45 protein-coding genes and 1 tRNA gene (1 of these 46 running past the window's edge) are annotated in these 57,671 nt (G+C 45.5%); 21 read left to right on the plus strand and 25 right to left on the minus strand.

Translation table 11 applies throughout. The annotated features are described in order from the left end of the window. Nucleotides 1-30 precede the first annotated feature (30 nt). From QUA04_RS10875 to QUA04_RS10900, 6 genes are all read right to left on the minus strand, one after another. Nucleotides 31-1,278, minus strand: coding sequence for a decarboxylase (locus QUA04_RS10875; RefSeq protein WP_333256591.1), 1,248 nt, complete (start codon nucleotides 1,276-1,278; stop codon nucleotides 31-33). Nucleotides 1,279-1,404: 126 nt separating this feature from the next. Then, nucleotides 1,405-3,171 (minus strand): asparagine synthetase B family protein, encoded by a 1,767-nt coding sequence (locus tag QUA04_RS10880; protein ID WP_333256594.1) that lies wholly within the window; start codon nucleotides 3,169-3,171, stop codon nucleotides 1,405-1,407. Nucleotides 3,172-3,316: 145 nt separating this feature from the next. Beyond that, nucleotides 3,317-3,940 (minus strand): DUF3859 domain-containing protein, encoded by a 624-nt coding sequence (locus tag QUA04_RS10885; RefSeq protein ID WP_333256597.1) that lies wholly within the window; start codon nucleotides 3,938-3,940, stop codon nucleotides 3,317-3,319. Nucleotides 3,941-4,243: 303 nt separating this feature from the next. Beyond that, nucleotides 4,244-4,960 (minus strand): HAD-IA family hydrolase, encoded by a 717-nt coding sequence (locus tag QUA04_RS10890; protein WP_333256600.1) that lies wholly within the window; start codon nucleotides 4,958-4,960, stop codon nucleotides 4,244-4,246. A 91-nt stretch (nucleotides 4,961-5,051) separates the two neighbouring features. Further along, nucleotides 5,052-6,968: a S9 family peptidase gene (locus tag QUA04_RS10895; RefSeq protein ID WP_333256604.1), complete on the minus strand. Its 1,917-nt coding sequence runs from the start codon at nucleotides 6,966-6,968 to the stop codon at nucleotides 5,052-5,054. Between the two features lie 204 nt (nucleotides 6,969-7,172). Further along, nucleotides 7,173-8,366 carry an NAD(P)/FAD-dependent oxidoreductase gene (locus QUA04_RS10900; protein ID WP_333256606.1) on the minus strand — a complete coding sequence of 398 codons (1,194 nt, stop codon included), beginning with the start codon at nucleotides 8,364-8,366 and terminating at the stop codon, nucleotides 7,173-7,175. 378 nt (nucleotides 8,367-8,744) lie between these two features. Between QUA04_RS10900 and QUA04_RS10905 the strand changes: the two genes are divergently transcribed. Together QUA04_RS10905 and QUA04_RS10910 are read left to right on the plus strand one after the other, a co-directional pair. Further along, nucleotides 8,745-11,816, plus strand: a complete 3,072-nt coding sequence (locus QUA04_RS10905) for a PAS domain S-box protein (protein WP_333256609.1) — start codon at nucleotides 8,745-8,747, stop codon at nucleotides 11,814-11,816. 42 nt (nucleotides 11,817-11,858) lie between these two features. Beyond that, complete coding sequence (locus tag QUA04_RS10910; protein WP_333256612.1) at nucleotides 11,859-12,281, plus strand: DCC1-like thiol-disulfide oxidoreductase family protein; 423 nt, start codon at nucleotides 11,859-11,861, stop codon at nucleotides 12,279-12,281. A 61-nt stretch (nucleotides 12,282-12,342) separates the two neighbouring features. On the opposite strand, the gene QUA04_RS10915 is transcribed toward QUA04_RS10910, so the two are convergent. The 3 genes from QUA04_RS10915 to QUA04_RS10925 form a co-directional block, all read right to left on the minus strand. Next, a complete protein-coding gene (locus QUA04_RS10915) occupies nucleotides 12,343-12,774 on the minus strand; it encodes a hypothetical protein (RefSeq protein WP_333256615.1) in 432 nt (143 codons plus the stop codon). Nucleotides 12,775-13,051: 277 nt separating this feature from the next. Further along, nucleotides 13,052-18,508, minus strand: coding sequence for an AAA family ATPase (locus QUA04_RS10920; protein ID WP_333256618.1), 5,457 nt, complete (start codon nucleotides 18,506-18,508; stop codon nucleotides 13,052-13,054). 302 nt (nucleotides 18,509-18,810) lie between these two features. Beyond that, nucleotides 18,811-21,192, minus strand: a complete 2,382-nt coding sequence (locus QUA04_RS10925; protein WP_333256621.1) for a GAF domain-containing protein — start codon at nucleotides 21,190-21,192, stop codon at nucleotides 18,811-18,813. Nucleotides 21,193-21,731: 539 nt separating this feature from the next. Between QUA04_RS10925 and QUA04_RS10930 the strand changes: the two genes are divergently transcribed. After that, nucleotides 21,732-22,514, plus strand: coding sequence for a calcium-binding protein (locus QUA04_RS10930; RefSeq protein ID WP_333256624.1), 783 nt, complete (start codon nucleotides 21,732-21,734; stop codon nucleotides 22,512-22,514). Between the two features lie 129 nt (nucleotides 22,515-22,643). Here QUA04_RS10930 and QUA04_RS10935 read toward each other — a convergent pair whose 3' ends face one another. Next, nucleotides 22,644-22,778 carry a hypothetical protein gene (locus tag QUA04_RS10935; RefSeq protein WP_333256627.1) on the minus strand — a complete coding sequence of 45 codons (135 nt, stop codon included), beginning with the start codon at nucleotides 22,776-22,778 and terminating at the stop codon, nucleotides 22,644-22,646. 293 nt (nucleotides 22,779-23,071) lie between these two features. On the opposite strand from QUA04_RS10935, the gene ffh reads away from it, so the two are divergent. Together ffh and QUA04_RS10945 are read left to right on the plus strand one after the other, a co-directional pair. Then, nucleotides 23,072-24,520, plus strand: a complete 1,449-nt coding sequence (gene ffh, locus QUA04_RS10940; RefSeq protein WP_333256630.1) for a signal recognition particle protein — start codon at nucleotides 23,072-23,074, stop codon at nucleotides 24,518-24,520. Nucleotides 24,521-24,689: 169 nt separating this feature from the next. After that, nucleotides 24,690-25,298 (plus strand): Uma2 family endonuclease, encoded by a 609-nt coding sequence (locus QUA04_RS10945; RefSeq protein ID WP_333256633.1) that lies wholly within the window; start codon nucleotides 24,690-24,692, stop codon nucleotides 25,296-25,298. Nucleotides 25,299-25,621: 323 nt separating this feature from the next. Here QUA04_RS10945 and QUA04_RS10950 read toward each other — a convergent pair whose 3' ends face one another. The 11 genes from QUA04_RS10950 to QUA04_RS11000 form a co-directional block, all read right to left on the minus strand. Continuing rightward, nucleotides 25,622-27,526: an EAL domain-containing protein gene (locus tag QUA04_RS10950; protein WP_333256636.1), complete on the minus strand. Its 1,905-nt coding sequence runs from the start codon at nucleotides 27,524-27,526 to the stop codon at nucleotides 25,622-25,624. Between the two features lies 1 nt (nucleotide 27,527). After that, entirely contained in the window at nucleotides 27,528-30,326 is a 2,799-nt protein-coding gene (locus QUA04_RS10955; protein WP_333256638.1) for an ATP-binding protein, read from the minus strand. Nucleotides 30,327-31,357: 1,031 nt separating this feature from the next. After that, a complete protein-coding gene (locus QUA04_RS10960; RefSeq protein WP_333256702.1) occupies nucleotides 31,358-31,663 on the minus strand; it encodes a Uma2 family endonuclease in 306 nt (101 codons plus the stop codon). Beyond that, on the minus strand, nucleotides 31,660-31,860 hold the full coding sequence (locus tag QUA04_RS10965; protein ID WP_333256641.1) for a hypothetical protein: 201 nt from the start codon (nucleotides 31,858-31,860) through the stop codon (nucleotides 31,660-31,662). Before QUA04_RS10965 ends, QUA04_RS10960 begins: the two co-directional genes overlap by 4 nt. A gap of 164 nt (nucleotides 31,861-32,024) precedes the next feature. Continuing rightward, nucleotides 32,025-33,221, minus strand: a complete 1,197-nt coding sequence (lptC, locus tag QUA04_RS10970; RefSeq protein ID WP_333256643.1) for an LPS export ABC transporter periplasmic protein LptC — start codon at nucleotides 33,219-33,221, stop codon at nucleotides 32,025-32,027. 162 nt (nucleotides 33,222-33,383) lie between these two features. After that, nucleotides 33,384-33,989: a LabA-like NYN domain-containing protein gene (locus QUA04_RS10975; protein WP_006631885.1), complete on the minus strand. Its 606-nt coding sequence runs from the start codon at nucleotides 33,987-33,989 to the stop codon at nucleotides 33,384-33,386. Nucleotides 33,990-34,094: 105 nt separating this feature from the next. Beyond that, nucleotides 34,095-35,687: a methionine--tRNA ligase gene (metG, locus tag QUA04_RS10980; protein ID WP_333256646.1), complete on the minus strand. Its 1,593-nt coding sequence runs from the start codon at nucleotides 35,685-35,687 to the stop codon at nucleotides 34,095-34,097. Between the two features lie 164 nt (nucleotides 35,688-35,851). After that, nucleotides 35,852-36,154 carry a hypothetical protein gene (locus QUA04_RS10985; RefSeq protein ID WP_333256649.1) on the minus strand — a complete coding sequence of 101 codons (303 nt, stop codon included), beginning with the start codon at nucleotides 36,152-36,154 and terminating at the stop codon, nucleotides 35,852-35,854. 371 nt (nucleotides 36,155-36,525) lie between these two features. Then, the gene (gene hrcA / locus QUA04_RS10990) at nucleotides 36,526-37,668 is read right to left on the minus strand and encodes a heat-inducible transcriptional repressor HrcA (protein WP_445242314.1); all 1,143 of its coding nucleotides are present in this window, start codon (nucleotides 37,666-37,668) and stop codon (nucleotides 36,526-36,528) included. A 299-nt stretch (nucleotides 37,669-37,967) separates the two neighbouring features. Next, nucleotides 37,968-38,837, minus strand: a complete 870-nt coding sequence (locus QUA04_RS10995; protein ID WP_333256656.1) for an alpha/beta hydrolase — start codon at nucleotides 38,835-38,837, stop codon at nucleotides 37,968-37,970. A gap of 868 nt (nucleotides 38,838-39,705) precedes the next feature. Next, on the minus strand, nucleotides 39,706-40,431 hold the full coding sequence (locus QUA04_RS11000) for a hypothetical protein (RefSeq protein ID WP_006631881.1): 726 nt from the start codon (nucleotides 40,429-40,431) through the stop codon (nucleotides 39,706-39,708). Nucleotides 40,432-40,938: 507 nt separating this feature from the next. Here QUA04_RS11000 and QUA04_RS11005 point away from each other — a divergent pair. The 9 genes from QUA04_RS11005 to QUA04_RS11045 all read left to right on the plus strand — a co-directional run bounded on the left by QUA04_RS11005 (nucleotide 40,939) and on the right by QUA04_RS11045 (nucleotide 47,277). Then, complete coding sequence (locus tag QUA04_RS11005; protein WP_172187348.1) at nucleotides 40,939-41,490, plus strand: GNAT family N-acetyltransferase; 552 nt, start codon at nucleotides 40,939-40,941, stop codon at nucleotides 41,488-41,490. A gap of 161 nt (nucleotides 41,491-41,651) precedes the next feature. After that, nucleotides 41,652-41,801, plus strand: coding sequence for a hypothetical protein (locus tag QUA04_RS11010; protein WP_333256658.1), 150 nt, complete (start codon nucleotides 41,652-41,654; stop codon nucleotides 41,799-41,801). Nucleotides 41,802-41,985: 184 nt separating this feature from the next. Beyond that, nucleotides 41,986-42,059: transfer RNA gene (locus QUA04_RS11015), tRNA-Pro, on the plus strand. 152 nt (nucleotides 42,060-42,211) lie between these two features. Continuing rightward, complete coding sequence (locus QUA04_RS11020) at nucleotides 42,212-43,093, plus strand: Tic22 family protein (RefSeq protein WP_333256661.1); 882 nt, start codon at nucleotides 42,212-42,214, stop codon at nucleotides 43,091-43,093. A gap of 157 nt (nucleotides 43,094-43,250) precedes the next feature. Next, nucleotides 43,251-44,231 carry a HemK/PrmC family methyltransferase gene (locus QUA04_RS11025; RefSeq protein ID WP_333256663.1) on the plus strand — a complete coding sequence of 327 codons (981 nt, stop codon included), beginning with the start codon at nucleotides 43,251-43,253 and terminating at the stop codon, nucleotides 44,229-44,231. 46 nt (nucleotides 44,232-44,277) lie between these two features. Then, nucleotides 44,278-44,994 carry a YcxB family protein gene (locus QUA04_RS11030; protein WP_333256666.1) on the plus strand — a complete coding sequence of 239 codons (717 nt, stop codon included), beginning with the start codon at nucleotides 44,278-44,280 and terminating at the stop codon, nucleotides 44,992-44,994. A 10-nt stretch (nucleotides 44,995-45,004) separates the two neighbouring features. Further along, the gene (locus QUA04_RS11035) at nucleotides 45,005-45,712 is read left to right on the plus strand and encodes a hypothetical protein (protein ID WP_333256669.1); all 708 of its coding nucleotides are present in this window, start codon (nucleotides 45,005-45,007) and stop codon (nucleotides 45,710-45,712) included. A 13-nt stretch (nucleotides 45,713-45,725) separates the two neighbouring features. After that, nucleotides 45,726-46,316 carry an L-threonylcarbamoyladenylate synthase gene (locus QUA04_RS11040; RefSeq protein WP_333256671.1) on the plus strand — a complete coding sequence of 197 codons (591 nt, stop codon included), beginning with the start codon at nucleotides 45,726-45,728 and terminating at the stop codon, nucleotides 46,314-46,316. 25 nt (nucleotides 46,317-46,341) lie between these two features. Next, nucleotides 46,342-47,277 (plus strand): HAMP domain-containing sensor histidine kinase, encoded by a 936-nt coding sequence (locus QUA04_RS11045; protein WP_333256673.1) that lies wholly within the window; start codon nucleotides 46,342-46,344, stop codon nucleotides 47,275-47,277. A gap of 192 nt (nucleotides 47,278-47,469) precedes the next feature. Here QUA04_RS11045 and QUA04_RS11050 read toward each other — a convergent pair whose 3' ends face one another. Together QUA04_RS11050 and hemB are read right to left on the minus strand one after the other, a co-directional pair. Further along, a complete protein-coding gene (locus QUA04_RS11050) occupies nucleotides 47,470-47,958 on the minus strand; it encodes a GNAT family N-acetyltransferase (RefSeq protein ID WP_333256675.1) in 489 nt (162 codons plus the stop codon). A 516-nt stretch (nucleotides 47,959-48,474) separates the two neighbouring features. After that, nucleotides 48,475-49,458 (minus strand): porphobilinogen synthase, encoded by a 984-nt coding sequence (gene hemB, locus QUA04_RS11055; RefSeq protein WP_333188423.1) that lies wholly within the window; start codon nucleotides 49,456-49,458, stop codon nucleotides 48,475-48,477. A 440-nt stretch (nucleotides 49,459-49,898) separates the two neighbouring features. Between hemB and QUA04_RS11060 the strand changes: the two genes are divergently transcribed. Then, a complete protein-coding gene (locus QUA04_RS11060) occupies nucleotides 49,899-50,882 on the plus strand; it encodes a DUF1517 domain-containing protein (RefSeq protein WP_333256679.1) in 984 nt (327 codons plus the stop codon). A gap of 330 nt (nucleotides 50,883-51,212) precedes the next feature. Next, nucleotides 51,213-51,767, plus strand: coding sequence for a cyclic nucleotide-binding domain-containing protein (locus QUA04_RS11065; protein WP_333256682.1), 555 nt, complete (start codon nucleotides 51,213-51,215; stop codon nucleotides 51,765-51,767). A 225-nt stretch (nucleotides 51,768-51,992) separates the two neighbouring features. Here QUA04_RS11065 and QUA04_RS11070 read toward each other — a convergent pair whose 3' ends face one another. Continuing rightward, nucleotides 51,993-52,439, minus strand: coding sequence for a hypothetical protein (locus QUA04_RS11070; RefSeq protein ID WP_333256685.1), 447 nt, complete (start codon nucleotides 52,437-52,439; stop codon nucleotides 51,993-51,995). Here QUA04_RS11070 and QUA04_RS11075 point away from each other — a divergent pair. Next, on the plus strand, nucleotides 52,425-52,709 hold the full coding sequence (locus QUA04_RS11075; protein ID WP_333256687.1) for a hypothetical protein: 285 nt from the start codon (nucleotides 52,425-52,427) through the stop codon (nucleotides 52,707-52,709). The two genes, QUA04_RS11070 and QUA04_RS11075, sit on opposite strands and share 15 nt — an antisense overlap. Nucleotides 52,710-52,884: 175 nt before the next feature. Here the strand turns inward: QUA04_RS11075 and QUA04_RS11080 are convergent, their stop codons facing one another. Continuing rightward, nucleotides 52,885-53,655 carry a hypothetical protein gene (locus QUA04_RS11080; protein WP_333256689.1) on the minus strand — a complete coding sequence of 257 codons (771 nt, stop codon included), beginning with the start codon at nucleotides 53,653-53,655 and terminating at the stop codon, nucleotides 52,885-52,887. Between the two features lie 953 nt (nucleotides 53,656-54,608). Here QUA04_RS11080 and QUA04_RS11085 point away from each other — a divergent pair. From QUA04_RS11085 to uvrA, 4 genes are all read left to right on the plus strand, one after another. Beyond that, nucleotides 54,609-55,307, plus strand: a complete 699-nt coding sequence (locus tag QUA04_RS11085; RefSeq protein WP_333256691.1) for a class I SAM-dependent methyltransferase — start codon at nucleotides 54,609-54,611, stop codon at nucleotides 55,305-55,307. A gap of 199 nt (nucleotides 55,308-55,506) precedes the next feature. Beyond that, a complete protein-coding gene (locus tag QUA04_RS11090; protein WP_333256693.1) occupies nucleotides 55,507-56,133 on the plus strand; it encodes a 7-carboxy-7-deazaguanine synthase QueE in 627 nt (208 codons plus the stop codon). A 123-nt stretch (nucleotides 56,134-56,256) separates the two neighbouring features. Then, nucleotides 56,257-56,700, plus strand: coding sequence for a retroviral-like aspartic protease family protein (locus tag QUA04_RS11095; protein WP_333256705.1), 444 nt, complete (start codon nucleotides 56,257-56,259; stop codon nucleotides 56,698-56,700). A gap of 73 nt (nucleotides 56,701-56,773) precedes the next feature. After that, nucleotides 56,774-57,671, plus strand: the beginning of a protein-coding gene (gene uvrA / locus QUA04_RS11100) for an excinuclease ABC subunit UvrA (RefSeq protein WP_333256696.1). The gene runs 2,063 nt beyond the window's last position; 898 of the gene's 2,961 nt are visible here — the first part of the coding sequence; it begins with the start codon at nucleotides 56,774-56,776; the stop codon falls past the right edge of the window.

Consider the following 57,671-nt stretch of genomic DNA (forward strand, 5'->3'; position numbering starts at 1 on the left):
ACTTCTTTGAACACAACTTGATATTTTTTATTATATCATATTAGTTGTTTGTGTAATTAATTTTGTTTGACTACTTAACAAGATAGAATAGTCTTCTCGCTGTCGAATTAATCGCTCGCCCTTAGCATCAATCAACACCTCAGCAGGGCGGGGGCGGTGCAGAAAATGTGACGACATCGCATAGCCGTAAGCCCCGCTATCCAAAATCGCGATCGCATCTCCAATTTTGAGTTTCGGTAGCCAACAGTTGCGCCCCAAATAATCCCGCGAATAAGTTGTGTTGCCGCAAATATCCGTTTCATGTCGCGATACATCGTCGGTTTCCCAAGTTGCTATCGCCCGATAGCCCTCGTGCACCGCAGGTACCGATAAATTTGATACAGTCGTATCCACGCCGACAATTTGCCGCTCGCCTAACCACTTCACCGACACAACTTTCGCAAGCAAAATGCCACAACCTGCGATCGCCGATCGTCCCGGTTCAATCACCAACTCGATCGGGCGAGATAGCGCACTCAATCGTTCAGTAATCGCCGCACCAAACTCCCGCCAGTCAAACACCGCACCGCCTCGATAGGGATAGCCAAAACCACCGCCAAAATCGAGGGTTCGCCAATCTGGCAACTGTTGGGCGATCGCAATTAGCCGATCGATCGCCTGCGTAAAAGCACTCGTGGCGTTAGTTCCAGTCCCCCGATAAAAATGCAATCCAGTAATCCTCAACCCCTGCTGCTGCGCGATTTCGTTGGCTTTCTCGAATTCGGCGGGACGCACTCCAATCCGACTGTCTCCCGTCAATTCCGGTGAGTTGAGGCGCAGTCCAATTTCGGCACGGATCGATCGCGATTGACTCCCGGAATATTCGCAAAAATCTTGGAGTTGTGACAGACTATCGAAGTTAAATCGATCAATCTTCCACTCGATCAATTGCTGAATATCCGCCCTGTTGAGGTTACTGCCGGTGTAGACGATGCGATCGCTCGTAAAACCCGCTTTCAGTCCCAAAAAAACATCCCCCGGTGTATTCGCGTGTAGCCCCCAACCAGCCTGCTGAATCAATTGCAACAGAGCAATATTGCCGTTGGTGACGCTAGCAAAATGAAACTGAACGTGCGGATAGTTGATCGATCGCGTAATATGGTCAAGGGTTTGACGGAGAATATCGGCCTGATACACATATAAGGGCGAACCATAAGTTGACAAAAGTCGCTGGGCCATTGCTTCGGAGAACGGCGGCGAATGTATTTTGGTTTCATTCTGTAGCAACGATTTGGTCATATAGAAGAAGTTCGGCAACGGATTTTGTAACGGATGTAACGGATGTAACGGATGTAACGGATGTCCGTCGGAAGAAGGAAGAAGGAAGAAGAAATAAGGAAGATTGTAAAATCGAGTGAATAGTAGTCAACAGTCAATAGTCAACCTCCTTCGATATTTCCAAATGCGTTGTCCGATCGCCGGTGGCAACCAAAACACATGATCAAGCGATCGCTTAACCGGAATTTCGCCTAAAACCTCGGTTCGCCATGCCTGCCACATCAGCAGCAACCAGAGATTGTTGCCAATATAGCGATCGCGCATTGCAACTCCGAGTTGTCCCGATAACATCGAGTCGGCCAAATGGGGCTGCCAGCAATTTTGCGATCGCAACAGATTTGGATTCAGCCGATCGCCGATCGCAGCCCAAAACTCCCGGTAATACCAAACCTTCAACGGCACACCCATCCCGCGCTTTTCCCGCCAGATAATTTCCGGCGGCAACCAGCGTTCGGCAGCTTTTTTGAGGATGTATTTTTCGCACGCACCTTGCAGCAGCAGCTCTCCTGGCAGTTGAAACGTCCATGCTGTGAGGTCGGGGTCGCAGAAGGGCGATCGCACCCACAAACCGCAAGCAAACGCCAATGCTGTTGCCCTCGGCTGAATATTTTGGGCACCTTTGAGCATCAGCGAAGCGCGCCGCAGCCTCGCTAGCAGGGAAGGACAGGTTTTGGGGTCGATCGCGTCTTGCAGGTAAACGCTCAAATCGTGAGACTGGATGCGATCGAGCATTTCTGGCGAAAAAATCTGTTTTTCATAACCATAAAATCGCTGAAATGTCCGCAAATACTGCTGTTCAAAAGTTTCTTTTCCGGCAGGATGTTCTGCACTGTAAACTCCGTTGGCAATCAAAGGCTTGTTTGTCCATCCAGCAAATAGCTGATCGCCATTCTCGCCATTGAATACAACTCGCACGTCTTGCGCCGCCGCCTGTTTGAGCAAAAACAGCGCGGCTGTTGTGCCATCTCCATAGGGTAAATCGAGGGCTTTGGCGGTTGGCCCGATCGCGCGCAGCACTGCATCGCCCGTCGCCGCCACTCGGATCAGCGGAATCTGGAAAAAGTCCGCCACCTGTTGGGCGTAGGGCAGTTCGGAATAGGCTTCGACACCAAAATCGAGGGCATAGGCGCGCACCTGCAAGCCTGCTTTCACTAGCAGCGCCGTCACCAGGGAAGAATCGATGCCACCGGAGAGTAAAACGCCCACGGGTTCGTCGATCGGCAAATCAGCTACTTGTCGATCGATCGCCTGTTGCAACAGCCCTTGCAATTGTGCGATCGCCTCATCCTCACGGCGCAGTAATTGGGGCGCTTCTTGCCAAGCCGATTGCAGCGATTCCCTAGAGGATAGCTTCGCCGCCCGTACTTTCGGCAGATCGTTAACATCGGCGATTTCCCAAATCATCTCGCTTCCGGCTGCTACTGATGCAATTTGCTCGATCGGCGTTAACGGCGCGGGCACGTAGGAAAAGCAAGCATAGCTGTGGAGGGCGATCGGGCTAATTTGAGGGGAAGCAATCAGCGGTAGCAGCAATTGCATTTGCGTCGAAAACCAAATCGTTTCTCCCAACTGCATCCAGTAAAGCGACACTCGCCCAAACGGATCGCGCCCCAGCCTTAGCTGTTTCGCTTCTACCGCCGCCCAAGCATCTCCCGGTAAATCGGTTAGCCCAAATCGCCCGCAAGCATTCAGCGTCACTGTGTCAGCCGTGAGTACAGATGCAGAGGCGATCGCCCATTCTGATAATTTGCCCTGCCGAATGCAGTAGTCTGGGGCTAAACGGCTGAGCGTTTTTGTGCGATCGTCCAGTCCCCAGTAGCCGATAAAATGTGAAGGTTGGTCGATCGCACCCATTAGATGTCTCCAATAATTATTGTGGAACAGGCATCTTGCCTGTTCAAAACAGGCTTTTTTGGATAAGTCTATTTAGATATCTCCAATAATCATTGTGGAACAGGCATCTTGCCTGTTCAAAAAAGGCTTTTTTGGATAAGTCTATTTATTTCACAGTGAAAGGTTCACTGCTGATGACGCGCCCATCCAGGGACATCCGAACTTCCCATTTGCCTGGGGCTGCAGCAGATCCGAGATCGTAAAAGCAGTGCGTATTCCAAACCGCAGTATCGATCGTGCGAGTTTGATACCTGCCCTGATGAACAACGTCACCGCTGGGGTTAATCCAATCGCATTGCAGAGACAACTGATTGCCGATCGGAGCATTTTTCAACGTCACCTGGTAGTAGATGCGGGGGTTGATTAGACGGTTGACTTGAGTAAAGCTGTCACCACCTTTTTTCGATAGCGCAATCCTATCTTCTCCTCCCACAACTTGAGCAGTTTTTTGTTGCTGATTTTGCCCGAACAGCACGCCTATACCGATCGCAGAGATAACAACGGCTGTCGAGGCGATCGCGATCCAACGGTTGCGTCGCTGCTGTTGTTCTAGGGCTTCGCGGCGGCGCATTTGGGCGATCGCATCTTCTAAAAGCTCATCAGGAAGATTCAACTCTCGTAAAATTTCTCTTACCTGATCGGGCTCCAATTCTAACTCGCGCTGCTGCGATAACTTGTCGATTTCAGCGACTACCTGTGCTAACTGAGCTTGAGTGAGCCGAGTTTCCATAAAGTTCACTATTAGTATCTGTAATGTTCTTTCCCACTAGAAAGTTAAATATAGCGATCGTCTCTCTCTTCTCGAACTCAGCGCCCTCTGCGCTCTCTGCGGTTAAATTACTCATATTATTCAATAAATATCTCTCTAAGTCAATTCATAAAAATCATAACCTTAACCTCATAAAATTCATATTTACAGTCCTGGACGCATGAGGACTCATGCGAAACCGGGTTTTTTTACGAAAAAACACGTTGCAACCCGCAGATTAGATAAAAAGCCCGGTTTCTTTGTCGGAGTGCGTCCAGAACTGACTTATATTAAATCCAGACTCGGAAACTCTTCTACTTGGTGGGAATCAGTTAAATTAAACTTTCCTAAATCTATTTTGTCCTGTTGGCGATTCAACCAAATTGCGTTTAATCCCGCATTTTTAGCACCACAATAATCTGCTTTGAAGCTGTCGCCGATATGCAACACATTCTCGGCAGTGCAGTTGTGCTTTTGCAAAGCAGCAGTAAAAATTTGAGAGTCTGGTTTTGCTGCACCAACCTCGGTAGAAATTGTCACTGATGTGAAATATTCGGCTAAATTTAGTGCTTTTAATACTGGATAAATTCGGGAATCGAAATTCGATACTACTGCTAATTCAATTCCTTGTTGCTGCCACTTATTTAAGGCTGGCAATACGTCGGGATAGACGAACCAAGGTTCGGCGGTGGCAAAATGAGCGTAGAGTTCCACAAAGAATTTGGGAAAGTCAGAAAATTGGTGGAAAATGCCTGCTATTTGGAATGCTTTTGCACAAACTGCTTGCCACCACTCAAATTCTAATTGGGGAATTTTTGCCGCTTCTATCCCTGGAAATGCCATCGGACTTGCTGAGGCGAAGCTTTGGGAAAATGCTGCATTTAACTCTTCACTCTTAACTGTTACTCCAAACCTCTGGGCTGTTTTTCCGTATACCTCGCCGACGCTGCCGCGAACATCAAATAGTGTACCGGCAGCGTCTAAAAAAATTACTTTAGTCATTTGTTATTTGTTATTTGTTTGTAGTAATAACTTTAGTCTTAATTGCCTAGGATTTTAGGTTTTAGGACTTCAGTCCTCACTACAAACTTTTTCAGTTGTGAGTTGTTTGCGGATTCACCACACCAGAATGATTGGCAATGTTGCCCGCAGGTTCAAATCTGCCTCCTAAATATTTGGCTAGGAATTCTTCGGCGATCGCATAAAAGTGCAGGCGATTTTCTGGCCGCGCAAATCCGTGTCCTTCGTCTGTATAAAGCACGTATTCTACAGGTTTGCCGGCTTGCTTCATGGCATTGACAATTTGCTCGCTTTCTGATTCTTTGACTCGCGGGTCGTTGGCACCTTGGGCGATTAGCAAAGGTTTCTGAATGCGATCGACAAAAAATAAGGGCGAGATCGATTTCAGAAACTCTGGTTCTGTTTCCAAATTGCCGACACGATGATACATATTTGCTTTGATCGGTTCCCAGTAAGGCGGAATAGTTTGCAGCAGTGTAATCAAATTGCTTGGTCCGACAATATCGACGGCGCAGGCAAAAACATCGGGACTAAAAGTCAATCCCACTAAGGCAGCATAACCGCCGTAGGAACCGCCCATAATCGCAATTTTATCGGGTTGGGAAATTCCTGTTTCTACCAGCCAATTAACTCCATCTAGCAAGTCGTCGTGCATCTTAGCGGCCCATTCGCGATTGCCGGCATTGAGAAAGGCTTTGCCGTAGCCGGTGGAACCGCGAAAATTGATTTGCAAAACGGCGTAACCTCGGTTTGCCAACCATTGGGCTTGTGAATCGTAACCCCAGGTATCGCGTCCCCAGGGGCCACCGTGAACAAGCAAGACTGTCGGTACGGGCGTTGAGACACCAACCGGTTTTGTCAGGTAGCCGTGAATGGTTAAACCATCTCTTGCGGTGTAAGAAATGGGTTCCATTGATGATAGCGGTAGCCCTTCGAGTTTGGGTTTGTTGCTGAACAGAAAGGTGAAGGTTTTGGAGGCGCGATCGTACACATAGTAGTAAACTGGGCCGTCGTCTGTCATGTAAGCGACTAGCCAAGTGGTATCGGCGAGGTTGCGGCTGGTGATGGAGAATTCGCCGGGGCGGAATTTGCCGATCGCCTCAAAATCCTCTGCTATGCTTTGGTCTAAAATCTGCCACTCTTGCTTGTCCTTGTAGAAGGAAACCGCCTGAATCTCTCGCTTGGTGGGGTGTCCGACAATGTTGCCGACATCGTATTCTGGGTCAGAGGCGAGATCGGTTTCTTGTTTAGTTTCTAAGTCTAATGCGATCAAACGTTCGGCGTTAGCATCATGATTGCCGATGATGTAAAGAATTTTGCCGTTTTCTGAGAACATGAGGGCACCGCCTTCCTCATCGGGCCCCCACCTTCGCAGGCTTTCCCAAGACTTGTCGGCAGTTTCCCGAAACACCAATTCTGATCCGCCGTCGGCAGTTGTGGCTGTGGCCGCCCGCACTTGGAATTGGGAGTCAGCAGTCCAACCGACGATGTTACCTGGATTGTCGGTGTCAAATTCAACTGCACCATTTTTGAGGTTGATGCGGTAAACGTCGTGTTTGCTGCGATCGCGGATGTTCATTCCCACTAATATTTCATTGGGGAATTTGCGGTCAAAGGCGATCGTATGAGCTTGAACGCCTTGAAATGGTGTCAAGTCGCGAACCAGATTTGACTGGATATTGACTAAATATAAATGCCAGTTTTCGTCACCCTCAGCATCTTGGAGATAAATTAGCTCTTCGCCGCTGTAAGTCCAGTAAAACATACGGATGCCCCGTTTTTTATCTGCTGTCAGTTGGCGATCGTCTGCTTGACCGACGGTACGCAATTGCACTTGCAAGACGTTGTGTTCATCTGGTGCAATGTAGGCGAGATACTTGCCATCTGGTGAAAGTCGTGGGCTAGTTTTTTCGGGATTTCCAAACAGAATTTCCCGCTCTATTAACGGTGGAAGTTCGGTTTTTGGCTGTTGTAATGTGGAAGTTTGCATTTTTTATCGTGGCTAATATTCTATTATCTACACTTCTCAAGGAAAAACTCGGTCTTTACCAAATCTGCGGGTAGTGTAGTAGTGAAGTAGTGAAGTAGTTGCGTGAAAAACCCGGTTTATGGATCGCCATCATAAGTCCTAGGATCAACAATCAACCGTCAACGGTCAACAGTTAACGGTTAACAGTTAACAGTCAACAATTAACTAACCTTTAAGCAAATCCTGAATCGGTTTACTAATCCAATTGAAACCAACTTTTAGTTGATGGTCAAATGTTGGCATCCGATAGAGATAAGCTAAGCGGCGAGCAATGTGGGCTAGTTGTCCGTCGAGTTTAATTCCTAAACCGGCTAGGGTGGCGTTGTCAATTCCTAATGTCATCATTTCTCCTAGGGGCTGATAGCGGAAAGGAAGTAATGGGCGGCCGGTGAGGGAGGCCCAAATGTTCCAGGCGGTGTAGTCAGCTTGCTGGAAGGCTGTTTGGGCTGTTCCGGGGACTTTTTGACCACTTGCATCGTGACATTCAGCTAAGTCTCCCAAGGCAAATATATCTGGATGGTCGATAATTTGCATTTGCGAATTGACTATTAATTGACCGCGCTGGTTTTGTTTGAGGGGTAGCGATCGCACTGCTTGACTAACTTGAGTTCCTACTGTCCACAGAACTATGTCTACGGGGAGAACATCTAATTGTCCTTTGTAAAGTAAGGATATTGTGTCCGCTTCGATCGCCTCTACTTCTGTTTCTAAGTCGATCCACACTTTCCGTTCTTCTAAAGCTTGGGTGGCGGCTTGGCGGTTAAACTCCGGTGATGTCCGCAGAATCATGTCCGCTTGCTCGACTAACCGCACGCGACCTTTTTCTCCGAGTCGATCGGCTAATTTACAAGCTAATTCTACTCCTGAATAACCGGCGCCGACGATCGCCACCCGAATTTTGTCGGTATTGCTGGCTTCTAAAAACCGCAGTCTTTCTTCTAAGCGGTAGGCGTCGTCGAGAGTGCGAAATGAGTAAGCATATTCAACCGCACCCTTGACCATATCTAGAGGGGTTTCGCCGCCTAAAGCTAAAACAAGGCGATCGCACGGAATTTCTGGCCCGTCGTGCAACTGCACTCGCTTTTCCTCCACATCGATGCCGGAGACAGTGCCTTGACAAAAGCGCACGCCTGTGTTTTCTAAGAGTTCGGCAAACGGCGGGGCAATTTCCCAGGTTTGGAGTTCGCCGGTCAGGAGTTCGTACAGCAGGGGAACGAACAAAAATCGATCGCGACGGTCAACTAGGACAATTTCGGGTTTTTCGGTTTTGGAGAAGGGTAACTGACTCAAGCGCAGGGCTGTGTAGAGTCCGCCGAAGCCTCCGCCGAGAATGCAAATCCGGGGTTGTTGTTGAGTCATGGTGTTTTGTTTGAGGGGCGATCGGTAGCAAGGAAACTTATCTTATTCTAACGAGACTGAGGGAGTGGGGGAGTGGGGTGGGGGAGTGGGAGTGGGAGAGTGGGGGAGTGGGAGAGTGGGGTGGGAAAATCTTCTCTGTTTCCCTCGAACCTCAACATCCATCCGTTAAATCCGTTAGACAATGCGTTTCCGAACAGTTTTCTACATCTCTAGCCTTGATTAGCTTTACCTATTACCCGCCCTCAAATTTTCTGAATGTTCGCAGAACTAATTTTGTACTATATTAGTTTATAACGAATTATTTCGCACATTAAATTCACTTTTTATAGGGTCATCTACTCTACCACTTGCCCCCGCACTCACAAGTGAAAAAAAACCATGCAAATTTCTTCCAATTCTTCTAAATTTAAGAACGGCGATCACAATAACGAAGACGGCTCATCTTTGTTAAAAAGCGAAGAACGATATAAAAATTTAGTAGCTAATATTCCCGGTGCTGTCTACCGCTGTACCTGCGAGTATACGGACGACGGGGAATTAACACGGACAATGGCGTTTTTGAGCGAGGCTGTTCAAGAAATCTCAGGCTATCCCTCTTCGGATTTTATCAACGATCGCGTCCGTTCTTTTTCCTGCATTATCCATCCTCAAGACCGCAAAAATGTGGATGCTACTGTCAAAAAAAGTGTAGCAACCAGAACTCCGTACATCCTTGAATACCGGATTGTTCGGGCTGACGGCGAAATTAGCTGGGTTTACGAAAAAGGCAAAGCTGTTTGCTGCGAGGCGGAAGAGGCTAGAGGAAAACAAGAGGGACAAGGGGAAATTGAGGGCTTTTTGTCGGCTGTGGTGTCGCCGGTTTCGCCGATCGCAAATTCTCTGTGTAGGGTTGTTTATCTCGACGGAGTGATTTTGGATATTACTGAACGAAAGCGAGCTGAGGAAAACCTGCGAAACACTCAAGAGTTTCTGAATGCGGTACTGCAAAATCTGCCGATTAGTGTCTTTATTAAAGATGCTGTCGAGCAAAAATTTATTTATTGGAATACTGCTAGCGAAGAATTGTTTGGCTATTCGAGGGATGAAGTGATTTTAAACAATGCTGCTGACTTGTTGAAGTCAGAGGAGGGAAATTACTTGCAAGCACAAGATTTAGAAGTGCTGGCAACGAGAAAAGGCGTCGATGTGCCCGAACAAACTATAGAACTTCCGCGCGGGGGAAAGCGGATTTTGCATACGAAAAAAGTTCCTTTGTTTGACGAGTCTGGCGCGCCTAAGTACATTCTGGGTATTGCTGAAGATATTACGGAAAGCAAAAAAACTGAAACAGAATTGTCGCGTTTGGCTATTGTGGCTCAAAAAACGCAAAATGGTGTGATTATTACTGATGCTCAAGGCTGCATTGAATGGGTGAATGAAGGATTTACTCGGATTAGTGGTTATGTGCTGGCAGAAATGCAGGGAAAAAAACCGGGTGATGTACTGCAAGGCCCTCAAACAGACCCACGAACTATTGCTAAACTGCGATCGGCTTTGGCTGCAGGCGTGCCGTTTAATCAGGAAATCTACAATTACAAAAAGGATGGAAAGGGTTATTGGGTGGCGCTTTCGATCGCCCCCATCTATCAAGAAAATGGGGAACTCGAAGGTTTTATTGCGGTGCAAACTGATATTACGGATCGCAAGCAAGCAGAGGAAACACTCAAGGAGAGGGAGAATTATTACCGCTGCATTGTTGAGACGGCTTCGGAGGGCGTTTGGATGTTTGACAGCGAAAGTATGACGACTTTTGCTAATTCTCGGATGGGCGAAATGCTGGGGTATACTGTAGAGGAAATGGTAGGGCGATCGCTATTTGAGTTTATAGACTGCGACTCTAGGAAAATAGCAGAAAGTTATGTCCAGCGCAGGCGGCAAGGCCTTCGTGAACGCCACGATTTTAAGTTTACTCGCAAAGACGGATCTCACTTGTGGGCGATCGTGTCGGCGACGCCGATGTTCGACAGTGAGGGCGAATTTTCAGGGGTTTTGCGGATGATTACCGATATTAGCGATCGCAAACAAGCCGAAGCAGAATTGCGCCAAACTCTCCAAGAGTTGGAATTTGAAAAATTTGCTTTGGATCAATCGGCTATTGTCTCGAATACCGACGAATTCGGAGCCATTACCTATGTCAACGAGCAATTTTGCGAACTCTTTAAATATTCCCGAGAAGAACTTATCGGCAAAACCCACCGACTTGTGAATTCTGGTTATCACCCACCCGGTTTTTTTAAGCAGCTTTGGTCAACCATCCGCCAGGGAAAGGTTTGGCGGGGAGAAATGAAAAATCAAGCTAAAGACGGCACATTATTCTGGTTGGATACTACGATTGTACCTTTCTTAAATACGAACGGCGAACCCCATCAATATGTAGCAATTCGTAAAGATATTACCGATCGCAAACACGCAGAAGAAGCGGTGCGGCTTTCCGAAAGTCAATTGAGGGCTAAAAATCAAGAATTGGCAAAAGCCCTACGGGACGTACATAAAACTCAAAGCATGATGGTTCAAAATGAAAAAATGGTAAGTTTGGGGCAATTAGTCGCTGGAGTTGCTCACGAAATTAACAATCCAGTTAGCTTTATTTACGGCAATGTTACGCACGCTGACGATTACTTTAAAGACTTGCTAAAAATGGTGCAACTTTACCAGCAGGAATACCCGCATCCAACACAGGCAATTCAACAAGAGATAAATGATGCTGATTTTAATTTTCTGCTCCAAGATTTGCCGAAACTGTTAAACTCTATGAAAATGGGAGCCGAGCGAATTCGCCAAATTGTGCTGTCACTGAAGAATTTCTCGCGCTTGGATGAAGCGGAACAAAAACAGGTAGACATTCACGAAGGGATTGAAAGCACTTTGTTGATTTTGCAACACAGGTTGAAAGAAACCGCAGGGCATCCTAAAATTCTGCTGATCAAAGAGTTCGGAAATTTGCCGCGCGTACAGTGTTATGCGGGACAGTTGAATCAGGTTTTTATGAATATTATAGGCAATGCAATTGATGCTTTGGAAGAGGCAATGGAGACTGGACAGTGGGCGGAGGGGGAAGAGGCGCCTATTCCTTATTGTCCTTCGCCGACGCTGCGGATTTGTACGGATGTAAAATATGAACAGGATGCTTTGATGCAGGCAGATTCTGCTGTTTCTGATGCTTCGATTCGGAATCCTTCTCATATTGTGATTCGGATTGCTGACAACGGCCCGGGGATTCCGATAGATGTTCACGAAAGGCTATTCGATCCGTTTTTTACTACGAAAGAACCTGGTAAAGGTACTGGTTTGGGGCTGTCGATTAGCTATCAAATTGTGGTGGAAAAACACGGTGGGCAGCTTAAATGCCATTCCGCACCGGGTCAAGGCACGGAATTTGCGATCGAGATTCCTGTGGGGAATAGTCAGTAGTCAGTAGTCAGTAGTCAACAGTCAACAGTCAACAGTCAACTAATGAAATATAACGTAATTTATGATGGTAATTGCAATCTATGCGTTACCTTGGTCCAGTTACTAGAAAATTTAGATAAAGGCCAGAATTTTGAGTATATTTCCATGCAGGATTTAGAGGAATTAGAGCGTTTTGGGATAACTTCTGGTGACTGCGAAATGGGGATGATTTTGATAGATGCGGAGAATCCAGAACGTCGCTGGCAAGGCAGCGATGCGGCGGAGGAAATCGGACGGATATTGCCTTCTGGCGAGGTGTTTGTGGCTGCTTATCGGGCAATGCCGGGGATGAAGTGGATGGGCGATCGCGTGTACGAACAAGTCCGCGACAACCGCTATACTTTGTTTGGCAAGCGATCGACTACTTACAAATCTGTTTATCCGGTTGGCTGTAGGTCGATCGACAATTGCGACAATCGGGACTAATACCAAATCCAGCTTATTTCTTAGTCCGCTTGGAGTGGACTTCGTTCGACAAGAAGCGATTTCAATCGCCGAATGATTGATTAAACAAATCGAATATCTGCTGGCAAAAGTCTTTGAGTTTTTGCGCCGACTCCACCGCAGGTTCGGTTAGGCCGAGAAAATTCCAATTTTCCACAGTAGAAAAGTGCCACTGCTGACCGCTATGATCGTAACCTGCTGCCTCAACCCCGATCGCCCGCCGATATCCTTCCACCGGATCTTGGTAAAATCGGATTTGAATCAAGATGCTGCGGCTTTGCAACAAGCGGCTTCTACCGGGAAAATGGAAGCCAATGTCGATCGAATCTGGATCTACAAGTTCTCTGGTATCCTGGTCATTCATCCAAGGTTTCAAATCCACTTTTGCATCCGGGAATTCGGACTTGAATAAATTAACAACCGCAGCAATTTTGCTGGCAACTTCTATATTTTTGGCTTGTTCGGCAGCGTTCACTCGAAAAACTCCTATCAAATATAGTTATTACATTTAGCTAATAATGTAACTGCATACTGCCGAATGTAGACTGTGAACAGCGGACTTTTTCAGAAATAATTAGGCATTGACAAATTTTCATATATGTGTTGTGCCGTTTTTAGCTGAGTCTCGATCCCCCTAAATCCCCCTTAAAAAGGGGAGTAGGGGTTGACTTTGAGCAGGCTCTTGTCCCCACCTTATTAAGGGGGGTTAGGGGGGATCTGCGGGTTTTAAAACACGCCATAGTTCCATAATCTTAATTCACGGGAAGGGCGATCGCAAATTCCGAACCTTCTCCCAGCACCGATTCGCAAGTTAGTTTACCGCCGTGGGTTTCTTCCACAATTTGCCTGCTAATAGACAACCCCAAACCCGTACCTTTCCCTACTCCTTTAGTAGTAAATAAATGGTCAAATATTTTCGACTTGACCTCCGATGACATCCCTTGACCGTTATCTTTGATTGTAATCACCACGCTGTTGTTATCCTCGGAGACTTGAGTGATAATGGCGATCGTATTCGGTAAAGCTTCAATTTCAGCATAAGTACGACCCTGATTGAATTCGTCAAAACACTCGATCGCATTTGCCAGCAAATTCATAAATACCTGATTCAGTTGCCCAAAATAACATTTAACTGGCGGGATATCTCCGTATTCTTTGATAATTTTAATCGCGGGGCGAGTATCTTTAGCTTTCAGACGATACTGTAAAATCATCAAAGTGCTGTCGATGCCCTCATGAATATTTGCTGATACTTTATTCGCACTGTCAGCGCGGGAAAAAGTCCGCAAAGACTTGCTAATATTGCGGATGCGTTCTGTACCTGATTTCATGGATAAAAGCATTTTCGGCAAATCTTCGATCAAATATTCTAAATCAATCTCCGATGCTTTATCTTCTAACTCATTTCCTGGATTAGGAAATTTTTCTTGGTAAAGTTGTAAGCAATCAATCAAATCTAAGCTCGCCTCAGCAGCAGCATCAAGATTGCCCGCAATAAAACCAAGCGGATTGTTAATTTCGTGAGCAACCCCTGCAATCAAGTTGCCGAGAGCCGACATTTTTTCGCTTTGAATGAGTTGCAGTTGCGCCTGTTGCAATTCATTGAAAGATTTTTCTAACTGTTGAGATTTTTCTTTCTCGCGTGCGTACAAAACAGCATTTTCTACAGCAATAGCAACTTGAGAAATTAACACTTTGAATACTTCTACTCTCTCTGCTGTAAAAGCTCCTACTGCCAAAGCATTTTCTAAATAAATTATTCCGCGCCGCTGAGATTGATAAATAATCGGCAAACAGAGAATTGATTTTGGTTGATATTTCTGAATGTAGGTATCTACATTAAAAGGTTCGGCGACAGTCGCATTGTCTAAAACCAGATGCTTTTGAATGCGGTGTACGTAATTTATCACAGACAGGGGAACATCTTGACGATTTTCTACGGGAATAGAGGGTAAAAGTGTGACTGTATCCTCCGCATGAGTGCCAGTAGCTTCTATGCAGAGGATATCATTTTTCAGCAGCAGCAGCACTACTTTTTGAGCAGCCGCATTTTCTAAAATAATTTTGATTAATTTGGTCAACAATTTTTCGAGAACAATTTCACCGTTAATGGCTTCCGCCGACTTAATAAAAGTACCTAAGTCTAAGAAATCGCCTAAACTACTACTGGTAGTATTTCCCGTGGCAGTGCGGGTGACATCGAGAGTTGGGGTTTGAATTGTGCGCGTCTGTGCTGCTAAGAAAGGATGTGTTGATTCTAAGTGTTTAACTTTAGCTAGGGCACCCCAATGGATATATCCATAATAGGCTTTAGTCAGATATGCTTGAGAAACTATCTCTTTACCCAAAGCTTGATAAAATTCTCCTGCTAATTCATAGGCTAATGCTTCCTCTTGAATGTAACCGTTTTTGGCTGCTCCATCAATTGCGCGATCGTACAATTCCATTGCTTCAGTATTTTGCCCTAAAACTCGCGCTGTTTCCGCTGCTACCAAGTCGTATTTGTGTTGATAATTCATCGGAGCATCAACTGCACATTTTTTCATCTTTTTTTGGTTGTGTACAATTTTTTTTAGATATGGCTTTTGCTCCCCTTTGTCAGCTTGGGGATACAAAGCCAGCAGACTGAGAGAGGAGTAAAAATTATTCAGGGAAACTACATAAATTCCGGCTGCGACTTCTTCATATTTCTCAAATAACCTTGAAGCTTCCAAGGCTTGCGCGTAGTTTCTGAAAATAAAATTAAGCTGAGTTTTGGCATTATAAACCAAACTAACTAAAAAAAAGTTTTTAGATTCTATTAAAACGGGGAGCGTTTTTAATTCATTAAAGTTATCGCCGACTAAATGGCAGGGTTCGACAGATTGACCGCGCAAATTTAGGGCTGTCTGCCTCCCTATACTTATATACTGTACCGCCATTTCAAGTTGAGATTGCTGCATTAGTTTCATATATTTACCAGTCTCCTGCTCCACCAAATCTAGAGGCTCTCCTATCGACAGTTTTTTTAGGCAATATTCGCCTATAGAATAACCAGCATATTCCAACTCTCCACTTTCTATTCCAGCTTGAAAACCTTCTTTGAGATCGCCTAACCCTGACTTGACAGAGGCTTTCCAGTGGTTAATAAAAGAACCAAAGACTGTATAAACTCTACTTTTGATTGAACGGGAGGGAAATTTGTCTAACAGCCTAATTGCCAGTTGACCGAATTGGTATGCCGAACTACTGTCCCCTAGCTTGTACATAACTACGCCATAAAAAACGTAGGCATTACTCGCATAAGGCGAATTACCATATTTAATGCACAGCTTGACCATCCTAGATGCCAGTAGCGGTAGCAGGCGGGGTTTGGCCTGAATAGCACTGCTGAGAATCCCTGATAAAATCCGCATGGCTGCTTGTTTTTCGGGATCAATCATTTCTGGCAAGTTAGCTAAATCCTCAATTCGTTTCAATCCCAAGCTCAGTTTGGTATTACTCACTGCCGCCACAATATTTAGCGCGTGGGGATTTTGAGGAAAAGAAATACCTAACAGCTTCAGCACTTCCAGTCCTGTATTGAGTGCTTCTACAAGTCTAATTTGAGCGTTATAAGACTGAAGTTGAAGTTGATAAACATTCACTTTTTCCAGTAATGTTTTAGCTTTTTGCACTACAATATCAACCAGATTTTTTGAATCTTCATAGTTGATATTTAAGTATTCAGCTTCTGCAGTTGACTCGTAAATGGCTAACGTTAAGTCATAGTGGCTTTGCCAAGAATCCGCAGGCAATAATTCCATAGCAACCCGCAAATACCTAACAGCAGCTTCATAAGCCGCCGCCGCTTTTGCCTTGCGTCCAGCAGTTAAATTTAATTGTGCCAACTGAGTTTTTTCTGACTGTTGGCTAATCGTGTCAATTCCGACATTCAATTGATTGACGATATCAAAGATGTTTTCTTCTAGCTTGTCTAGTGGAGTATTCTGTAAAAGTAATTGACCGATTTTTAAATGGGTGGATTGCTTTTGGTCTTCGGGAATTAGCGAATATGCCGCTTGCTGAACGCGATCGTGCAAAAATCTGTAACTAACCCGCGAAGTGTCTAACTTGAGATTGATTGATTCGGCTCGATCGAAAACTAAAGGAATGCGATAAGCATCGCTCAAGGGCAGAATTAACCCGGATTGCAAAGCTGAATAAAGTTCAGTTGCTGTAGTATTAGCTGACTTTTCGCTAACAAGTGACAGCACATCTAAAGCAAATTTATCTCCCACGCAAGCTGCAAGCTTCAACACTTCTTGCGTGGGTGCGGGCAGCTTTTCAATGCGAGAAGCTACCAGTTCCACCACACTTTTATCGGTGATTCCGATGGCTTGAATTTCATCGATACTCCAATACCAGCCCGTTTGACTTCCCTCATTTGTAATGTGATTAAATTCAAATTTCAAAAGAGAGTCTTGATAAAGTGCTTGGAGTAATTGGGTCAAGAAAAAAGGATTGCCGCCCGTTTTATTCCAGATTAACTCGGCTAGATTTGTTACTTTTTCTGTGCAAGTGTTAAGTGTTTCAGTGACTAATTCTGTCACATTTGCTAAATCCAGCGGTTGCAACACGATATTGTTGACTATTGTACCAGTTTTTTCAATTTCTTCTACAGTCTGAATTAAGGGGTGGGTCGGACTAACTTCATTGTCTCGATAGGCACCGATTAGCAACAAATATTCTTGGTCAGGGTCAGTGATCAGTATTTGCATCAACTTTAATGTTGCTGAATCTGCCCACTGCAAATCGTCTAAAAAGATAACTAGGGGGTGTTCTTTTTGGGCGAAAACGCGAATAAATTCTTTGAATACCCGATTGAATCGATTTTGGGATTCTACAGGAGCGAGTTCTGGGACTTCTGCCTGTTTGCCGATGATTAATTCAACTTTTGGAATTACGTCGGCAATTACTTGACCGTCTGTTCCCACTGCTGTTAAAATTTTATTGCGCCATATTTCTAAGGAAAGTGCACTTTCAGTTAGTAATTGTCGCAGCAAGGAGTTAAATGCTTGGATTAATGAGGCATACGGAATGTTGCGTTTTAATTGGTCAAATTTGCCGCTGATGAAGTAACCTTTTGACCTGGTAATTGGTTTGCTAACTTCATTTACTACGGCTGATTTACCGATGCCTGAGTAGCCTGATACTAGCATTAATTCGCTGCTTCCTGATGCGGGCGAATTTTGTTCTAAGGTTGCTGGTTTTTCTGACAAATTGTTGGCTAAACCTGCTCTTACACGTTCAAATGCTGCTAGCAATTCATTTACCTGATTTTCCCGACCATACAATTTTTGGGGGATTAACAATTGGCTGAGAATATCTAAGCGTCCGGGGATGAAGTCGGCAATTTGTCCGGTGGTTTCTAACTGATGCAAAGAAATTTCTAAGTCGGCTAACAAGCCGACCGCACTTTGATATCTATCTTCGGCATTTTTTGCCATCAATTTCATCACTATCTCTGAGATGGCGACAGGTATTTCTGAATTGATTTGATGGGGATATATTGGTTGAACTGCGATGTGGCTGTAAACTATTTCTAAGGGATCGTTGCTCCAGAAAGGCAATTTTCCTGTCAGCATTTCATATAATGTGATGCCAAGGGAATAAAAGTCTGTGCGGTAGTCGAGGGTGCGGTTCATTCTCCCGGTTTGTTCGGGTGACATATAGGCTAATGTGCCTTCGACTGAGTTGGGATTGTTAAATTGCGGATTTTCTTTGTTGAGTTTTGTAGCAATGCCGAAGTCGGTGATTTTTACTTGTTTTGTTTGCGAGTTAATTATAATATTGCTGGGTTTGATGTCTTTGTGAATAATGTGATAAAAATGCAGGTATTGTAACGCTTTGACTATTTGGATGGCGATGTTTAAATTGGCTTCCAGGCTCAAGGTTCCTCTTTCCAACAGTTTTGCGAGGGATTCGCCGCCAAAGTCTTCTAAAACGATTCCGAATCGGTGGTCAAATGTTTCGAGACTGATGGCTTTGACGATTTGTTCGCTGTCTAAATTTTGGCGAATTTGATATTCGTGTTTGAGCCTGGTAATGGCTTCGAGGGTGGGATATTCGGCTTTGAGGACTTTCAGAATTGCTGGGGGCGCGTCTGTCGGTGTTTGTCCGCGATAGACTATTGTTTCGACGCCTTCGTGCAGAGTAGAATTTATTTGGTATTCGGATAAGGTTAACATAACTTAAGTTATAAATTACAGGATCTAATTATCATTAGATTAACACTACTTAATCTGAATTTTGTGTGATTCTGATCGTGTATTTGGCGATTTCCAATCACACAGAATATACACTAAGTGAAAATGTGGGCTTTGTCGTTGGTGTCAACAAACATCATAAATGAAATATTGGTCTTGTGTGTGAGTCCCGGATGCTTTCGCTGCACCATTTTTCAGGGGGATGGGAGCGATCGCACTCCGCCTAAAACAGCAGGAGATGGGAGCGATCGCACTCCGCCTAAAATAGGCAATTGAACGAGTTCTCAATCGCTGACTACCGTAACTTCACAGATAGTAGAAATAGATTCCGGTTCAGGCAAAATACGCACGCGGGCAAATTTTAAACCGCTAACTCCTTGTTGTGATTCTACCATGCCAGTCTGAACTTTTGGCTCTACCCAACCTTCGCGAGACAAGTAGCGCAAGTATTGCTGATATTCTTCCCACTCCTCCTCGGTAGAATAAACAACAGTCAACATCCCCGACTGGGTAATCCGCTCTTGTGCGTCTTTGTCAACGGCTTTTTCTATCCGCTTTTTTACAAGTTCGTAGCGGATGTCACGAGTGCCTTTGACATCAAACATTTTTTCGGTATTTTCGTTGTGAAAAATGTCGATCGTGGTATTCTGCACTAAGACTAAATGTGCGAGTTCCATGTTGATTTGAGACTCGGCTTGCAGGCGAAAAACTGTGCGGCCACAATCGCAAATTGCTCGCAGTTGTTCGTACCGCAAACTGTGCAGGTGAAACTGGCTGAATTTGGGGTCGATCGATTTTCCTACATAAATCATGTGATCCATCCCGTCGGTGCATTCGATGTCGCAGTAGTGGGGCAAAATTTGCTGCATTTTTTCTTGCCAGCGGGCCCAGGTTTCTTGGAGTTTGGTGCTGATTAAGTTCAGCATTTGGTCGTAGCGGTTGCGATCGCTGTAAACGCAGTTATGTTCATTTTCACAGGCTGCTTGGTAAGCTTCAACGGCTGCCTGAACCTTGGGCCCGCACTGCACAAAATAGTCAAAATATACTTCTAAATGCTCGTTTAAATACTCGGCGGCTCGCACCTCCATATCGACTGTTACTTTTTGTTTTAAATGCTGGATGTAGTCGAGCAAGTCGAGCCTCAGTTGCTCGCCGAGGTGAGTAGTTTGTGTTTGGCAAACGGCATCAGCTATGACTAAACCTAAGCGGAATTGTTCGAGCAAATCAGTTTGAATGGCTCGGTTTCTTTCGTCGCTAGAACCGCGAATGTCCGAAATTCCGTACAGCGGATGAACGTCCGCAAATACGATTGTTTCTGGAGGTAGTCCCCAACTTCGCCTTTCTGCTTCTTGGGCGAACCGCCACTCGACTGCGGGGTGGATATTGTGAATGTGGGTAAACCGCTCCTGGATGGCTTGCCGCAGGGCTGCAATGAAGGCGGGAATGAGTTCTTGGGCGTGTTGAGCGTCAATGCCGTTGAAGTGGTTTGGCCGATCGCACAACAGCCCGACAACACCCAAAATCCGCTGCCCGCGCCCCTCGCGGGTGACGGATTTGACTACCAGGGGCACCAGCAGCATCGATCGAGTTCCCATTCTCCGCAAAGTTCGATCGCACTCGGTTTCGCACTCCCTACGCAAGTCTGGCACGTTCCAAACTTGATTTGCTGCTGTCGCCTTCAAAAAGTGAGAAGCTTCTAGGGAGTGCATTGAATAAAGAATCGGCTGCAAATGTTGGCCGTCTTTTGCAACTAATAGCTGTACCTGTTCGCCGTCGGGCCGCAGCAGCAAAGTGCCGTCAGCATTGAAGAGCGATCGCAAACACCGATCGATTTTCTCAAATTTGTCTGGCCGCAGCATCGAATCTTGATCGATCAATAACTGAGTCAGCCGCCGAATTTGCTCCTGTACGGTGACATCAAAACCTTCTAACACCAGCAAACCTTCTACGCGGTAATTATCCAACTGCAATCGATCGGCTAAATTTTCCAGTTGATTCGGCTGCATCAGCCAAGCTTCCCGTTCCGCAACAGGCATTAATCTTAAAGAAACATCCGCAAATTCATCTATTTTTGAGTCAATTCGAGTAATTTTTAACTGTTCCGAACCCAGCCAAAATTCTATAAATCTGGGTTCTCGGTGTTTGGGGTTTTTTACACTGGCCGTGACCGGTTCGTCTAGCACCCGCAAACCGTCGATGTCAATTTGATAATATTGCTTAAATACCCAGTGCAAAAGGTGGCGGCGGTACAATTGTTCTGCTGTTTTACCGTCCCCATCCTCGAACATTTCCAGCAGAGTGATGTCGGTTTCTGCAAACAAACCGTTGATAGATTGAGTTGCCAAGGACGTTTCTTCCCAACCGGCCAAGCGGCAAAATGCTGCGTTAGCGTACCGCAGGGCAAAAGTTCCTGGTTGCATTACTGCGATTAAAACGCGGCGATCGCCGAGAAATTGAAACAATCGCTGTAAATCTTGTTTCCATGTTTTCAAGCGTTCTATTTCAGAAGATTGACTGGGTACTTGGCCCGCCAAAGCTTCCAGTAGTTGTTCTATACTTGGTTCGCTGGGCAGATTGTTACTGTCTTGCTTTGTTGGGACGATATCTGTCGCTGGCAGTGATTTTACGGAGTTGTTGTTTTGATGGGAAGATTTAGGAGTAGACATGAGTAAAACACCTGAAAGCAGTGGATTTTGCCAAAAAATGTCAGCGATCGGCGATTATGGCTTTGTAAAGAGCTTATATCCTGTTTGTAAAGTTTGTGTATGGGTATCGGAAACTGGGTTTTTTCTCGGACGATGGGCCCAGGGACTTTTACTTTTATTCACAAACAACCTCTCAGTCTCGACGTTATAGGTGATATTAACCTGTTTACCGCCTGGGGGGTAACACCCATTATAAGCGGTAGACAGTAGCGGATAGTGTCAGCAACTCATGCTATTTGACTCAGAGGCGAGCTCTATAGCAGATTTGGGTTGAAGGAAGCACAGCCCTGGTAATTGGTAATTGGGAATTGGGAATTGGTAAGTTATACGATCGCGTAGCCGAAGTATTGGTAATTGGTAATTGACTATAAGCCAGCAGGCTGCTTGTCATTAATTTAGGAAATAAAAGTTGTGGCAGAAATACAAACATACTTGCTATTTGGCAAGCAAATAATTAAAATGTCTAATACAGCTAACAGGATTTTTGAAAGGACATAGTTATGGCTTTAACGGTTAACAATCTCATTGGCGATGTGACGGGATTTCCTGTATTTGCTGGCGGCGGGCCACGTCTTTTGGGATTCGCTACACCCGATGAGATTGACGTAGAGAATGGAAATTTGTCGTCTTTTCCCTGGGGAGTTTGGGGACTTGACGGCAACGATACTATAGGAGGTTCGTCGGATTCCAACGAACGTCTGTTAGGAAATAACGGCAATGATATTATCGGTGGTGGCGGCGGAAATGACATAATTTACGGCGGGAAAGATGACGATCGCCTGGATGGAAATGATGGCAACGACGTAGTTAGGGGCGACGCCGGAAACGACATTATCTTTGGAGGCTCCGGGAACGATATCCTGCGGGGAGGCCAAGGAGACGACGATTTAGACGGCAATGACGGCAACGATTTCTTAGCAGGCGATCGGGGAGTTGACGTGCTCACGGGAGGCCTCGGTGCTGATATATTCGTGCTCAGAAGCAACGATGAAGCATTTGGTATAAATGGAGCAGATGTCGTTACCGATTTTAACTTTGACGAGGGCGATCGCATCGGTTTGACGGATGGTTTAACAGAACAAGACCTTTTCTTTGAAGACGACAATTTGATTGCTTACGATAACGACGGAATTATCAACGACATGGTGATTGAAAACATAACTACCGGACAGATTGTGGGGATAGTTTTAAATACCAACAGCTTTGAACTTACTGGTGCATTTGAACAAGCGAGTCCTTTTGCATTGGCAGTTAACGGTTCTCAATTCCAGTTTTTGGCTTAGTTATTTGTAGGGAATTAGACGGGCTATAGAGCGGGTTCCGGGTAGGGGACACGGCACTGCCGTGTCCTTACAGATAGCGGGCAATCAATCTATACGCAACCGTACTTTGCAGAATTGATATTAAAACATTTATCCCTTTAGAGATTTTTTTGGCTCATCATTCCTCAAAGCCGTCGCATCCTTGAGACGGAGGTCATTAATTGAAAAAGTCGAAAAAGGCGATCGCACCATCTTCACAGTCCAAGTAGCGATCGCAGAATACATAAAAACTCACATTTTATAGCAGTTTTAAGGACAGGCAAGATGCCTGTTCCACAATATATGAATTTTAGGGCAATAGTTTTAGGAACAGGCAAGATGCCTGTTCCACAATATATGAATTTTGTGGCAGCAGTTTTAATAACAGGCAAGATGCCTGTTCCACAATATATGAATTTTCTTGTGGGCCGTTGCTCCTAGCCCGCCCTGAAAGGATTATTCAAAAATTAGCAAAACATTAATCCAAACATCCGCATTTAGCCTTAAAATTAAAAAGACTGACTAGCCAACAATGCCCTATGTTTGAAGCCCTTGCCGATCGACTCGAATCCACCTGGAAAAAACTGCGCGGACAAAATAAAATCTCCGAGTCCAACATCCAAGACGCGCTCAAAGAAGTCCGCCGCGCCCTCCTGGAAGCCGATGTCAACCTCCAAGTCGTCAAAAACTTCATCGGAGAGGTAGCGGCAAAAGCACAAGGAGCAGAAGTCGTTTCAGGCGTCCGTCCCGACCAACAATTTATCAAAATCGTCCACGACGAACTCGTGCGCGTCATGGGGGAAACCAACGTACCCCTCGCCACCGCCGACTCCGGGCCCACAGTTATCCTGATGGCAGGTTTGCAAGGAACCGGGAAAACCACAGCTACCGCCAAACTAGCGCTGCACCTCCGCAAACAAAATCGTACCGCACTGCTAGTCGCAACCGACATTTATCGACCAGCCGCGATCGACCAATTGCTCACTCTCGGCAAACAAATCGACGTACCAGTATTTGAATTAGGCAAAGACATTGACCCCGTAGAAATTGCCCGCCAAGGCATCGAACACGGCAAACAAATTGGCATCGATACCATCATCGTCGATACCGCAGGCCGCCTGCAAATCGACCAAGACATGATGGCAGAATTGGCCCGCATCAAACAAACAATACAACCCCACGAAACGCTGTTAGTTGTTGATGCCATGACCGGCCAAGAAGCAGCAAATTTAACCCGCACCTTTCACGAACAAATCGGCATTACCGGCGCAATCTTAACCAAATTAGACGGTGATAGTCGTGGCGGTGCAGCCTTATCCGTGCGGCAAATATCCGGCGCGCCGATTAAATTTGTCGGCGTCGGCGAAAAAGTGGAAGCTTTGCAACCATTTTATCCCGATCGCATGGCATCGAGAATACTCGGAATGGGCGATGTCTTGACCCTCGTAGAAAAAGCGCAAGAAGAATTCGACATCGCCGATGCCGAAAAAATGCAAGAGAAAATGCTCACGGCAAAGTTTGACTTTACCGACTTTCTCAAACAAACCAGACTGTTAAAAAATATGGGTTCCCTCGGCGGCATCCTGAAAATGATTCCGGGGATGAACAAACTCTCAGACGAACAAATGCGACAGGGAGAAGTGCAGCTAAAACGCACCGAAGCCATGATTAATTCCATGACAGTTGAAGAACGCCGCAATCCCGAACTTTTAGCGAGTTCTCCATCCCGCCGCCGCCGCATCGGCAAAGGCGCAGGCTACGCTGAAAACGACGTAACCAAGCTGGTCAGCGACTTCCAGAAAATGCGTACTATGATGCAGCAAATGAGTCAAGGCAACTTTACAGGAATGGGAGGATTGCCGGGAATGCCCGGAATGCCAGGAATGGGCGGCCCCGGAATGCAGCCTGGTTCCCGTGGCTATATGGGTGCCCAGCAGAAGAAGAAAAAGAAAAAAGATAAGCCTAAAAAAGGTTTCGGACAGTTGTAAAAAGTAGGGGCTGGTTTCACTAAATAATTGCCGACCACCGATAATCTCGTAAACCAGCCCCCACCCACCCCGATCTTCGTTTATTAGTATTAGTGGAAGATGTAATAACTATTAAACTTTAACTCTTTTATTGTTGCCAGTTTATACGTAAAAAAGCCTGTAATTAAATATGGTACAAACAATTACTCAATCAGAAACCATATCTATAGAATTGCCAAAGGCGATCGGGATTGTTGTCAGTAGCGAGCAATTCGAGGCCCTAGCATTGGCAAATCCCGACTTGAGATTAGAGAGAACCGCAGCAGGAGAATTAATAGTGAATCCACCCACAGGAGGAGAATCAGGCCAGAGAAACCTTAGTATCAGTACGCAACTCGGCAACTGGTGCGAAACACACGAAGATTTAGGAGAAGGTTTTGACTCTTCTACGGGATTCATCCTTCCTAACGGTGCTCGCCGTTCTCCCGACGCTTCCTGGGTGAGTAAAACTCGCTGGGAGGCACTAACTCCAAAACAGCGCCAAGGCTTCGTTCCTCTGTGTCCAGACTTTGTAGTAGAATTGCGATCCGCATCTGATAGTCTCTCCACCCTTCAAACTAAGATGCGGGAATACATCGACAACGGCGCAAGATTGGGCTGGTTGATTGACCCGCAAAACCGGCAGGTAGAGATTTATCGACAACAAGTAGAAGTAGAAATATTAATCAATCCTGCCGAGTTATCCGGGGAAGACGTATTGCCAGGATTTGTATTGAATTTAAGGCGAGTGTGGCGTTAGATAGCTTTTGATACTCAATCCGCAGAATCCCCGATTCCGCACCCCCCAAGGGGCAGCATCCACTGCAAGAGTGCGACTCGAAGTCGATCGCCCGAGACAATAGTGAATCAAAATATCGGAAATTCTGTGTTACTGAGCATAAACCCGTTAGGAATTCCTAAAAATTAACGTTCGGGCATCAGCTAAATTTTATTAATTCATAAAATATCAAAAATCCCACCCAAACTAACTATTAATTCCCAGCATAATTGAGTTCGCATGATGATGAGAGTAGGCTTTTGGCCCTGTCCCACAAGAGATTCATAAAATTTATTGCGGCTAAACTAGATGTCAGGCCCGCTTGCTAGACCTACCTTTATGCCTAATAGTTCGGTTGCCTTTTCGCTGTCTACAGGCCTAGAAAATAAATATCCTTGCCCCAACTCACACCCTAACTCTCGCAGTTTCTGTAGCTGTGTTGGCGTTTCTATGCCTTCTGCAACGATATCCATACCTCGGCTGCGAGCCAGCGTCACAATTGTCTGGATAATTTCTACGCCACTTTTGTCTGATCCAATGCGGCTAACAAAAGAGCGGTCAATCTTTAAGGTATCAATGGGAAACTCGTGTAAGCGGCTTAAAGAAGAGTAGCCCGTGCCAAAGTCGTCGATACACAACATAAGGCCTAGAGCTTTTAGCTGCTTCAACATCTTTTCTTCCCTGGATACTGTTTCTAAAATGCAACTTTCAGTAATCTCTAGTTTTAGACAGTAACTTGGAAAGCCAGTCTGCTGCAAAATCTCCTCAATTCGATTGAGTAGGTTTGCTTGCTTGAGCTGCACGCCGGAAAGATTGACATTAATCGCCAAGGGAGGTGTTTGGGGAAACTGTTGCTGCCAAATACTGATCTGGTGACAAGCTTCCTGCAAGACCCACCACCCCAGTTCATTGATCAAACCAGTTTCTTCAGCCACAGGGATAAACTCGGCAGGCGGGTAGATAATGCCAGATGCGTGATGCCAGCGCACCAAAGCTTCAAAGCCACTCACTTTCCCCGTAGAAAGGGAGACAATTGGCTGGTAGTGAACGCAAAATTCTTGTAGCGCGATCGCCCTTCTCAAGTCGTTCTCCAACTGCAAGCGCGTCATCGCCACAGTTTGCATCGCTGGATCGAAAACTTCGTAACGCCCTCTGCCTTGAGCTTTAGCATAATACATTGCTATATCCGCATCTCTGAGCACGTCTTCGGGGCGATCGTAACCCATTGTGCTAACGATAATTCCAATGCTGATCTCGGTAAATACTTCATAATCATTCAAATTAAACGGCTGCCTTAATTGATTTTGGATGCGTTCAGCCACCCTGTTTGGTTCATCAATATCTTTAATATCTTCCAGCAATATCACAAATTCATCTCCTCCAAACCGCGCAACTGCATCTGTATGGCGTAAACAAACTTGCAGTTGACGAGCAATGCTTTTTAGTAATTCATCCCCAACCAAATGTCCGAGGCTATCATTCACTACTTTAAAGCGATCTAGGTCAATAAATAGCACCGCATATAAATAATCTTCCTGTCTGTACGACAAGTCGATCGCCTGTTGCAGCCGATTCATAAACCAAGCGCGGTTAGGCAAACCCGTTAGTGCGTCGTGAAAAGCATCATGTCCTAATTTTTCTTCTCTTTCCAACAACTGAACTTGAGCCTGTTGAAGCTCGTTGCAGGCTTGTCTAAGTTCAGCCGTTTGAGAAGCCACCCGTTGCTCTAACTCAGAAGTGAGTTTCTGCAAGGCTGCTTCCGCCTCTCTTCGCGCTTCAATTTCCTCTTTGAGAAGCACATTTTGCTCTTCCAGCGTCTTGGTCAAATTTCGCAGTCTCAGGTGTAGTTGCACGCGGGCTAGGACTTCCTCTTGCTGAAAGGGTTTGGTGATATAATCTACTGCCCCCATTGACAGACCTTTAACCTTATCCACGCGATCCGTAAGAGATGTCATAAAAATCACAGGGATATCTTTCGTTGCCACCGATGCTTTTAAGCGGTAGCAGGTTTCAAAGCCATCTATCCCCGGCATCATCACATCTAACAATATGATATTTGGCGAAACTTCTTGTAACTTCTCAATAGCACTTTCCCCATCCTTAGCTACTAAAACCTTGAAGCCTGACTCCTTCAAAAAATCGAACAGAAGTTTGAGGTTATTCGGGTTATCGTCAACAATTAAAATTACATTGTCTTTTTGGTTGACCATTTTATTCCCCCAAATGTTTTTTTACAAAAGCTAGTAGTTCTTTTTCTTCAAAATTTTTCGCAAATTGCAATATTTTATTAGCAAAGGGTAGATAATTGCCGTCTATCTGCTTTATTCTATTGGCTTCCTGCTCAACCACTTCAATATCGCCGATCCGAGCTGCATTAAACAGCGCTACCAGCTCTGCTGATGGCGGTATCACAAGCTCACCACTCTGAACGTTTAATAAATCAGTGAAACCTTCCTGCTCTTGGTTTGCCAAATCCCCAGGTTGCTCGTAAATCCATTCTATTTGCAAGTAAATCTTTAATACTTCTAACAATTCTTCTACTTGGATAGGCTTTGACAGGAACTCGTTACAACCTGCTTCTTGGCTATTTTGCCGATCGAATTCAAACACGCTGGCGCTGGATGCTATCAATATTACATCCTTAAACTCTGATGACTTTCGGAAGCGCCGCGACATTTCAAATCCATCCATTACTGGCATCACTAAGTCTGTGATAATCAGATCGGGTTTAAACTCAGCAGCTTTATCTAAGCCCTCTTTTCCATCACAAGCTTCCATGATTTGAAAACCTAGTGGCTCTAAAAGACTTATAAGAAAACCTCGATTTTCAAAACGATCATCTACTATCATAATTTTATTTTTATTTCCTTTAAATCCCGTTAAATTGATTGAATTATCCCTCGAACTGTACTCAATATATTCCGATGATTGAGTCAACTCTAAATCAAAGTAAAAAATGCTGCCTTGACCGAGTATACTTTCGACTTTTATTTCGCCTCCCATCAGTTGAACAATTTTCTGTGCGATCGCTAATCCTAACCCAGTGCCTTCTGCCTTCTGCTGGCTATTTCCGACTTGTTCAAACGGTAAAAATATTTTTCCTAACTGTTCTGGTGCCATTCCAATCCCCGTATCTTGGATATGGAAACGGATTTTAGTAAGTTGTGATTGGTCAGATTCTTCCCCCGTACCTATTACGCCTACCTTAAAAATAACACCTCCTTTGTCTGTAAATTTAATAGCATTACCCAAAAGGTTAATTAAAACTTGCCGCAGTCGTTTTTCATCAGCATTGACAGCGTTAGGAAGTTGATTTAAGACTTGATAATTAAACGTAATTTCTTTTTGTTCGGCTCTGATGCGGCACATTTCCACAACCCCGAGCAAAAAAGAAGAAAAATTAAAACTAGAACTGTAAAGTTCCATTTTACTGGCTTCAATTTTAGAAATGTCTAAAATATCGTTAATCAGAGTGAGTAAGTGTGAACCACAATGGTGAATAATGTGGATAGCATCTTTTTGTTTAGGAGTGATAGTTTTATCGCGTTCCATAATTTGAGAGTATCCTAGAATTCCGTTCAGGGGTGTGCGGAGTTCATGGCTCATATTGGCGAGAAATTCGCTCTTGGCATGGTTAGCAGTATCAGCGGCAATTTTTGCCTCTTTTAGCTCACTTGTTCGTTCTTCTACTCGATTTTCTAGCTCTGAGTTGGTCTTTTCTAAAGCAGCAAAAGACTCGCGCACTTGCTGTGCCATTTGGTTAAAAGATAGAGCGAGAACTCCCAGTTCATCTATCCCATTTACGTCTACTTTTTGGTTTAATTGACCGCTAGCCATCCCTTTACTCGCTTTACTCAAAAGAAAAATAGGATGGGTAATCCAGCGGGAGGCGAGGATTCCTAACAACGTCGCTAGCACTAACGCTAAAACGCAGAGTAGGATAGTGCTGCGGGTATTGGCATTAATCTGTTCCATAAAGTCGGCTTCTGGAACGACTACAACAATCAGCCAATCAAGACCTCTACCATCTTGGAATGGGGATACTTGCACAAATTCCCGCTGACCATCTAGCATGAAGTCTAGTTGCTGGTTGCTGTCAATTTCGGTGAAGTTACCAAAGCGTTCTATTAAATGCTGCGCTGTACCCTTGATCAAATGTACTCTGCTTTCAATCGCTTTTAATCTTTGCGTTTTTTTGCCATCTGTGCTGTTAATAAATGGCTTCTCTGCGGTGGAAGAAGCCACTAGCAAGCCCGATCGTTCGATGATGAAAGTCTTTCCCGATTTACCAATTTTTAAAGTTTGGAGAAAGTCGCCGATTTTTGAGAGAAATAGATCGGTACTTACAACTCCTCTAAAAATGCCATTTTTATCGTAAACAGGTTGGCTAGCGGAGATTCCTAGGCTAGGTTGAATATAATATTGATAAATTTTATTCCATTGGGGTTTGCCGGCAACTTTTGCAGCTTGATACCAGGGTCGAATACGGGGATCGTAGTCTGGGTGGGTTTCCTTAAACAGAGTCGGGTTGCCCTCTCTATCTACCTTGATTATAGTATTGATAAAATTAGTAGAGCGATCGGTTATTTCAATAACCACACTGCCATCATCCTTATATCCAGCACCCGCGTATTCTTTTTTCTCCCCTCCAAAACTGATGTAACTAACAGTGGAAAATTGCTTGAGCTGCCAGTAGAAATAGCTTCTCATAGAACCCATATTGTCTGGATTCCATAATCTAAAGCGGCGAATGGCATCGACGCTGATGGCATTGACCAAATGGGGCGTTTCCAAGTAAGTGTTTAATTGTTGATTGATGCGGGCGACTACCTCTGTTCGTAATTGGGTAGTAACGTTGTTGACGGCAGTTTTGCCGTTGCGTAGCGAGAGCCAACCTGTCAGTCCCACAGCGGCAAAGATTTGCAGGACAAATGGTACGACTAAGACGAGGCGCAGCGGGATTTTTTGAGGGCTTTTTGCAAGTTCATTCTCACTTGCGATTAGTGTCATGGCGGAGTCATTTTAGTATGTGGATTATTTCAATAACAACAGTCGCTCACCCTTAGTGATTTAAAGTCAGATATAGGGAAATTCTTGATTTCGTCTCTCTTGAACGCCAATTTTTTAATGATATCTTATTGTTGAATAACGGGGCTGAAATGATCGGCTAATACTGATACAGTTTGCAAATTTATGAAAAAAAACATATCCCCCATTTGATAGGAAATCTCCATAAATGTCAAATGCTATATTTTGCTTGGGGTTGCAGTGTAAGCCTACCTCCAGATTTCATGGATATTGAGTACACCTTCATTCACTTGTAGGTCTTGACCTCAATACTAATTGATCTAAGCATACAATTATAGTCAGGACTTACGAACTATAAGGTCTGAAACCCAGCTTCCCCGTGCTGCCCTAAAAAAGGGGGAACTTGAAAGCCCTCTTGGAAAAAGGGTTTGGGGGTTCTATGCGTAACTCTTAAGCTTACGCCAGCTAAATTGCGCTTTTTTTTCAAGGGACTCTCTGCCCCGTCCCACAAGGATTATCAAATAGAGGAAATGGCAACCTAGATGTACAATAGGTTAATAGTCGATCGTCCATAGTCCCTAAATCAACCCTAAACTCAACAGTTTGACGGGGCGACAACCAGGTTAAAAACAAAGCTGCGTCAAGGTTTTGAGTTGATTGACCCAGCGAAAATATCTTTGCGGGTGTGAGTCAATAAAAGAGAGTGGCGAGATCCCTTGAATCATGTTCAAGGTGAGCTTGGACGATCTTATGAGTCAATAAGCCTGTCAATAATCCCCTATCTTTTTTGAGGTTCAGGGGCTTTAATGCTTTTACCATCAAGGTTTCACAGACGTTGTCACTCTGCCAAGTATTTTTACTTACTACTGTCTCGGACGATCGACTTCGCTCCCATATTGCAGTGTATGCTGCCCGTTGGGATGTGTTGTAGTAAGGAACTTTAGTCCTTAGTAACTAAAAGCTTTAAGAAAAGACAGAAGTCATGAGGACAAACTTAATTGCACAATCAAATTCTATTGAGTAGCTTGCCTGAATTCCCGCATGGCCTGAAGGTGATTTTCAATATTGATACACCGCGCCAATAATACAATATCTAAGTCTGGCCGAACTTGAGAGCGATCGACCTCTGCATATCCATCAGTTCCCAACGAATACAAACGCAGCCTACCATTTTCCCAAAACCAGACTTCAGGAATGTCCAGGCGTTTGTAAGCTTCCAACTTGTTAATACCGCCGCTAGTCACCACCACTTCCAGCGCCAAATCAGGAAATTCTCGATTAGCTCCCAATTGATAGGATTTATCAGCTTCTCGCTTCACCAACCCGATGGACTTTCCAGCTTCATCGAACCAGTAGGCTGATAATCAATTCCCATTTGAAGCAGATAAAGATCTAGTAGAGAACCAATTCGTTCTTTAATCGTTTCATGTTTTTCTCCAGGCATACGTCTAATCTCCAGTACCCCATCTAAAAACGATAATCTCACCCCTGGGCGTGAGAGTAACTGTTCAACCACTTTAAACTCTCTCCAACTCAGCTCGTCAATTAAGATAGGTTCATCGAGCCGTTCTAACTTTTTCTAAAATTGTCGTCATCCCAACTCCTCCTTACTCAATCCAAGCTTCATTATATCTGCGTTCCTCTGCGTTCATCTGCCGACATCTGCGGTTGCAATCCCATCTACTGTCCCAAGGTTTTCTTGTACTCGTCCGGTACAAATTCCGTAACCACTTGGCCGCCGCCCCCGTCGCCTTTGACAATCACAGTTTGATTTTTCAGCTCTCCCGCTGCCCTCGGCCCAGTCAAATTAAACACCGGATTTAGCTGCCGGTATACCACATTTCCTTCCGCATCAAAAGTCTGATTAGTTAAATACCACGTTACTCGATCGGTATTTAATTGAGCTTGACGTTTTTCCCCAATTCCTACCACATTGCCCGTCAAATAAAAAACTTTTTTCTCTAAATCTCCCCTGCCCGTATCGCCAGTCATCGTCACCTTTTCCACGCGGTGAAAAACCTTCACAGGCCCAGGCGATACCACAGATTGCGCTGGAAAATTCCAACTCATCAAACTGCTTTCTATTTGCAGTGGCGGGTCTGATGGCATCAACTGAGCGTTTTTCGTCAGCGTCGCAATCTTGGTTTTTAAGTCTACATCTACTTGGTCGGCAAAACCGCTGTCTGTGACTATTTTATCTTTGTATCTGTCAATTTGAGTCGGTTTGTCGCTGTTTACCTTTTGTTGATCCACAAACCACACTAAGTGCTCGGTTCGCAATTGCAAAATCGGCTCTTTAACATTTGCCACCACAGAACCGAATAACTCCATCCTCTTAGCCCTGCTGAAAACCCGCGCTTCCTTCGCTGAAGCAGTCACCTGTTTGTTTTCTCCCGTCAAATTATTGCGGACAACTAAAACATCTTCCTTCGGCCGCCACTCCAACTCATTGCCCCGCAATACCACTCCATTTTTCAGGTCAGTAGCCACTATGTTACCTTTGAGAAAAACCTGATTTCCTTCTTGAAATACCTGCCCCGTTTCTCCCTGAATGTCGTAAATTTCTTTGCCGTCCTGAAACAATTTGCCCACTGGTTTCTGAACGTTAACTATTTTTTGGTCTTTGCTGTAAACGGCATTTTGCGAGTTTACTTTCCAGAACGTCTCGCCCTTTTCGTTTGCTTGTTCTAGGGTTACTTTGTTCAAAGTTAAAGTGCTGTTTGACTGTTGAGCAGTTTTGAGATCCTCAGCTAATTTGTTTTTTTGAGTCTCTTGCGGAGCGGCACAAGCACCAATCCCCAAAATCAGTGCGGCTAAAAATAGCAGCATTAATTTTGGGGATTTGAGATTGGGAATTTTGGATTTAAGATTAATCATTGGTAATTGGGAATTGGTAATGGGTAATGGGTAATTGATAATTGGGTCTTGAAAAACAATTAATCAAAAATTAAAAATGTATCATGCTTTGTCTAAATTTTTAACTTCTAATTCTCAATAATTCAACCCATTAACCATCACCCATTACCGATTACCAAATCCCTATCTGTCGTCGTGTTCCTCCATCAAGCTCAGACCCGACAAAGGGCGGTAAGCATAATTAGGGCGCGATGTTTTTTGGATGTCGTCCTTAATCATTTCCAAATCGATATAGCGATCGGCTACATTAATCAAACTGTCGCTCGTCATCGATCGCAAACTCACCACCTCAACCCGCACACCGCGATAGCTCACAGCGTCTACAGCATAAGCCAAATCGCCGTCACCGCTCACCAGTACCGCCGTATCGTAAGACCCCACTAAAGCCATCATATCCACAGCGATTTCTACATCTAAATTCGCCTTCTTAGAGCCGTCAGGCAACTGTACCAAATCCTTAGAAATCACCCGGTAGCCGTTGCGGCGCATCCACAGCAAAAACCCCTGCTGTTTCTCGTTAGTGCGATCGACACCCGTGTAGAAAAAAGAGCGCAGCAGCCGCGAACCTGCAGTTAAACGGCACAGCAGCTTAGTGTAATCAATCTCAATTCCTAACTGCAAAGCCGCGTAAAAAAGGTTAGAACCGTCAATAAAAATTGCTACTCGACCGCGATTTTCTAGAACCTGTTCCGGCGTAAAAAGGTCGTTGCTTTCTATTCTATTCAACATGATTGTTATGCCTCAATTTTTATGAAAGATTGGTAAGGAAATAACTGCTAATTCGTAGTCTGTCATAACACCCAGAGCGCTGGCTGCCAACTATGAAGGTACTGTTTACAGCAGTTCGATCCGCTTAAAAACAGGTTGGGGTTCCCCCAGAGTTTGGTTTGCAGGCAAAGCGCCCCAGGCAGCATGAGCTGCAAAATTCGCTAAACTGTTAACTGTAACCCGATCGTTAAAGTCAATTGAAAAACCTAGCTGCTGATAGATAGCGTTGCTGATATTGGGAATAATCGGCGATAAAAGGTAAGATGCTAGTCTAACAGATTCCAGAACAGAATATAGCACTTGTTCAACACTTTCGAGCTGTCCCTGCTTGTACAAACTCCAAGGTGCCTGCACGTCAATAAACTTGTTCCCGGCTCGAACTAATGCAAGCACGGCTTCGCAAGCCTTGCTAAAAGCCAACTCTTCGTAAAAACCCGCTACTTGAGCGCCCAAATCCAGGCTCATAGCCTTGAGAAGGTTGTCGCCCTCAATGTTTTCTCCCAATACATTTGGTACGCAGCCACTGCAATATTTGCGAGCCATGTTTAGGGTACGATTAAGCAAATTTCCCAAATCATTTGCTAGCTCAGCATTCAATATATTGATAAACCGAGTTTCGTTAAAATCGCCGTCCTCTCCGAACTCAATTTCTTTGAGGAAATAGTAACGTACTGCATCAGCGCCGTATTTGTTGACCAATTCGACAGGGTTTAAAGTATTACCCTCCGTTTTCCCCATTTTTTTGCCGTCTTTGGTCAAAAACCCGTGTGCGAAAACGCGACCCGGCATCGGTAGATTCGCTGACATCAGCATTGCCGGCCAGTAAACTGCGTGGAAGCGAAGAATATCTTTGCCGATCAAGTGCAAGTCAATCGGCCACCATTTAGATAAAGCATTCTCCAACATCGGGTCGCTGTCCGGATCTAGCAAGGCGGTGACGTATCCCACCAAAGCGTCAAACCAGACGTAAATGCTGTGACTGGGGTCAACTGGCATTGGCAGACCCCATTCGAGATTCACTCTAGAAATTGAAAAGTCTTGCAGTCCAGAGTTGACGAAACTGAGCACTTCGTTGCGTCGGCTTTCCGGCGCGATGAAGTCGGGACGTTCTGCGTACAAGGCCAGCAGTTGGTCTTGATACCGCGACAGACGGAAAAAGTAATTTTCCTCGTCGCGCCACTCAACTTCCTTGCTGGTGTGGACAGAACACCGATTTCCCGGCAACAATTCCCGTTCATCCTTAAATTCTTCACAGGAGACGCAGTACCAGCCTTGTTGCTGGTTCAAGTAGATGTCGCCGGAGTTCCAGACGCGCTGGAAAAATTCTTTGACAATGTACTCGTGGCGTCGCGAAGTTGTGCGGATGAAGCGATCGTACTGGATGTCGAGTTGCTCCCACAGCGCCTCAAACGCAGGAACTACTGAATCGCAGTGAGCTTGGGGCGATCGTCCCAAACTCTCGGCTGTCCGCTGAATTTTCTGCCCGTGTTCGTCCGTCCCCGTAACCAGCAAAACAGATTTGCCCCGCAGCCGCTCAAATCGGGCTAGGGCATCTGCAGCCATAGTCGTATAAGCGCTGCCAACGTGAGGTAAATCGTTTACATAATACAGAGGCGTTGTTATCGCAAAGGTATTCTTAGTTTTATCAGTCGATTTCATTGAATGCTAAAAGAAAATTCCCTAAATTTCGTTTCGATCTTAACTCAGCGGTTAAATTTTTTATGGAGTGGCAATCAAGCCAAATTCACTGCAAGTTATTTGCAATTGTCTAACCCGGGCTATCCCCAAAAGAAATATTGCTTTCATATCAACACTAATCTTTTTTAGTTCTTTTTGACGATCTCTCTAAAATGTCTTAATATTTTGACATTCTGCTGCCTTGGGAAGCGACGATCGCGGGCTTCGGGCCGCCTCAATTTATTTGTCGCAGCAGCTATTCCTAGAGCGGGCGATCGCCCTACCCGGTTTGCAACTAAACTCATCGTTTGGGCTGCTAAACCTGCCATTTGATTAACACTCCGCGACCACTTTCTGTAAATGCGCGATCGCTCGCCATCGCAATCTTTTTCTTCCAAGCGCTGGAAAGTCGCTCCCCCGTAACTCCTGCCACTTTCCGAGCCGCTCATGGACGCAGAAACCGGGTTGTTTAGGAAACTCTCTGGTCAAGCGCGAAGCTTTAGTTTCTTACCCCAAAACATAGTATAAAACCCACATTTCGCATCCTCAACTCTCACTATCGGTTTTTACTTATTTTGATCCAGCAATAAAACTATAAATTCTACTGTTATACCGTATATTGACGGATAAATAACTCTTTAAAAGCATAATTTATTACTTCAAGGATATAGTTTTCTGCGTAATTATACTGTGTAACACCCCTGGGTGCTGAATGTGGGATAAAAGCCTAGGTTTTTTGTCACAAAACCCGGTTGATAAAGGTTGCGAGTACGTCCACAGACAATAAAACCCCAAGCCAGTTAAGCTTGGGGATCTCACATTAGGGTGCATCTAACAAAGGATGATCCGATCGCCCTCGATCGCCATCAGGAAAACTCACTCGATTTCCGCCAATAGCTTCTGACAAATAATCGGCTGCAGCTTCCACCACCGCGATCGCATTTTCATAAACCATCCGCGTCGGCCCCAAAACCCCAACACTACCCACCGGCACTGATCCCCGGCGGTAAGTCGAAGAAATCAGAGTACAGCCACGAATTGGTTCTAAAGAATTTTCCGAACCAATACGCACCGTTACCCGCTTCCCGGGGATGTCCAACTCAGGCGATTCAAAAATCAAAGGCCAAAGCAGTTCTTGCTCTTGTTCGAGCAATTGCACCAGGGTTTGAACTTGCTGCAACTGCGAAAACTCAGGCAAGCGCAGCGCTTCTGCTAAACCGCCGATCAGAATCCGCGTGTAGGTTGGATTGCTTTGGCGGCTGCTCAAAGCAGTCAGCATGGTTCCCATCCACTCAGCGTACAGTTCAAAGTCCCGGTCTAACTCGCTCCAGTCTACAGCCGAGAGTTCCGAGAGCGATCGTCCCCGCAACTTGCTGTTCAAAAAATTCGACAAAATCTGCAACTGGCGATCGACGATTTCCACATCAGGCCTGTTACCTTCTGCGTCTAAAGGCAACTGCACCAAAACCGACTGAGTTTCGTAGGCATCCGTCACCACGATCAGCATCACCTTTCCCGGCTCTAGCTGCACCAGTTGCAAGTGGCGCAAGCAAGCCATATTGGTTTGGGGTATGGTGATCATGGCTATGTAACCGCTGATAGTTGCCAGGATTTGAGCAGCGCCGCGGAGTGCCGCGTCCATGCGGCCGTCCGACCAATTGAGCTGGTCTAGTACCTGTTCCACCTTGCGGGCCAGCGTATCAGACGGCTGAATCAACTGGTCTACATAAATTCGGTAGCCGGAGTCAGAGGGGACTCGTCCTGCCGAAGTGTGGGGCTGATAAAGCAATCCAGCTTTTTCAAGAGTCCCCATCGCATTGCGAATTGTAGCTGGGCTGACGCTGAGGTTGAATTCGTCAGCCAAAGCTTTTGAGCCAACGGGTTCCGCTGTAGCTATGTAGTGGCGAACCGTTGCCCAAAGGATGTGTTGTTGCCGATCGGTGAGGTTAACGCGCACAGATATTTAAGCAGAATTAGTATTCAGACAATTTGCCACTATCGAGTCAGAAGCTCTGTCCTTAAGGGCGATCGGGCAGAGTTATCTATTTAAGATAACAGATTTAGGCGAAGGAAGTTCAGCAACAGATTGTGTACGGGATTTTACGGATTGTGTACGTGATTTTACGGATCGATGTGGAGGGAATGAACAGGGAAAAATGTTTTAACTTTTAACTTGTAACTTTCTATTTGGGAAGCTTCGCTTCCCCGAACCGGAGATCTGCCCAATGCCCTATTCCTCGGTTTTGCTTTACGCAATGCCCTTTAAGTGTGTTCTTTAAGAATATTTTGCAGGTAACTAGCCACTGCATCCGGCTGTTCCACCATTGCCAAATGGCCGCAATCGGGTAGCTGAAGGACATTCTCGCCGCAACCTTGGAACATCCAGTGAAAGCTAGCCAAATGCAGCACGTATTTTGGTTCCATAATTTTGTCTTTAGTACCGGCAATAAAATAAACAGGCTGCTTGAGTTGGGACACAATTTGTGGCAACAGGTGAATCTCCGGTTCTGTGGTCGAGTCCAACAAAGCCCCCAAAGCTGCCTCTGGATGAGCTCCCACGAAATCTATTAAGCGCTGCCTTCCCCACGATCTGCCGATCGAGCGGGCTACAGAATCGCGGGCAAACAGGTAATCTGCTAAGGGCAAGCGAGGCAGCCAGCCGGGACGCATTGTCACAAGCTGCTTGCCGACCGCTCGAAAGCGCTCGAATTCTTCCTTAAGATAGATGCCACCCCCTGCATTGATGCAGACAACGCCTTTAACGCGATCGGAGAATTTGCTGGCTCCCCAAAGAGCGATCGTACCGCCGAGAGAGTGTCCCACCAGCCAAGCAGAAGATATATCGAGTTTTTCGAGTAAAAGTTCCAAATCGCGAGCGTAAGCTGCGGGAGTGTAGCAGGAATTTAGCGCTTCGGAACATGGGCGATCGTCGCCTGCGTCCGATTGAGAATCGCCAAACCCCCGCAAATCGTAGGTAAGGCACTGATAGTTTGATGCCAAGCGATCGGTCAAAGGTTGCCAGTAGTGGCGGCTTAACAGCCAGCCGTGGACAAATACCAGAACCGGGGAAGTTGCAGTCGGAGCCGTCAAATCGTAAGCGTGCCGAACCCCTAGGATGTCGATTGTTGCCATACTTTTATCCTACCCGCTCCATAAGACCGATGTAAACCTATGTATAGCCTTTCTCAGAAAGAGGGAGTAGGCCGAAACCCTGTGTTCTCAAGCTTTTTCAGTTGAATTGTTTACCTCATCTACCCAAGAAGCGCTATAAGTAAGCCAAAAAGACTCAACTTTATCGATTTACCGCTTACTTCCTGCTGCAACGCGCGGTCTTAAGCGGACGTTACAAGATTTTTGTCCACTGCACGGGCAATATTGGCATAGTTTGCCCTTTTATGCGATCGACCTAGAATAAATATTCCTTCAAACCAGCTTTCTATGTTTTTTGCAGTCTTCAAATTTCTGTCTGCTGTATGATCGCAATTGCAACATAAATCAACGCGATTTTTATAGGGCATTTTGCGCCAATAATTTCCCCATATTTAGGCGATTTGAAACTCGTAAACCCTCGGTATTTCAGTGTCAAATTAGATATTTTTTTGTAGACCAGTTACCAATTAAAATCGTACCTCCTACATTCAACTATTGAATCAACTAAATTGTTAGCCTTCAATAATTATTTAATCTATTAATTCTATACCTAGCGTTACCTCTCCCTAGTTTTTGGCGAGGTGATACGTAATTTTATGGAGCGCATTTTGGCGGATATTTGCGACTTTTGCGTGTAGTCCCGCGAGCTTATTTAAGTAAGTAAGCGCTGTAAAACTTAAAAAGCTTGACAACATCCTTTGGGCGTCTCCCATGTTGATGAGAACCGCTATCTAGACTCGTTTGTATGAACAATGTTGCCGAGCTTTTTATCCTATCTCCCTGGAAAACTTCTGCAAACTAATGTCTACTTATAGAAATCTAGTTATTTAGGGAGCATCGGCAGCTTGCCCTAAAATCGCTCGCCTAGCAATCTTTGTCGCACCCCCTCAGCGATTTTCTGCCCCAAATACTCGGGAATTAAACTTTCATTGGGTCCCAACAAGTAGAGAATTAGGCGAGTTCGCCCCCGCCAAACCAGCAAATTAGCATTTACGACCAACAAATCCTCTTGCCAGATGGCATACATAACTTTGTAAAAAAGTCCAGGTTGATTATCTGCTTCAATCAGCAAAGCTGGCAAGTGGAAAACCGGATCGACGTAGAATTCAGTTGCCACATCTTCTAAACCCGCGTCTAAATTAAATTCCACCGCCAACATCTCTTCAACCTCAAAATGCCCCGCCAATGCCTCTCGAACGGCTCTACACACGTTTTCTGCTGTTTTATCTGCCAGTACCTTGCCACCGCGAGATACGACCAATTTGATAAATACCAGCATCGGCGGGTAAATTTGACCGTACAGACTCAGACTGTGAATCGTCAGCCCGTAGGCCGCGAGCACTCCAAAAATATCGCTCAATAGAAAAGACTGGTTCCGGTAAGCAAAATGCAGGGCACTTTTGTTACCTTCGGCTCGGATTTCGATGACTGCTTGCCGAGTTTTGTAAAGTTGGTAAGCTAATTTGAGGTTTTGCAACTGGATTTCGCTGCTGACAAATTGCTCATAAAACTGCGGAAACGCTCGGTTAAAGCGCTTGAGAAGTTCTAGTGTAGATGGTTTTAAACCCGAAGCCATAATTGAGGAGAAGGTGCGGGAGATATACTGGTATTGACTCTTCCATGCCTTATGGCAATGGGATTTTCGATTCGACGATTAGACTTAAATTGTGCCCGTCTCCTCACTAAAAGCAAAAGTCAAATCTGTCTGAGAACTTATCACGAGAATGTCACCGTTGCGCCATTCCAGTGGTATTTTCCACCAAGGGTATAAGTTCCGGCGCGATCGGCGGCACTCAAAAGAAGCATTTCCCAAAATGCTTCTGTCCTGGTTAGGCAACAAATTTTACCTTAAAAGCGGGTTGTCCGGGCACTGGCTAGCAGAACAGTTCTACCAAACTTGACAGAATCAAAAAAGCGCAGACTCAATGTTGGACGACAAATCCCTGTTTTCGGCGTAAGATGAGTGTACCGTAAACTGTTCCTCAAGAGGCTACCGGCAATTGATCCTACGCCGATTGGAGTGGGTTTATCTGTCGGGTTCTCTTTCTCGTCGTCCAACTTCTACTACCTTAACCGCGCCTGCATGGGTTTTTGGAAAAACTTATTTAGTAGTTCTGAGTCTGCCTCTGTACCCCAAACAGCGGATTTTGAGGAAGATGTGGCTGTTGGGTTAGGCGATCCGCTTTCCCCAACGTTTCGCAAACCCGCCAGCGGCAACGCTCGCATCTTTTTCAGTTGCGATCGGGACATTGACCTCTACGAACTCGAAGAACTTTGTAATGCAGTGGGTTGGTCCCGCCGTCCCCTGCGTAAAGTCAAAAAAGCTATTCAGCACAGCTTCCTAGTCGTCTCTATGTGGGAGATGCGGGGCAGCCAGCGACGGCTGGTGGGTTTCGCCAGAGCGACTTCAGACCATGCTTTTAATGCCACGCTTTGGGATGTGGTAGTTCATCCCGACTACCAAGGCAAAGGCATGGGCAAGGCGCTGATGAAATACATCATAAAAAAACTCCGCAGTGAAGATATCAGCAACATTACCTTATTTGCTGACCCTCAGGTGGTGGATTTTTACCGCAATTTGGGCTTTATGTCCGATCCAGAGGGGATTAAAGGTATGTTTTGGTATCCAGATTAGCCCACAGGTGCAGGTCGGCGTTGATTTGTTGAGGATATACAATACAATATTGACGCTGACAACACCGAATGCACCTGTGCGCTGCGGTCAGTTACGCGCGGATGTATCTCGCCATCAGGGCCGTTATCAAGCTGTGCAAGTATTGTCAGTCGATTTGAGATTTGACACTTCGGCGAGACATTCGGCAAGTGATTCAGACGATCGGCGCTCAGTCGATGGGTCAAGTTCCCGTCAGTCGAGTTGCCCTCAGTCCAAGGAACTATCTGAGATTTGAGATTTATTCCACAGATGAATCTGGCAGCTTGAACTAGGGTCTAAAATTGTGAGCTGCTCACGATAGGAGTCAGGGGCTGGTATCTGTTTTTGGGTGGGGTCAAACCGCAAAACCTGAAAAAAAAACTTCGCCTTAGCTGCATGGAGAGCTAAATATTAAATAAAGCTTGACAAGCAAGCGGTTTTGTGTGTTAATGGTTAGAGGTTAGCTAACTATAACACCGGGATGTAGCGCAGCTTGGTAGCGCGCCTGCTTTGGGAGCAGGATGTCGCAGGTTCAAATCCTGTCATCCCGATCGCACAATGTTAAATAATAGATTGAAGCAGAACTGTCTCTGATGTTTACATTTCGTCCAAATGAAAACAAATTGAGGCAGTTTTTGCCGATCGTGTTAAGTCGCCAGTCTTTGCGTTAATGTGTTTCAGGATCGCTCCTGATGGAAAAAACATGAAATCATTAGTTCGTTTGGGCGCAATATTGGGAATTGTCGGCAGCACTCTGCTGGGCCCCTCCCCAATTGGCAAGATGTCAGCACTGGCACTGCCGGAGCCGCAAATTTTGGAAAAATTGCGCTCGGTGCCGGTATTTACGATTACAGACGCTCAGGGTGCGCCCCTGATCGCTTCTGTTCCCAAGCAGGGTCAGGGTCAAACTGGTAATGCTTCCGTGGCGGGAATTTTCATCAGCCAGAAAGATGCTCAAGCTTTTGTGGATCAACTGAAAACCAAAAATCCTCAGTTGGCGGCGTCGGTGCGCGTGATGCCGGTGTCGCTGGGGGAAATTTATCAGCTCACTCAAGCAAATAAAGGCAAGCCGGAGGAAGTGCAATTTGCTTTCGTTCCGGCCCCGGTGCAGGTGCAGTCGGCTAAAACTGTACTTCAGCAGACTGGTCAACAAGTTAACGAGTTCAACGGTGTACCTCTGTTTTTGGCCAGAGGTGGCGCGGAAAATGGTTATTTGACGATTCAGCGGGGTCAACAAGAGGTGATTCCCTTGTTTTTTAACAAGGAGGATTTGCAGGGAATGGTCGATCGTTTTAAGCAGCAGCAGCCCAACGTGACAGCCACAATAAAGATTGAGGTGGTGAACTTGGAGAGCGTTTTGGAAGCTTTGCGTACTGAGAACGACCCGTTTTTGACCCAAATGATTTTGATTCCGTCGCGGGAGTCGCTGGAATTTGTGCGATCGCTCCAACCTGCGGGTGCGGGCCAAAATCCACAGGTAGCTCCGGCTCCAGCTCGACCGGCTCCTGCCTCTCCGGCTCCCGCTCGATCGGCTCCAGCTCCGGCTCCAGCTCGGTCGGCTCCAGCTCCGGCTCCAGCTCGCTAATAGTTAGTCAGCAGTCATCCATTAAATAGTAGGTTGGGTTTATCGACTCAACCTACTATTTACGAATTAGCAATTACGAATTAGCCATTAACAATTACCAATTACCAATTACCAATTAACAATTAGCAATTAACCTTACAAATTACTAAAAAGTCTTATGTTTGTTTCTGGTTTAGAGCTTTGGGAATGGGCGAATCAAGCTAAAACCGAGGCGATCGCCTATGACATTCCCCTAGCAGAAATCGACTGGCTGCTGAAAGAGCTGGCTGGTTTGGATAGGTTGGCTCTGCGTTTGGAGTCGTTTAAAGATTTGCCAAAAATTGAATTAAAGTTGTCTTTATCTGAACTTGCTCAATTGTGGCAGCGGCGCTTGCAGGAACGGGTGCCAGTGCAGTATTTAATGGGAGTTGCACATTGGCGGCATTTTTCGCTCAAAGTAACGCCGGCAGTGCTAATTCCGCGTCCTGAAACGGAATTGCTGATCGATTTGGCTGTGGAAGCTGTTAAAAGCCGTTTAGAAGCAGAAAATATCAATCAAAAATCAACCCCCCCCAACCCCCCCTTAGTAAGGGGGGGAGAAGATTTAAACTTCCCCGAGGTTCGGGGGGGAGAATTTGCCAAATCGCATTGGGTGGATTTGGGGACGGGCAGCGGGGCGATCGCGATCGGCTTGGCTTCTGCGTTGACAAATGCTAAGGTTTATGCGGTAGATTGCAGTTCGGAAGCTTTGGCAGTTGCTCGACTGAATGCTGAGAATTTGGGCTTTGAATCGCGAATTAATTTTTATCAAGGTTCGTGGTGGGAACCACTAGAATTTCTCAAAGGTCAAGTCAGCGGCATGGTGTCTAACCCCCCTTACATTCCCAGCAGCACGGTGCTGACTCTGGAACCGGAAGTTTTGAAGCACGAACCTCATCTGGCCTTAGACGGCGGTTTTGACGGGTTAGATTGCATCCGGCATTTGGTAGAAACTGCCCCCGATTATTTAGAACCCGGGGGTGTTTGGTTGGTGGAGATGATGGCGGGACAGGCTGAGGCGGTAGCCGATATGCTGCAAAGTCACGGGAGTTATGGCAAAGTTCAGATATTTTCGGATTTAGCAGGGATCGATCGGTTTGCTTTAGCCTATCGGCGGTAGGGATCAAGGCAAGCAAAGAGAGAATTTCTCGACTGTGCATACTTGCTTGATTTTGATAGATTATAGTTGGGGTAAACAGTGCGATCGCACTCAGCACCCAAGAGGTATCACCGTGAAGCTGGAATACCAGTTTACGTTCAAAGAATATTTAGAAGCTAGTAGAATTTCCACAAAATTAGAGACTTTCTCGGAAGTTGAGTTTTGGACTCGATCTGTACTTATTGTGGGGGGAGGAATTGTCTATATTATCGCTGGCACAAATCCCCTGTGGGGTTATTTCATTATCGGTTTTGGCATCTGCTACATCCCTATTGTGAAGTTCCTAGAGCGGCGCAATATCATGTCGTTCGATAAAGGTTTCTTTTGGGTTTTGCTTTTCATGCAAATTAAATCTGCGATCAAAGGGGAGATTTCATTGCAGCCTTTTTTGTTAATCGGGGCCAATTTACAACTTGTTTATTGGCTCTCTCAATTTTTTGGATTATTTCAATTCTTTAGGTGGAAAAGAACTAATTTTTGGCACGAACTTGTTAGTCTACAAATGACGGAATCTGGACTAGAGTTAGAAACTGCCAAGGTTAGCATTTTACTCAAGTGGCAATTTTATTCGCACTTCCTAGAGACAAAAAAATTGTTCGTCATCTATCCTTGCGAGTTTTCCAGCATCCCGCATATTTTCCCAAAACAGGCATTTAACCGAGAGCAGCGTCAAGTATTTAGAGAATTGCTATACAGCAAGATTCCGCCCGTTTCGCAGGTTTAAATGAAAAACAATGAATTTTGAATATCAACTGAATTCTACTGATTGTGAAGAAGCTTATCTGGCTACTCTAAACGGCTCCTCAGAATCGGAAAAACAAACCTTTTATAAGTGGGTTTTGCTAATAGGAATCTTCTTTATTTTGATGGGAATGCTCTCGCAAGAGAACGGCTTCTTAGTGGTGGGAGTTGTTTTGGTGTCCCCGTCTATTTTGTCTATTTTTTGTAAACTTCTTGTTGTGAAAAAAGGCGTAGAAGAAATATATGAAATGTATGATGTGAAATCAGACATAAGCCTAGATCGAGATCGAGAGATACCGAACATCGCCAATTCGACGAACTGGAGGGAACCTACGACTGTCATAAGCCTAGATCGAGATCGAGAGATACCGAACATCGCCAATTCGACGAACTGCGGGCAACCTATGACTGTGGAAGTGATAGGAGAAGGGCTGGTACTTAATACTCCTAGTTGGCAAGGGACTTTTAAATGGGCAAATTTTGAATTCTTTACTGAAACCATAAATTTATTAGTAATCTATCCGGTGCCATCCCTCTATCCTGTGCCAGAATCGAATTTTATTATACCCAAGCGTGCCTTCAGGGGTGAAGAGCAATTGTGGGATTTCCGAGAATTGCTGCACCACAATATCGGGAAACGCCGCTACAATTATTTAAATAAAACGCAGACCCAATTCTTCAATTTAAAATCTAAAATCTAAAATCTAAAATCGAATGGCGCAAGTTTCGATCGACTCCTTGATTCAAGGGGCAATTTCTGGGAATCATATCGTCAGTTTTCCTACAGATACTGTACCCGCTTTGGCTGCGCGGCCCGATCGCTCGGAGTTGATTTTTGCAGCTAAACGCCGCAGTCAAGACAAACCGCTGATTTTGATGGCAGCATCGGCCCAGGCTTTATGGCCCTACGTGCAGGGAAGTCCAGCAGAGTTAAACTTGTGGCAGCAAGTAGCCGAATCCTATTGGCCGGGGGCGTTAACTTTGGTACTGCCGGCTTCGGCAAAAGTCCCGGCGGCTCTCAATCCCATCGATCGGACTACAATCGGAGTACGAGTGCCTAACCTTCCCCTTGCCCTAAAGATTCTAGAGCAGACAGGCCCTTTGGCTACTACCAGTGCCAATTTATCGGGTCAGCCGCCTCTGGAATCGGTGGCAGAAATTGAGGCTCAGTTTCCGGAAGTCTTGACATTAGTTCCTTCTGAATTAACAGCGACAACAGCTTCGAGTTTGCCTTCCACTGTGGCTAAATGGAGTGGCGGCGATTGGGAAATATTGCGACAAGGCACGATCGAGTTAGAATGCTAAAAGCTAAACTCCAAGGCAAAGCAATATGGCGCCGATCGGCTGGAGCGACTTTATATATTTAGGTATGGGACTGGGGCTGGGTGTGGGAAGCAGTTGGATTTGGCGCCTGCGGCAAAAAAGCTCGCAACAGCCCGAACCGACGCCCAAAGTAGCCCCACCTCCTCAAGAAATTCACTTAGAGAAGTTTGATGCCCTTTCCGACCAACTTAAGCAAACTCAATTGGCTTATCAGATGGCATCGGAGATGAGCCAATTTAAGGCGGGTTTTTTGGCTCGAACTTCTCACGAGTTGCGATCGCCCCTGAGCACTATGATTGGTACGCTGCAATTAATTCTCTCGGATTTGTGCGACGATCCTGCTGAGGAACGAGAGTTTGTCGAGCAAGCTCACGTCGCGGCACTCAAGCTGGTGAAATTAATAGATGAAATTATCTCTGTTGCTAAAACTGAACACGGCACTGAAAGGATGGATATTGAGCCGATTCAGTTAGCTAAGGTTTTTGACGAGGTTGATGATTTAACTTACTTGCAAGCGGCTAATCGCGGCATTCGTTTGGAGATATTACCGCCAGATCCGGGGATTTATGTATTGGCAGATTTGCCGAGGTTTAGGCAAGTTTTAGTCAATTTGGTAGATACTGCTGTTGCTCAGATGGAGGAGGGGAGTATTTCTGTGTCTGCCCATGCTTCGCCGGAATCGGGATACGTTCACATTTGGGTGGACGATCAGCGTTCAGTGAGCGCTTGGAGCGAGTCTTGGGATTTGCTGAAGCACGATTTGGAGTGTGATGTTACCAAGAGCAGCGATAATTCTCAGGTGTCTTCTGGAATGAGGTTATTGATGAATCAGACTCTTTTAAGTTTGATGAGCGGAAAGTTGGAGGTTCTGGCCGTGCCTTCTGAGTCCCAAGAGTGCAATTTTAACCGGACTCAGTGTTCTATTCCTTTGGCAACTTTGTAATGAAGGAAGTTCGGCCACAAGCAATCTACGGGATGTAACGGAGGTGGGGAAGAGGGCAAAGGATTTAACAGATGTAACGGAGGTGGGGAAGAGGTTAGAGGGAAGATGAAACAAGGAAATTATTTATAGGGAGTAAGGTGCGCCCTTACGCACCCTACATATTATAGATTTTGATGCCAATCGGGTGATTATTTAACAATTAGCAGTTAGCAATTCGCCGTTGCTAATTTCTAATTCGAGATTCTCTTCTAGATGCTGATTTTCAAGTACCATTGTGGTACTAGCGTTTTTCTGAAAACCGATGCGCTCGTAGAAGCTTTGTTTGTAAGTTGTCATCAGGTAAACTCGCTCTACTCGGCACATTCGAGGGTGACTCAAGACGGTTTGCACTAATTTGCGGCCGAGTCCTGCACCTTGGTAATCCGGGTGAATGGCGACATCCCAGATGGTAGCTCGATAGATTCCATCTGAGGTGGCTCTGGCAAAGCCGATCGCCCGTGAGCCGTCCCAAACTGTAACAACTGGTTCGCTGTTGGCGATCGCAATTTCCCAATCTTCTATCTTGCGTTCCCTCGCCCAAAAGGCGGCGGCTTTAAATAGTTCTTGGATCTGTACGATGTCTGCGCGATCGCGACCTATACAAAATTGAATGTGACTGGAATCCCTAGTCGTTGATGTCATGCTCAATCTGCCTTCAATTTCTATCTAAAGTGTGTTGCTTGTACTGTCTTATCGGGTATAGTTGATTTTGCTTGGGAACAATCAATGATTTAATTCCCGCTTTACAAAACTATTTTTATTCATACATATTTTCTAACTAATTTCGGTGATTATTAATACTTTTTGGGGTAAATTTGGTAAAAAAGTAAAAGTCTTTGAGTCAAAATCCCCAACTTATAACTCATAGCATTTGATATTTGATATTTGAGGTTTTAGATGGGGAATGACAGATTTTTTAGGGGTTTGGAGTTTGTCTACAGAGAAACCGGGTTTTTTCTCACGTCTATTTCGTTACAGCCCACCGAAACTGTAAAAACCCGGTTTCGAGGCGTCGTTTATCGGTAAGCGTAAGCGATAGCTTGTGTGTTGCCTAATTGCTAAAAAATCATCTATCGAGAGAGGTGTTGACTCCACGAGAACACCCGAAAATTGTGCTGTGGAGTCAATTCTCTAATCTCTAATCTCTAATCGAGTGAATCAGTTTTGCAGCCAGCGGGCGGCGTCTTTGGCGTGATAAGTCAAAATCAAATCAGTACCAGCACGCTTGAATCCTGTCAAAGTTTCCATCACTACTCTTTCTTCATCAATCCAACCGTTAAGGGCGGCGGCTTTCACCATCGCATATTCCCCAGAAACGTTGTAAGCAGCAACTGGCAGGTTAGTTGCTTCCTTCACGCGCCAGATGATATCCATATAAGCTAAAGCGGGTTTAACCATGAGCATATCTGCGCCTTCGGCAATGTCGAGAGCAATTTCTTTAAGAGCTTCGCGGCCGTTTCCGGGGTCCATTTGATAGGTGCGCCGATCGCCAAATTGCGGAGCAGAATCGGCCGCATCCCGGAATGGGCCATAATAAGCTGAGGCGTATTTTGCCGCGTAAGACATGATGGGAATATCTTCAAATCCAGCGGAGTCCAATCCTTCGCGAATTGCTCCGACAAAACCGTCCATCATTCCCGAAGGTGCGATAATATCTGCACCGGCTTTAGCTTGAGCAACGGCGGTTTTCTTCAGCAATTCTAGTGTCGGATCGTTCAAGACGCGGCCACTTAAATCTCCGACTTCCAAATAGCCGCAGTGACCGTGACTGGTATATTCGCACAGACAAGTATCGACTATGACGATTAAATCTGGTACGGCTTTTTTAACTGCTTCCGTCGCTTGTTGGACGATGCCGCAGTCGTGCCAAGCACCTGTAGCATCTGTGTCTTTATCTGCGGGAATGCCGAATAAAATAATAGCGGGAATGCCGAGGTCGTAGACTTCTTTTGCTTCTTCTACTATTTTGTCTACCGATAGCTGGTAAACTCCCGGCATCGATGTGACTTCTTTAGCAAAAGCTTCCCCCGGTACGGCAAATAGGGGGTAAATTAAATCGCTGGTTGTCAAGATATTTTCGCGTACCATCCGGCGGAGTTGGGGATGGTTGCGGAGGCGGCGGGGGCGGTGAGTTGGAAACATAATGTTTTTTTTACGGTAGATAAAGCCTTGTTTTTGAGGACTCGCGGCGTTTCTTTAAAAGTCTAGAGCTTATTGTTGGCCGATCGCCCTGTACTTAAGTAAAGTTCTGTAAAAGCCAGGATGTCGATTGTTTGTAGTAACTGAGATGTTGCACCATTCTCAATAACCATTTTATGGGCGGGCTAGAAGAGCCGAAGCCGTACTCCTCACAGGAAATTAAGTCTTTGTGGAACAGGCCGGAAAGCCGGCTCTTGAGAATGGCGCAAGAATTAAGTAGTAAGGAATGCAAGTCCTTTCTAGCTTTTCTCGTTTGCAGACTCAGGCCTAACTGTGGTTGGATCGGTTGGTACGGATATCTCGCTGGCTTCATACCTATAACCAGGCTGCCCAGAAGCGAGGATAGACTGTAAATTATAAATGTATCGAATAGTAACGGTCTTATGTACAAGCAACTAATTTCAAAGATGAAACCGCTTTTGAAATCACTATTTGCGATCGGTCTGGTACTGACGCTAGCCCTCGGTAACGCTGATGGAGCTCTGGCTGCCCGCAGCGGAGGACGCATCGGTGGCGGATCTTTTAGAGCTCCGGCGCGCAGTTACTCGTCTCCTAGTCGCACTTACGCACCGTCGGGAGGAGGCTACTATCCGGGCGGCGGCTTCGGAGGTGGCTTTGGTTTCCCGTTCTTGCTGCCGTTTTTTGGCTTTGGGGGCGGGTTTGGCGGTCTGTTCTCGATTTTGATTTTTATTTCGATCGCTAATTTCCTCGTCCAAAGCTTCCGCCGCGCCGGGGGCGGAACTGACGAACTCGGCAACAGCGCCGCCACTACCACCGTATCTGTCGGCCGCTTGCAAGTTGGTTTGCTAGCAGAGGCTCGCGGTTTGCAAGCCGAACTCGACGCCCTAGCGCGAAAAGCAGATACCGATACAGCGGCAGGTCGTGCTCAAGTGCTGCAAGAATCTACTCTGGCGCTGCTGCGGCATCCTGAATACTGGGTTTACGGGGGCGCTGAATCTGTCCAAACTCGTTTGGAAGCAGCCGAAGCTAAGTTTAATCAACTTTCTTTGGCAGAACGCAGTAAATTTACTGAAGAAACGCTCTCGAATTATAACAATCAGCTCCGGCAAGCAGGGAGCAGCAATATCCTGCCTGGTTTGCAGGAAAATGGGGCGCTGGTTGCTTCTGATTTGAATTCAGAGCCTGGGGAATTTATTGTGGTGACGGTGATTGTCGGTACTCAAGGTAAATTGCAATTGCCAGCCGTGAAAAACTCTGAAGATTTGCGCCAAGCTTTGCGCCAGATTGGGGGAGTATCGAGCGAGCAGTTGCTGGCGGTTGAGGTGCTGTGGACTCCTCAAGCCAACGGGGACACTCTGACTGCTGATGATATGTTGGCCGGCTATCCTGATTTGCGATCGATTTAGTGAGCAAGACTGGGCGCGGAGCATTGTCTGCCGCGCCCCATCCCGCAGCCAAGCGGGGCGGGTGAACCCAATTGCTTGTGAGACGCGAATTTTACACGAGTTTTTTGAGGTCGATCGAGTTAAAAAAGATTGTTTAACAAATGCTAGTATTGAGAGATCATGATTCAGCATGATTCATCTGCTATTGGCAAAGCCTGCCCGATATGGGTTTTGCGAAGAAGTTAGGCAGGATAAAAAAAACTGTATTGAGCGAGGACTGCTTCGGAAGAAGTTGCGACCCTGCGTCATCTAAATTTTATATAAAGAAGAAGCGATCGAGAGCGAAAACTTATGGCCGACAGCAGCAGAAAAAAAGCACTTTTTATTTTGAGCCAGTTAAATAATGACGATATCAACTGGATCGTCCAAAAAGGCAAAAAGGAAGTTCTCGATCCAGGCGGGATTTTGATCCATGAAGGGAGACAGATAGATGCGCTCTACATTGTTTTGAAGGGGAGTTTGAGCGTTTTAATCGAGGCTGAGCAGACTAGAGAACTCGCTAAAATAACCAGCGGAGAACTGGTAGGAGAAGTCTCTTTCATTGATGCTCGCCCTCCTTTGGCAACGGTGAAGGCGATCGAAGAAACTCACTTGCTGGCAATTCCTAGGCGACAGTTAGTAATCAAACTTCAAAACGATATGGGCTTTGCTTCCCGCTTTTATTATGGAATTTCACTGTGTCTGGCAGACAGGATGCGCGGTACGATCCGACATATAGAATATGGTCGCAATATTGAATTAGATCAACCAGAATTTGAACGAGAGGATATCAATCCTAACGTCCTGGAAAATTTGGCCCTAGCTGAGGCTAAGTTTAATTGGCTGAGGGAAAATGTTAAAGCTTGAGGAATTTTAAGGCGTTTTTGAGCTGGGTGTGAAAACTGGCCGATTGATACGGTAATTGAGAGATTTACGATGTAACCTCTCAACTCAAAAAACAGATGTGGAAAACAAAATAGGGGCGGGTTTTACCGGAAATATCGATCGATAACTGCCGGAACTATAAAAACCCGCCCCTGTGCTTTGCCGTTGCAACCTCGCGCGCTGAAACGCAACTACCAACCACACAATCTAGATAATGCCCGGCCCTTTGCCGCGGGTGTCTGCATCCATTGTCAGTTTTCCTTCCTCGCCTTTTTTATCTTTGACTTCTGCGAGAATTCGAGCGCGTTCTGCGGCTTCGGCTTCTTCTTTTGCTCTCAAATCGCCCGGTTCGTTGACGTACATTTCCGGTTCGATCGCGTAATTGTTAACCAGACCTTCTTTGTCTACTGTATAACCATCTGTGGTGTGAATGCTTTCGTCATCGGTTTGGTCATCAGTTTTTGCACTTTTCTGCTTCCCTTCGGTGGTTGTGTGCATGAAGTTAGAGCCTTCCCGTTCTTGCCGCGCTGCTGTCTCCGCAGGAGTAATGCCCCTGTCGTAGTGGGGGGCTTCCATATTGGCTTCGATTTGTTCGTCGGCCGGTGTTGATTTGCTAACTTCTTCTTTGGGGGGTATTGGTTGGCGATTAGTCATGATTTATTCCTGAGTTATCTTTTCAAAAAGGTCTTTGGCTTATGTTTAAATATTAAGCCAAAGCTAGCTCATTCACAAACTATCTTTGGTTATAGTTGGCAAGAAGTTGCTGTCATAGCAGAGATTGAAGGAAAAAGGAAGAAGGAAGGAGGTTTTAGTTATCTAGGAGAGAAGGAAAAAGCAATCTTCCGCAAGGGTTTCAGCATTAAGAACGTCCTAACCGTCAGGGCGGTTGCTATATTAAAAATATATTTATTGAGTCTTCCTTAAGACTGATAAAATTTACTCTTCCTTAAGACTTTTAAAATTAGCAAGAATTTGACATCTATCTAAAGATAGATAAGTGCAGATTGGAACTTGAGAATTGGTAATTGGGAGAAGGACTAATGACTAATCACTAATGAGAAATGGCTCATCACTAATGACTAATCACTCATCACTTCTTTTATGCTTCTTTAAAGAAGCGGATGATTTCGCGGACGTGGTTGAGAAATTGTCCGTCATCGGTGAGTTGGGCGAGCGCACTTTCTGCATCTCTTCTCAGTTTAGTGTGTTCTGCCTGATTTGTCGCTTGCAAAGATTGTAGAGATGCGGATACCGTAGTTAATTCTCTTCTGATAGCTTCCCGTTCCCGATTTTGGACAGCCACCCACGAATTCGGATTGTCTGAACTTATTTGATTTGCCAAATCTTTAACTGTAGATTCTAACTTTGCAAAGCGACTGCGGAATTCGACAATATCTTCGCGGGGGTACAAAAATTGGCTGCGGATAGTTGTCAGCCGCTGGGCTAAATACTGGTAACCTCGGATAGCTGGACGCATTACAGTTAACAGCAGTGCAGCAGCGGAACTGAGATAGCCAATAGCACTAATTCCGGCGGCGGCTAGGGCGTAAAGTACGATCGCGCTAAACAGGTGAAGTGCGATCGCCACAAAGAGCGATCGGCTAACTAATACAGTAACGTATTTGACTTGTTCCTGATCGACAGCAATGTTTTTTTTAGTCGATTCTGCGGCTTGCGCTAAAACTTCTTTAGCTTCAAAATGGATATTCCAGGGAACTGTAACTATCAGCAACAGCCATTCAAAAATAGCAATGGCAATTACCCAATCAATAAAACTGCCAGCGGAGACGTGCAGCCATTGCAGAATGGCAAAAACTAGCAACAAAAATATGCCTGTGGCGGCACCAAAACCTGCGAAAGTGTAATACATAGCGATGCCTTGGTGGGATGTTGTTTTGATTGTGGGTAGATGTTTTAGGTCTGGAGTAATAAACTGTGACAGTTAAGTGAGCGTCCTATTAATCCCGCTTCCTTAGTTATGAGTAAAAGTGCAGGCCGAGGGTTGCGATAAACCTGTTTTTTCCCACAAATACTTGCTCTACCTCAATCGTGGAAGGTAGTTGAGATTTGGGGTAGGTTGTTTAGGTATGGATTCATAAGGTGTGACAGTTAAGAAATCGTCCTATTGAACCCAGTTTATTAGTGATTAATAATACTCCGGAAGACAAGGGTTTTCAGACGCCTGGTTTGTTCCAAGAACATACACGGGCTTGAACCCATCCATAATAGTTAAATGAAACGGCTTGTTGGTTTGGGAGTGCGTAAGTCCTCAATAATTACTCAGTGGCTATTCAGTAGAGCTACACAAAAAAACTTGAGAATGTAACAAAATGTAAACGAATCACAACCTCTGGGATTGCTTCATTTCACTGGCAATGACATACTTATGTTTTTCGCAGTTCATCTACTTAGCGATCGGGATGAAGTCACTTTCTCCCTAACTCATACCATTTGAGATTTATTTGAAATTTGAGATGGCAATGGCTTATTATGTATGGGTTTGCAGCTTGTCTACAGTTGCATTAATCTTTTGAACTCGTATCACTAACGGCGTTACGCGGTGCTAGAAAAGCAGGAATCTCAAAACTCTCCCCTCTATCCATTTTTCTTTTCCAGAGCTGCTAAATCACCTGTAGCTGAGATAAACTGATTTGGAAGTAGATCGCGCGTTTTGCAAGTTGCCTCTGTGTAACCGAGACACTGCTACTGCAACCTGCCATCAGCCACAGCAAAATAAATGCCACAATTAACTCTACATTCTCCGATTTCCATTAACAGCGCGTCTACCATCTCAAATCAAAAGTGAGCAGCAAGGACAAACCGATGGCGAACTCAACTCTTGGCCTAGAACATCAACTTTACGATTATCTGTTATCTATTTCTCTGCGGGAACCCGATATTCTCGCTTCACTACGGGAAGAAACTGCTAAGCATCCTATGGGTATGATGCAGATTGCTCCAGAACAAGGTCAGTTTATGGAGCTCATGGTGCAGCTTATGGGAGCGACCAAAACCTTAGAAATTGGCGTTTTTACTGGTTATAGCTCGCTGTGCGTAGCTTTAGCATTGCCTTCTAACGGTCAAATTATTGCCTGCGATGTCAGCGAAGAATATACTGCGATCGCACGACGCTATTGGGAAGCTGCGGGCGTTGCTAATAAGATTTCTTTGCAGTTGGGCCCAGCAATAAATACTCTCGACAAACTAATCGCCGAGGGACAAGCTGGAACCTTTGATTTTGCCTTCATCGACGCCGATAAAGAAAATTATGAGGCTTATTTTGAGCGATCGCTGCAACTTGTACGCAATGGCGGTTTAATTATAATTGACAATGTTCTGTGGTCAGGACGAGTTGCTGATCCTCAAGTACAAGACGAAAGCACCACCGCCATTCGTAGTTTCAACGACAAATTGCGTAACGATCCCAGAGTTACTCTCAGTGTTGTCCCCATTGCTGACGGACTGACTTTGGCATTGAAACGTCGCTGGGCTACTCTGATGGAACCTGAACAGCATAATTAAAGAGTTGTTTGCGGTTTGCGGTTCATTTTTAAATTGCCACAAACTGCTAATTATTCAAGAATATACAAGTCAGTTTTATATATAGACTAAGGTGCGCTGGGCGCACCCTAGAAACTCAAAAGTATAGAGTAAGGTAAGGTGCGCTGGGCGCACTCTACAGAATGATGTATTTTTTAGTTAATCAGAGGCGTAACTTCGGGTGTCTAACTTACAGGTAAAATTACCGATTCACGAAACTTTTCAGTGTACCGTTCAAGGCGAAGGTTACTGGACGGGGGCTTTAGTTGATTTTATTAGATTGGCAGGTTGCCCTGTGCGGTGTCCTTGGTGCGACACAGGCTACGCAAATGGGGGCAAAGGTTTGCCGTCTGTGCCGCAGTCGATCGCACAATTGCTCGCTCAATTGCAGTCTCCGAGAGTTGTCATTACTGGTGGCGAACCTTTCATTCACCGCGATTTGCCGGAGTTAGTTGAAGCTTTGTTAGAAGCTGACAAGCAGGTGAGTATTGAAACTTCGGGCGCTTGCTGGCAGGATGTTTCCCCGCAGGCTTGGATTACTCTTTCTCCGAAGGAACACGTCAATCCTAAATATCCGGTGCAAGAGCTTTTTTGGACTAGAGCAAATGAAATTAAGTTGGTGATTAGCACTGGCGAAGAAGTTGAATTTTATCACAAGCATTTGGAAAACAATCTGAATATTCCGGTTTTCTTGCAACCAGAATGGAACTCAAAAAAATCAGCGATTCCCATTATTTTGGAATTGCTGAAACAAAATCCTAGTTACAGGCTATCTTTGCAAACTCACAAATTTATTGGCGTGCAATAATTTGATGATTTAGCTAGAGCTATTAGTCAGGTGGGCGGTGCAGAATGGGGAGTGCATCGCCTTACAATATGTGTAAATATGTGCGCTATAATTAAAGCAGAAATTTATGATAATTTGAAGTTAATGGAAACAACTACGGAAACCCCAATGGGAAAAGTTATCACAACCCTAATAATTACGAATCGGATTGATGAAGCTAAAGCAGAAGATAATCTGATTCCAAGGGAGCAAGTGAGGTCTGTTACTCTAGAAAATGTTTTGGTGGATACGGGCGCGACAACTTTGTGTTTGCCTAAAGATGTCATCGCCAGGCTGGGTTTGAAAATCCTCAAGCAAGTGGTTGTGGAAACAGCGACGGGCATTAGTGAGGCGAGGATTTTTCGGGATGCTTCGATTTCTCTGTGCGGGCGCGAAGGGACTTTTGAGTGTTTGGAATTGCCAGAGGGGAAAACGCCACTTTTAGGCGTGATTCCGATGGAAGCGCTGGGAATTGAAGTGGATTTGAAAAATCAAAGATTGAAAGTTTTGCCCGACGGGCCGACGGAAACTTATTTGACAATTCTTTGATATTCTTGAGTTTGGATGCCAGCTATTCGATCGGCAGCGCTAAGATGGTTAAGCACTGTTTTGCACTACTCTCATGTCCCAACGCGCCGAAACCTCAAACAGCCAGCCAAGTGCATCCCGCAACGGGCATAATGTGACGAATTCTCACTCTAACAACCAAAATACGATTCGGGTTCGCGGTGCGAGACAGCATAACCTGAAAAATATCGATCTGGAACTGCCGCGCGATCGCCTGATCGTTTTTACTGGCGTCTCCGGTTCTGGCAAGTCTTCCCTGGCTTTCGATACAATTTTTGCCGAGGGACAGCGCCGCTACGTGGAGTCTCTCAGCGCCTACGCGCGCCAGTTTTTGGGACAGTTGGACAAACCGGATGTGGACGCGATCGAGGGCTTGAGTCCGGCTATTTCGATCGACCAAAAGTCAACTTCTCACAACCCGCGATCGACGGTTGGTACTGTTACAGAAATTTACGATTATCTCAGATTGCTCTACGGCAGAGCCGGCGAACCGCACTGTCCGATTTGCGATCGCTGCATTGCGCCACAGACAATTGATGAAATGTGCGATCGAGTCATGGCACTTCCCGACGGCACTCGCTTTCACCTTCTGGCACCAGTTGTGCGCGGAAAAAAAGGCACTCACCGCAAATTATTGTCGAGTTTAGCTGCGGAAGGGTTTATTCGCGTCAAAGTTAACGGAGAAATTTTAGAACTTTCGGAAAATATAGAATTAGATAAAAATCTAACGCACAATATCGAGATAGTTGTCGATCGGTTAATTAAAAAACCCGGTTTAGAAGAACGTTTAGTTGATTCTCTGGCAACTTGTTTGCGCCATTCAGAGGGAATTGCGATAATTGAAGAGTTACCGAGTGATGAAAATTCCGAACCACAGGGGCCGATAGTATTTTCCGAAAACTTTGCTTGTCCCGAACACGGCGCGGTAATGGAGGAACTTTCACCCAGGTTAT

The sequence above is a fragment of the Microcoleus sp. S13_C5 genome (genome assembly GCF_036700845.1).
Taxonomy (GTDB): domain Bacteria; phylum Cyanobacteriota; class Cyanobacteriia; order Cyanobacteriales; family Microcoleaceae; genus Microcoleus.

What these genes read in the sequence shown, in the direction of transcription:
- QUA04_RS10945 (WP_333256633.1), top strand. Translation starts at nt 24,690, where the DNA reads ATGGTACAAACAATTACTCAATCAGAAACCATATCTATAGAATTGCCA.
- QUA04_RS10950 (WP_333256636.1), bottom strand. Translation starts at nt 27,526, where the DNA reads ATGGTCAACCAAAAAGACAATGTAATTTTAATTGTTGACGATAACCCG.
- QUA04_RS11070 (WP_333256685.1), bottom strand. Translation starts at nt 52,439, where the DNA reads ATGACTAATCGCCAACCAATACCCCCCAAAGAAGAAGTTAGCAAATCA.
- QUA04_RS10925 (WP_333256621.1), bottom strand. Translation starts at nt 21,192, where the DNA reads ATGTCTACTCCTAAATCTTCCCATCAAAACAACAACTCCGTAAAATCA.
- QUA04_RS10895 (WP_333256604.1), bottom strand. Translation starts at nt 6,968, where the DNA reads ATGCAAACTTCCACATTACAACAGCCAAAAACCGAACTTCCACCGTTA.
- QUA04_RS10880 (WP_333256594.1), bottom strand. Translation starts at nt 3,171, where the DNA reads ATGGGTGCGATCGACCAACCTTCACATTTTATCGGCTACTGGGGACTG.
- metG (WP_333256646.1), bottom strand. Translation starts at nt 35,687, where the DNA reads ATGAAATCGACTGATAAAACTAAGAATACCTTTGCGATAACAACGCCT.
- QUA04_RS10890 (WP_333256600.1), bottom strand. Translation starts at nt 4,960, where the DNA reads ATGACTAAAGTAATTTTTTTAGACGCTGCCGGTACACTATTTGATGTT.
- QUA04_RS11080 (WP_333256689.1), bottom strand. Translation starts at nt 53,655, where the DNA reads ATGTATTACACTTTCGCAGGTTTTGGTGCCGCCACAGGCATATTTTTG.
- QUA04_RS11045 (WP_333256673.1), top strand. Translation starts at nt 46,342, where the DNA reads ATGGCGCCGATCGGCTGGAGCGACTTTATATATTTAGGTATGGGACTG.
- QUA04_RS10975 (WP_006631885.1), bottom strand. Translation starts at nt 33,989, where the DNA reads ATGTTGAATAGAATAGAAAGCAACGACCTTTTTACGCCGGAACAGGTT.
- ffh (WP_333256630.1), top strand. Translation starts at nt 23,072, where the DNA reads ATGTTTGAAGCCCTTGCCGATCGACTCGAATCCACCTGGAAAAAACTG.
- lptC (WP_333256643.1), bottom strand. Translation starts at nt 33,221, where the DNA reads ATGATTAATCTTAAATCCAAAATTCCCAATCTCAAATCCCCAAAATTA.
- QUA04_RS11095 (WP_333256705.1), top strand. Translation starts at nt 56,257, where the DNA reads ATGGAAACAACTACGGAAACCCCAATGGGAAAAGTTATCACAACCCTA.
- QUA04_RS10920 (WP_333256618.1), bottom strand. Translation starts at nt 18,508, where the DNA reads ATGTTAACCTTATCCGAATACCAAATAAATTCTACTCTGCACGAAGGC.
- hemB (WP_333188423.1), bottom strand. Translation starts at nt 49,458, where the DNA reads ATGTTTCCAACTCACCGCCCCCGCCGCCTCCGCAACCATCCCCAACTC.
- QUA04_RS10935 (WP_333256627.1), bottom strand. Translation starts at nt 22,778, where the DNA reads ATGTATTCTGCGATCGCTACTTGGACTGTGAAGATGGTGCGATCGCCT.
- QUA04_RS10900 (WP_333256606.1), bottom strand. Translation starts at nt 8,366, where the DNA reads ATGACTCAACAACAACCCCGGATTTGCATTCTCGGCGGAGGCTTCGGC.
- QUA04_RS10985 (WP_333256649.1), bottom strand. Translation starts at nt 36,154, where the DNA reads ATGAGCGGCTCGGAAAGTGGCAGGAGTTACGGGGGAGCGACTTTCCAG.
- QUA04_RS11040 (WP_333256671.1), top strand. Translation starts at nt 45,726, where the DNA reads ATGGCGCAAGTTTCGATCGACTCCTTGATTCAAGGGGCAATTTCTGGG.
- QUA04_RS11060 (WP_333256679.1), top strand. Translation starts at nt 49,899, where the DNA reads ATGTACAAGCAACTAATTTCAAAGATGAAACCGCTTTTGAAATCACTA.
- QUA04_RS11035 (WP_333256669.1), top strand. Translation starts at nt 45,005, where the DNA reads ATGAATTTTGAATATCAACTGAATTCTACTGATTGTGAAGAAGCTTAT.
- QUA04_RS11085 (WP_333256691.1), top strand. Translation starts at nt 54,609, where the DNA reads ATGGCGAACTCAACTCTTGGCCTAGAACATCAACTTTACGATTATCTG.
- QUA04_RS10955 (WP_333256638.1), bottom strand. Translation starts at nt 30,326, where the DNA reads ATGACACTAATCGCAAGTGAGAATGAACTTGCAAAAAGCCCTCAAAAA.
- QUA04_RS10905 (WP_333256609.1), top strand. Translation starts at nt 8,745, where the DNA reads ATGCAAATTTCTTCCAATTCTTCTAAATTTAAGAACGGCGATCACAAT.
- QUA04_RS10930 (WP_333256624.1), top strand. Translation starts at nt 21,732, where the DNA reads ATGGCTTTAACGGTTAACAATCTCATTGGCGATGTGACGGGATTTCCT.
- QUA04_RS10875 (WP_333256591.1), bottom strand. Translation starts at nt 1,278, where the DNA reads ATGACCAAATCGTTGCTACAGAATGAAACCAAAATACATTCGCCGCCG.
- QUA04_RS10885 (WP_333256597.1), bottom strand. Translation starts at nt 3,940, where the DNA reads ATGGAAACTCGGCTCACTCAAGCTCAGTTAGCACAGGTAGTCGCTGAA.
- QUA04_RS11020 (WP_333256661.1), top strand. Translation starts at nt 42,212, where the DNA reads ATGAAATCATTAGTTCGTTTGGGCGCAATATTGGGAATTGTCGGCAGC.
- QUA04_RS10910 (WP_333256612.1), top strand. Translation starts at nt 11,859, where the DNA reads ATGAAATATAACGTAATTTATGATGGTAATTGCAATCTATGCGTTACC.
- QUA04_RS11000 (WP_006631881.1), bottom strand. Translation starts at nt 40,431, where the DNA reads ATGGCTTCGGGTTTAAAACCATCTACACTAGAACTTCTCAAGCGCTTT.
- QUA04_RS10995 (WP_333256656.1), bottom strand. Translation starts at nt 38,837, where the DNA reads ATGGCAACAATCGACATCCTAGGGGTTCGGCACGCTTACGATTTGACG.
- QUA04_RS11050 (WP_333256675.1), bottom strand. Translation starts at nt 47,958, where the DNA reads ATGACATCAACGACTAGGGATTCCAGTCACATTCAATTTTGTATAGGT.
- QUA04_RS11065 (WP_333256682.1), top strand. Translation starts at nt 51,213, where the DNA reads ATGGCCGACAGCAGCAGAAAAAAAGCACTTTTTATTTTGAGCCAGTTA.
- QUA04_RS11005 (WP_172187348.1), top strand. Translation starts at nt 40,939, where the DNA reads ATGGGTTTTTGGAAAAACTTATTTAGTAGTTCTGAGTCTGCCTCTGTA.
- QUA04_RS11025 (WP_333256663.1), top strand. Translation starts at nt 43,251, where the DNA reads ATGTTTGTTTCTGGTTTAGAGCTTTGGGAATGGGCGAATCAAGCTAAA.